Genomic DNA, 57671 nt, shown 5'->3' on the forward strand with positions numbered 1-57671 from the left:
GGGATCAAGTGTTTCGGTCATCGTCGATCCTTCCCGCCAAGCTCAGCTCGGCGTGTTGAATCAAGGACCGGATCCACCGTTATTCAGACAGTCCCCTCATACCGTCTAGGGCTGCGGCGCAGTGGTGTGCCGGGCCTACGTGTGTGAGGTTCGGGTGTAGTTGTGGGCTGCTCGTCGTGGACGGCATCACGAACCTGGCTGTAGTGCCTTGGTCAGGATGATCGTCGTTGCCGAGTTATCGGGTGCGTCGGCGGCTGTGGAGGGAAACTGTTCGAGAACGACGTCGTCGACCAGCCTGTGGAGGACGAACCAATGGAACGAGGTGGTGCTGGTGTCGATCGGTGCCGTCGTCGCGGCGAGAATTACTCGCAGGTGCTCGTTATCGATGTCGAACGTGCAGGTGAGGAAGCTGGAGGGTAGGGCATGGTCCAGGAGAATGCCGGCGGCTTCGTCGATCGCGAGAACTAGGTCGGTCAGTGAGACGGAAAGCGGTGCACCCTATGCTGGTTTCCCGCCGATGATCTGGGGGATGTCACGTCGGCGGGACGGCTCAATCCTGTACCCCGAGTTTTCCCGAGTTCGTTTGCTTTACTTCAGGCACTCGAAGACGAGTGGTCGCCGGAGCAGATTGTCGGGCATCTGAGACTGCATCACAGCGGTGACGAGGAGTTGGCGATCAGCCACGAGACGATCTACCGCTCGATCTACACTACTCGGTGGGATGTGATTCCGCAGTAGCTGTGCAAGCGCCTACGAACATGGCGGCTGATCCGAAAGAATGAGCGGCACTGTTAAAGGGCAATGGAGGTCGCAGGTCATCGATGCGCGCTCGATCGAGGATCGACCCGCCGATGCCGAGGATCGCAGCGTGACTGGACACATGGAAGGTGATCTGGTGATCGGTTCGAAGAACAGTCAGGTTGCGACATGGTAGATCGCAGGGACCGCTACTTGACGATCGTGCAGACACCCAGTCGGCATACCACCTCGGTGGTGCCCGTACTGGTGCGGGAATACGGGCGAATGGATTCGGCATTGTGTCGGAGTTTAACCTGGGATCGGGGGATGGAATTGGCCGATCACGAGCTGCTCAGTGCAGCAACGGGTATCGAGATTTTCTTTGCAGCGCCGCGTAGTCCTTGGCAGCGCGGGACGAATGAGAACACCAATAAGCTTTTACGCCAGTGTCTTACGAAAGGAATGTATCTCGGGGATCTGAGCCAGTCGGACCTCGATGCCATCGCGGCCAGGCTCAACAACCGGCCACGGAAGTGCCTCGGGTTCCGAGCGCCCGCGGAGTTTGTGGCGGAAGAGGCTGTTGCGTTGGCAGGTTGAATTTAAGGACGCTTTTCAGGAATGCGATGTCTCCTGTTCGGAGACCTGCTTGCGCAGCCTGGCCAGTTCTGTCCGTTCCGCGGCAGTGAGCGGTTGTTATCCGACTGTAGCGGCGTCGTCGATGCGTCGTCGTTCGTCGGCGACCTACTGTCCGAGCAGGTTCTTGCTTAATCCGAGGTCGTGGGCGACTTCGGCGATGGTGTGGCCGGAATCGATCACCCTGTGGCGGCTTCGACCGTGTATCGGTCGTAAACGATTTGCGCTTGCGGGACATGAGGACCTCCTCCCAGCGGAACCTTCGGTCCCGCCAGCTCGGTATCCACCATCCGGGGTGAACCCACGAGCATTTCAGCGCGGCTGAATCGCTCCGGCATTTCCGGAGCAGGACGGCATATTCGAACTCAGACACGCTGTCTGGCGTGGTGTCGATAGCCGTGGTTCGTGATTCCCGACCACGGTGTGGTGTCCCGGTGATCTACTGGTTCGCCGGGACGGGTGGTAGTCACAGGAGTAGGTGGAAGATGTCGAAGGCGACTGTCCATTGGGCTGTGCCGGGGTTCTTGCGGTCCGGTTCGATCGTGGCGAAGGTTTGCGCCAGCGCTACGCTCAACCCTCCTGCGATCAGCGGCAGTCGTTGCTCTGTCTCCTCGGAGAGGGCCACGTCCAAGGGCGGGCGGGCGGTCAGTTGATCGAGCAGCGGTTGTAGTTCGATCTCCTCGTCGAGTTTTTCGAACCGGTGGATGCTCTCTTGTAATCCTTTGGTGATCGGCAGGTCCCACGGTTCGATCACGTCGCGCAAGTTTGCTTTCGCGGAGGCTTTCCCGATCAGGATCAGGTCGTAGATCTTGTCGTCGATGAAATCGGTATAGCGCTTGAGATCGTTCCGGTCGACCTGCAGTCCGGCCGCTGCCCTGAAGAACCGCTGGAATTTCACGGTGCCCATTACTGGCATGTCGTCAGCTCCTTTCGAAGTATTCATGGATTTGGCGTACGGCCATCGCTCCTTCGCCGACGGCGGATGCCACTCGTTTCACCGAACCTCGGCGGATGTCGCCCGCCGCGAACAGGCCGGGCAGGCTGGTTTCGAGCGTCCTGGACAGGCCGCCGTTGATTGGCAGGCTGCCGTCTGCTCGTGCGTGGATCGCGTCCACACCGGTGAGGACGAAGCCGTGGTCGTCGAGTGCGATCGCGTCGGCAAGCCACCCTGTGTGCGGTACTGCCCCGATGAAGACGAACAGGGCGCGCACCCGAATCGTGTCCTGGTCGCCGGTATGATTGTCCTCGACCGCAATTGCTTCGAGGTATTTCTCGCCGTGGACCGCACGAATCTCGGTGTGCCGGTGCACGGTGACCCGCGGATGGTGTTCGATCTGGTCGACCAGGTATCGGGACATGCTCTTCCCGAGGTCATCGCCGCGGATGAGCAGGTGCACCTGTGAGACATGCTCGGCGAGGAAGACGGCGGCCTGGCCGGCGGAGTTGCCGCCACCGACGATGGCTATCGGGTCGGTGCCGCATATCCGTGCTTCCTGATGCGTTGCGGCGTAGTACACGCTTGTTCCTTCCAGCGCCTCGATCCCCTGAACGGCCAACTTGCGGTACCGCGCTCCGGCGGCGAGCACAACGGCCCGGGCGTGCACCGACCCGCCGTCCGCCAGTCGGAGCACATGGTTCCCGGCCTCGGATCGAGCGCGGGGCTGACCATGCGACACGGGCCGCACCACGTCGCCCACAGATCGACGAGCACAGGCACCGAGGATTTTTCGGCGACCTCCGCGAAGTCACCGTCTCCTGCCGCGGCGATCCAGGGCAGCGGCTCGTGGCAGTTCCCGCAGCGAGGTTTTCCTTCCCCTGCTGCCGGGATGTTGTTGGTCTTGCCGCAGTGCGGGCACTTCACCTTGTCGGATCCCATGACGACACCTCTTCTCAGGCCGCCGCGACGGCGGGTTCGGCATACGCGACGGCAAGCTCGCCGCCGTCCACCGTGACACTGATGGTGCCACCCGGTTTGATTTCACCCCGCAACAGTGCACGGCCGATCTTGGTTTCGACCTCGTGGGCGATGTACCGGCGCAGCGGCCGCGCACCGTAGACAGGGTCGAAACCGTGTTCGGCGATCAGCCGGCGTGCCTCCGGCGTGATATCCAGGTGTATCTGGCGCTCCGACAACCTGTTCCGAAGATCGGCGAGCTGCAGTTCCACTATGTACTCGATCTGGGGCAGCGTGAGCGGGGAGAACAACACGATGTCGTCGACCCGGTTGAGGAATTCGGGGCGGAAATGCCCGCGCAGTTCCGCCAGCACCCGCTCCCGGGCGTCCGGCTTGATTTCGCCGTCGGCTGTGACCCCCTCGAGGAGATGCTGGGATCCGATGTTGGAGGTCATGATGATCACCGTGTTCCGGAAATCGACTTGCCTCCCTTGAGAATCGGTGATCCGGCCGTCGTCGAGCACCTGCAGCAGGGTATTGAAGACGTCGGCGTGGGCCTTCTCGATCTCGTCGAAGAGCACCACGGAGTACGGCTTACGCCGCACCGCCTCGGTGAGCTGGCCACCTTCGTCGTACCCGACGTACCCGGGAGGTGCACCGATGAGCCGACTCACCGTGTGCCGTTCCTGGTACTCGCTCATATCGAGGCGCACCATGTTGTCTTCACTGTCGAATAGGGCGCTGGCCAGCGTCTTTGCAAGCTCGGTCTTTCCCACGCCCGTCGGGCCCAGGAAAATGAACGAACCGATCGGCCGGCGCGGATCACGGATACCGGACCTCGCCCGGATCACCGCGTCCGCGACCAGTTGCACCGCCTCGTCCTGACCGACGACCCTCTCGTGGAGAATCTCGTCGAGCTTCAACAACTTCTCCCGCTCACCTTCCTGCAGCCGGGCGACCGGGATACCCGTCCATGCGGCCACGATCTCTGCGATCTCGTCTTCGGTGACCACTTCACGCAGCAACGGATTCCGGCCCTGCCTGGTAGCCAGTTGCTCCTCCGCCGCCTCGAGCCGGCGCTCCAGCGCGGTGATCTCGCCGTACCGCAACTCGGCGGCCCGATTGAGGTCGTAGTTGCGTTCCGCCTCCTCGGCCTCGTGGCGCAATCGTTCCAGCTCTCCCCGCAGCTCCTGCACCCGCCGGATCGCCTGCCGCTCCGCCTCCCATTGAGCGTGCCGGGCGTCGGCCTCGGCCCGCAGGTCGGCCAGCTCCTTGCGCAATTCTTCGAGGCGCGCCTTGCTGGCCGCGTCCGTTTCCTTGGACAGTGCGGCCTCTTCGATCTCCAGACGGGTCACCTTCCGGGTGAGCTCGTCGAGTTCGGCAGGCATCGAATCGATTTCGGTGCGGAGCCGAGCGCATGCCTCGTCTACGAGATCGATCGCCTTGTCCGGAAGGAAGCGGTCGGTGATGTACCGGTGCGAGAGGGTCACGGCGGCCACCAATGCACCGTCTTGAATTTTCACGCCATGGAACACCTCGAGGCGTTCTCGAAGTCCGCGCAGAATCGAGATCGCATCCTCGGCACTGGGCTCGTCGACGAGAACGGTCTGGAATCGACGCTCCAGTGCCGCATCGGATTCGATGTGCTTGCGATACTCGTCGAGAGTGGTGGCACCGATCATGTGCAGTTCGCCGCGTGCGAGCATCGGTTTGAGCATGTTGCCGGCGTCGAGAGACCCCTCGCCGCCGACCGAGCCCGCTCCGACCACGGTATGCAACTCGTCGACGAACAACAGGATGCGCCCCTCGGCAGCCTTCACCTCGGACAGCACGGCCTGCAGTCGCTCCTCGAACTCGCCGCGGTACTTCGCACCGGCCACCAGTGAACCCATGTCGAGCGAGAAGATCGTTTTGTCGCGTAGGCCCTCGGGCACGTCGCCGCGGACGATCCGCTGGGCGAGACCCTCGACAATCGCAGTCTTACCTACACCGGGGTCGCCGATCAGCACCGGGTTGTTCTTCGTTTTCCGGCTCAAGATCTGAGTTACCCTGCGTATCTCGGCATCCCGGCCGATGACCGGATCGAGTTTGCCTGCCTGTCCCTCGGAGACGAGGTCGCGCCCGTACTTCTCCAATGCCTCGTACGCCCCCTCCGGGGTCGCCGACGTGACACGCTGATTGCCGCGCACCTTCGTCAGCGCTGTGAGGAAGGCGTCTCGTGTGACCCCGTGACTGGCGAGGACCCGACCGGCCGCGCTGGCCGATCCTTCCTCGGAGAGGGCCATCACGAGATGCTCCACCGACACGTAGGAATCCTTGAGTCGCTTCGCCTCCCGCTCTGCGGCGTCGAGCAGCTTGGCCAGGCGCTGGGTGATCGTCACCTGACCGGGTGTCGCGCCGGGGCCGCTGACCTTCGGCCTACGCGACAGTTCACGATCCAGATCGGATCGAAGTGCTTCGACATTCGCGCCGGCCTGTTCGAGCAGTCGGGGCACCAACCCATCCTGCTGATCGACCAATGCGAGCAGCAGGTGCTCTCCGTCGACTTCGGTGTGGCCCATTCTGGTCGCAACATTCTGGGCTTCCTGCAAGGCTTCTCGTGACTTTTCGGTCAAGCTGCCGGTGTCCATGAGGATGTCCTCCTTCTGCGGGCAGCTGTTTCGAGTCTTTCGATTCGATCCAGCAGATCGAGCACGAGCCCGATTGCCGAGTAGTTCAGGCCCAGGCCGGTCCGCAGCCGTTGGATGCGGGCGGCGTGGGTCACTTCGGATGGGTCGAACGACATCTCTCCGCCGGCGTAGCGGTGGGCGTCGAGCAGTCCGAGAGTCACGAGTTTTCGTGCCAGATCCGGGTGCAGGCCAGTACGTTCGGCGAAGGCGTCCGGCGACAATCCGGTACGGCGAACCAATACGTACTGAGTGATCGGGGTCGGGGTGCTCATGTCTCTTTCCTCGGATCGAAGTTCGATTCGGCGCCCAACTGCTCGAACAGCTCGCGTTCACGTGCTGTCGGTTTCGACGGAACCATCACCTTGATTTCGGCGTAGAGGTTGCCGTTGGCACCGCGCGGATTCGGCATTCCCTCTCCGCGCAGGCGCAGCTTCCTACCAGTCGAAGAGCCAGGCACCACTTTGACTTTCGCCTCTCCGCCCGGTGTGGGAACGACGACTGTCGACCCGAGAACCGCCTCCCATGGCGATACGGGCAGATCGACGTAGATGTCCCGACCCTGCACGCGGAACCGTGAATGCGGTTTGATCCGCACCACGAGGTACAGATCCCCAGGCGGCGCGTCACCGTTGCCCCGGCCTCCTTGCCCGGCCAACCGGATTCGCTGGCCGTCCAGGACACCGGCCGGAATGTCGACGTCATACTGCCGTCCGTCCAGTCTGAGAGTGCGTTTTCCGCCCCGATACGCCTCTTCCAGAGCCAGTTCCAGTTCCGCCTCCTGATCGGCGCCGGGAATCGGTCCGAACCCACCGCCTCCGCCGAACATCTGCCCGAAGAGGTCTTCGAAGTCGACGCCGCCCTCGCCACCGACACCGTGACCGAAGTGCACCCTTCTGCCCCCGCCCCCACCGCCGTACCCGCCGCCGCCGAACCCGCCGCCGTACCCACCGGCGCTTGCCCGCACCCGTTCGTCGTAATCCTCGGGTACATGCCGGAAGTCGTCACCGAATCGGTCATAGCGTTTCCGGGTGTCCGTGTCGGACAACACCTGATAGGCCTCATTGACCTCCTTGAACCTGTCCTCCGCAGTGGGATCCTTGTTCACATCGGGGTGGTACTTGCGGGCCAGCTTGCGGTACGCCTGCTGAATTTCGTCGGTGCCGGCGCCCCGCGGGACCCCGAGTACTTCGTAGTAGTCACGGGCCATCGGTGCTCACCCCTCTGGGCGGCTGACGACCACCGCGGCGGGCCGCAACTGTCGCCCGTCCTCTCCATAACCCGGGCGCAAGACCTCGACCACGGTCCCGGACGGAAGGTCGGGTCGGGTTACCACACTGACCACTTCATGGAGCTCCGGGGAGAACGGCACACCGACCTCGTCGTGGCGCTCGAAGCCGAACCGTGAGAGCACCTGTACCGCCTGATCCCGGATCGCCTTCACACCCTCGACGACGGCCTGCGGATCGCTGCCCGCATGGGCCAGCGCAAGCTCCAAGTTGTCCAGTACCGGCAGCCACGCCGCCGAAACCTTCGCTACTTCCGCGGCGCGTTCACGGTCCAGATCTTTGGCGTATCGCTTGCGCAGGTTGTCCAGATCTGCGACGGCCCTGCGCCAACGGTCCTCGAGTTGAGCCAACTCGGCCCCCGTGTCGGTGCGATCAGGCGCCGTCTCGGTCTGATCCCCGTCGGTACCGTCGGTAGCCGGCTCGGTCGTCGAATGATCTGCAGACCTTTCCATCGTGTGCCTCAGCTTCGATCGAATTCGGCGTCGATCACGTCGTCGTCATCCGACGACGCAGCATCAGCGCCGCCTGCTTGGCCGTCGTCCGACTGGTCCGGCACAAGTCCGTAGAGCAGCTGTTGCAGCTCCGAGGTGAGTGGCTGAACCTCCGCGGGTGAAGCACCGTCTTTGACCGCCTTCCTGGCGTCGGCGATCAGCATCTCGGCCCGCGCCTTCTCATGCGGCGGGGCACTGTCACCGAGTTCGGCGAGTCGCCGTTCCACTTGATAGGCAACCGAATCGAGCGCGTTGCGTGCGTCGACCGCCTTGCGCAGCGCCTCGTCCTCACCCCGGTTCCGTTCGGCCTCTGCCAGCATGCGCTCGACGTCACTCTGGTCCAGGTTGCCCTGTTCACTGATCGTGATGCTCTGTTCCTTGCCGGTGTCCTTGTCGCGGGCGGTGACGTTCAGGATGCCGTTGGCGTCGATATCGAAAGTGACTTCGACTTGGGCCTCGCCACGTGGCGCGGGGCGGATGTCTTCCAGCCGGAACCGGCCGAGCACCCGGTTGTCGGCCGCACGTTCGCGTTCGCCCTGCAGCACCACGACGTCCACGGCGGACTGATTGTCTTCCGCCGTGGAGAACACTTCGCTGCGCCGTGCCGGGATCGTCGTGTTGCGCTCGATGATCTTGGTCATCACCCCGCCCTGCGTCTCGACGCCGAGGGACAGCGGGGTGACATCGAGCAACAGCACATCGGAGACCTCGCCTTTGAGCACGCCCGCCTGGACTGCGGCACCGAGCGCCACGACCTCGTCCGGGTTGACGCCCATGTGGGGGTCCTTGCCGCCGGTGAGCCGGCGAACCAGCGCCTGCACCGCAGGAATACGTGTCGAACCACCGACCAGGATCACCTCGTCGATGTCGTTGGCGGTGACCTTGGCGTCACTCATCGCCTGCTTCACGGGGTCGAGGCAGCGTTCCACCAGATCGGCAGTCAAATCATCGAACTTCGATCGCATGATCGTGGTGGTGAGATGTTTGGGACCGTTCGCGTCAGCGGTAACGAAAGGCAGGTTTACCTGGGCCTGGGTCACCGAGGACAACTCGACCTTGGCTTTCTCCGCGGCCTCGAAGAGGCGCTGCAATGCCTGCGCATCCTTGCGCAGATCGATGTTCTCCGCGCGCTGGAATTCGTCGGCGAGGTAGTCCACCAGGCGTCGGTCGAAGTCGTCGCCGCCGAGGTGGGAGTCGCCGGCCGTGGAACGAACCTCGACCACTCCCTCGCCGACATCGAGCAGGCTCACATCGAAGGTTCCGCCGCCGAGGTCGAAGACCAGTACGGTTTCGTGGGTCTGTTTGTCCATGCCGTACGCGAGTGCCGCAGCGGTCGGTTCGTTGATGATCCGCAGAACCTCGAGGCCCGCGATCCGGCCGGCGTCCTTGGTGGCGTTTCGTTGCGCGTCGTTGAAGTAGGCAGGAACAGTGATGACCGCTTCCTTCACCTTCTCACCGAGGAACTTGCTCGCGTCGTCGACGAGCTTGCGCAGCACGAGGGCACTGATCTCCTCCGGTGCGTATTTCTTGCCGCGCACGTCGAAGCGGGCCTCACCGTTGTCACCCGGCACGACGTCGAAGCTGACCGCTTTGGCTTCCTCGGAGATCTCGTCGTAGTGACGTCCGATGAAGCGTTTCGCCGAGTAGATCGTGCCCTTCGGATTCAAGATCGCCTGCCGTCGGGCAAGCTGACCCACCAGGCGCTCGCCGCTCTCGGTGAACGCCACCACCGACGGCGTCGTCCGCGCTCCCTCGACATTGGAGATCACCACCGGCTCGCCGCCTTGCCAGCTTGCGATGACCGAGTTGGTGGTGCCCAGGTCTATACCCACAGCAGTCGCCATGACTCATTCCTTTCGATCGGTCCGGCCGGTGAGCAAGCGGACGGCTTCGTCCGCGACCTCGACATCGGCGAGGACTTCGTAGTGACGTGGTTGTAATGACTGGATTGAGGTGAAGTCGCGCCGGCCGCCCTGCAGCGCATACATGAGCAGGCCGAGCAGAGCGCCCACAACGGCACCGAATACCAACCCGTAGAAGGCGAGCGCGAGGCCCGTGAGCAGCGGCTGAACCCAATCGAGTAACCCGAAGATCCAGCCGAACAGCGCACCCGTCAGCGCGCCCGCGGCGGCGCCGCGCAGAGCGGCCCAGCCGTAGTTCAATCGGCCGACGATCTGCTCGACCAGCTCGATGTCGCGACCGACGATGGCCAGTTTGTCTACCGTGAAATGCTGGTCGGAGAGGTAGTCGACGGCGCTCTCGGCGTCGGCATAGGTGTCGAATGTCGCAATCACCTGGCGAGCAGGTGGGTGTGGACTTACGGCGGAGGTTCCGCCACTGGACTCTGACATCACGCCCCCTCGGCGTCGATGGACTGGGGTTTCGGAGTAGAACTCCCGCTACCAAGACCCTAGCAGCCGAAAGAAATGGGTGAGAGTCTTCACCCTCACGTAGAGGATCAGGACCCAGCGGCTGTTCCTAATCGCTTGGTGCAGAAGAAAACCAGTGACGAATCCTCTTCTTCCAGCTGTCGGATCAGCTCGTACAGTGAAGTCACTAAAGTCCGATTCCTGCGGTTGGGCCGTTCGTGAGCTCAACCGGTTGACTGCCCGACCGGACGCCGAACCGGTAGGCGCAGGCTCGGCTGCACAGTACGGCATGCGAATCGGGCCGAAACAGGCATATCGGTCTTGAAAATAAAAGTAGTACAACAATATACGACTCGTCGCCGCAGCAGCTGAGGCACGCGCACCGCAATCGTCGATGTAGATTTCTATGAGCATGTGACGCGGGTCGGGAGTCGCGGACCACGGGAGGAGACAGGGGTATGTTGATCTGGTGGGCCCACTCGCAGTAGGTGCATGTAGGAGACCGATGTCGTACGGAACCGGTCGCTGATGCGCGTTCCGTCGACCGTACGTTCCTCGATCTGGGTGCCGCTGGTCGCGATCGCGGTCCCCCTCCTCGCGGGATGCGGCGCCTCGGCTCCCACCACCTCGACGCCCCCAGCCGGGCCTGCCGTGGACCTGCCGGCACTGGTCCGGCAGGTGGAGGCCTCGGTCGTCACGGTGCTTACCGGGTCCGGTGTGGGCAGCGGCATCGTCTACAAGACCGACGGCACCATCGTCACCAACGCCCACGTGGTCGAGGGTGCCCGGCAGGTGAGTGTGGCCTTCGCGGACGGGCAACAGGTGTCCGCGAACGTGCGGGCCGTCGATCGCGTGACCGACGTCGCGGTCCTTCACGCGGACCGCACCGATCTGACTGCGGCGACGTTCGAGACAGCGTTGCCAGAGGTCGGCGCGCTCGCCGTAGTCGTGGGCAGTCCGCTGGGGTTCGAGGCCACGGTCACCTCGGGCATCATCTCCGGATTGCACCGTCAGATCCCCGGGTCGGCCTCCACCGGGGCGCCGCTGGTCGACCTGATTCAGACCGACGCCGCGATCTCGCCGGGTAACTCCGGGGGTGCGCTGATCGACGGACAAGGGCGGGTCGTGGGGATGAGCCAGGCCTACATTCCCCCGTCGGCGGGTGCGGTGGCTCTGGGTTTCGCCATCCCCGCGGCGGATGTCGTCGACGTCGCAGATCAACTGCTGGCCTCGGGAACTGCCCAGCATGCGTACGTCGGCATTCAGCCCGGCACGCTGACACCGCAGATCGCCGAACAATTGGCGGTCGACCGCACCGACGGTGTCGTCGTCCTCGAGGTCGTCCCGCTCGGTCCGGCTGCGACCGCGGGTATCCGGCCGGGCGATGTCATCACCGCGGTCAACGGCCACGACATCGAGTCGGCGGAGGACTTCATCGCGGCGCTCCGTGCCGTCGACCCGGGCGATCGAGTGGATTTGACCGTGCTCCGCGGCGGCAAGATCCAGCAGATCTCGGTCACAGTGACAGACCGCCCCGCCAGCTGAACGACTATTCCAAGAACGACCAAAACGGGGCGGGCGGGATCTGTGTTGCGGGCGGTCCGGCCCGCAGCGTTGCGGGTATCGCAGGCGTTGAGCAGCATTACCGTCCGCGTGTCCTTGGGACACAAACTTGGGAATACCAACTTCAACTTCGGGTCAGCCACGAACTGGGTGGACTGTCCTGTGCTCATCGGATTTGCTGACGCTCCTGATGGGCGCCGAGGGTGACGAGGGCCTCGATGCCGACTTTGTCGGCGGCGAGGTCGCAGAAGGCCTCGAATCGGGTCGTCGCGGCCGTCCTGTCGTATCGGGAGGTGGGATCGTCGATGTCGGTGGCCTCGGCCAGCGCGGTCAGATACCGCTGGGCCGTGCACAGGTCGTCGTTGGCCTCGATTACGGTGGCGTCGCGCAAGTCGTGCCGGCAGAACGGACGCACCTTCCGATCGGCGCTCTCGCGCGGACACCGTTGGGGGCAGTGCCATGGCGGGCCGTGGCTGCCGAGCCAGGTGGTGTCGGAGAATGGCACCTGCCCGCAACCGGGACACCGGGTCTGCAACCGCAGTCGGTGCCGCAGGCAGATCGGAAGCAACGGGTGCGCCCATTGCCTCTGCCAGATGCAGTCCGGCTCGGCGAGACACCGTGGACAAAACCGGGACCCGCTGAAGTGGTGCCGGATCCCGCGGCGGTGCGCGAGGTAGCGGCCGAGCGAGGCCTCGGCCGGCCAACCACACAATGCCGGCGACAAGGCCCGCGGCGCGAGGCCGAGGCACCAGGTGATCTCCCGCGAGCACTCGGCGACCTGGTCCAGTACACGGTCGACGGTGGCGGGCCGGGAAGTGAAGCCGAACTCCCGCAACAACTGCGCCGGAGACAGCTGGTACCGGGAGGCGAAATGCAGCAGCCATCCGGGGATGGCCTCGCCGGGGCGGATCGGGACGGTGATCGGCCAGCGGTCGATGTCGTAACCGCCGGGAATCGGCCTCAGTCGCGCCGCCGGGGGCGCGGTGGAAGGTGTGGGGTCAGGCCGTGCGGGCGGCGGATTCGCCGGCATTGTCGATGGTGGTCGCGGCGATCAACTCCGGGGTGATCGTCTCGGTGCCGGAGGCGATCGCCAGGTAGCAGACGCGGTCGATGAGGTTGGTCAGCGACGCTATCCGGCCCTGGGTGCGCCGGTGCAACACCTTCGCCTGCTCGACGAGCATCCCCTCGTGGGCGTCGGCCAACTTGATGTGCCCCTCCAACGTGCGGAGCAGGCTGATCCAACTCCGCAGCCCCGGATCGGTATCGACCGCGAACGGGGCGACCGGGCAGCGGGTGGCACGGCGGCTGGTCTGCGCGTAGGCGGCCTGTTCCCCGAGCTGCCCTTCATCGAAGAACCGCTTCTCGGCGAGCTGAACTCCGACGTAGACGAACGTCGCCGCCATCTCGTTGGCCAGACCCTTGAGGTGGTTGGACACCTCGATGCCGTTGCGATGCTTGAAGTCCACGAAGTGCAGGTCGTCGAGCACGACCAACCGGGTTTCGCAGCTGGTGACACAGTCGACGGCCAACGCACCCAGCTTGGAGGTCGACGCCCGGTCGACGGCGGGGTGGCCGTAGAACCGCAGGATCTGCTGGTTCAGACCCTTCAACGTGATGCCGGCGCTGAGCGGGACGAACGCCACCGGCAACCGCTGATGCCCACCTAAGGTGACCGGGCCCTCCCGGCGGTAGGCGCGGCGGTGGAAGTCGCGGGCGTACCGGGTGGCGATGGTCGTCTTCCCCAAACCGGGTTCGGCGTCGATCACCACCGACCCGCGCAGCTTGTCCCCGTCCCGCCGCCCGGAGGCCAGGACCTGATCGATCACCGAGTACGCGGCGGTCAGCTGGCTGGTCTTGATCGTCGGCAGGTTCGCGTTCCACACCATCCGGGCCTCGTTGTAGTCCTCCCGTTCCTCACCGCTGAGCCGGGTCTTTTCGGTGCGGGTGAGGACGTCGAACGACTCGCGCGGTGCGGAGTGCACGAACGCATCCCATCCCTTCTTGCGGGAGAGTTGGTAGCGGGCGGTGCCGTTGTCCGCCAACCATCGTGCCCATCGGTTCACTCGTCGAACACCCCGAATACCTCCTCGTCCGGCCGCTGCGCGTAGTACTGCTCGAACACGTCCAGGTCGTCGGGAAGCTCGACCGGGCTCGTCGAGCGTTGGGCGAGGTGCTCGAGCAGATCGATGACCCCGGGCAGCGACGCGTCCTCCCGCACGGATTCGCCGTCCGGCGCGGCACCGGACGTCCGTTCGCCGTCGAGGGTGGGCCGCTGCGCGCTGAGCCGCCGGGCCAGGCTGCGGTCGCGGCGGGTCTCGACTTCCTCCCGGCTCCACGCGAGCAGCAGGTCCTGCACGGCGCGGTGCGGATCGAGGTGGCGGTGCTCGCGGATGCTGACGCGTTTGGCGTAGTCGACGGCATCGGCGCTGAACGGCTGGTTCAGGCACGCCCCGTGTTCCCACACCAGTTGGTGCCAGGCGTTGGTGTCCGGATCTTGGAAGTAGGCGTGCCGGACGTCGTGGGAGTCGACGAAGATCGGCCACTTACCGGCGTGCACACCGCCGTACGGGGACCGGGTGCCGCGATACAGGTTCAGCCCGGCACCGTCGTAGCGCAGCCCGTCGACCTCCACCCCGTAGTGGTGGATCATCCGCCACCGCACATCGAGGAACTCGTACGCCAAGTCCGGGCTGCTCGGTAACAGCAGGCACCCGAATTTCGCGACCCCGATCTCGAACATCTCGGCCGGGCAGAACTCGGCCCGCGGGATCTCCGGCACACACAACCCGTCGTGCTGGGTGCGGTGATACACCGACCCGACCCACTCGCGGATGATCTGCTCGAGTTCGCTGACGTAGTAGAACGCCTTGTCCTCGACGTCTTTTCCGCGGGAGTACACATCCGGGCCCTTGTAGGCGGGCAGGTGCTGGAGCACGGATTCGCGTAGCGTGCGGAAAAATCTCTCGACCGTGGGCTTGTCGGTCGGCTTGTGCGGGATCGCCGGCTGGACCGTGATCCCGAGCCGCGCGCAGACCCCGATCACGTGATCGGACAGGTACTGCTTGCCGTGATCGACCACGATCGCCTCCGGTAAACAGGCAGGGAGGTCGCCGACCCGCTGCTGGGAGACGCCGTCGGGTTCCTCGGTGCCGACGAGCAGATTCCGCGGAACCCCGTGATACGGCCACCCGCCGTCGTCCCGCTGGCGGTCTGGGGTGATGCATTGGTAGAGCACGTTCGCGACGTCCTGCGCTTTCGTCGACACCGGGGTCAACCGCAGTCCGAGCACGCAGCGGGTGAACAGGTCCATAGCCACCGTCAACTCCACCCCGACCCAGCGCATCGTGATCGGCTCCATCGCAAACACATCCAGCGGCGTGGTGTCGAGCACCACGTACTCGCCGGGCCGGGTGGCACGGAGCCGACCGAACACACCGGTCGGACGATCGGCCACCGACCGCCGTCCCTTTGCACTGCCGAACGCATGCCGTCCCTTCGCCAGCACCTTCAGACGCCGGTAAGCAGTGGCTTTACTGGGCAGCGGCACCGTTCCCGGGCCGAAGCTTGCCTCCAACTTGCGGACAACCGCGTCGATGACAACTCCCATGGTCGGCGTGGATGCCTCGACATAGTCGTCCAGCACCTGAAGACGCGTCGCGTCCCACCGCGGGTCCACGCCGACTGCATATCGGCTGCGAATGCGGGTGTCGGCCAACCCGGCGACCCCCGATGCCCGGAAGCCCGCGATCCAGCGGTAGAGCGTGCGCACCGAGACATCCAGTTCCTTCGCCTTGGCCGCTAGCACCGACTCCAGGTTGGTCCCGTCATCGTTGACCGCGGCGAGCGCGCTGCGCACGTGCCCGGCTCGGACGTCGAGCTTGTGGCGCTGCGACGTCGTCAGCGACGACAGCACCACCGCTGTGGGATCGAAGGAGTCGTCCTTATGGGCCATTGCCACAGCGTGGGCAGTGATTTCGGTGACCGCGACCCTTTGCAACGACGGCCCTGACCGGAGCGTCACCTCAAGACCATGGAGGGCGACGACCTCCCACGAGGCGCCCCCGAACCAGACCCGAATCCCAGGACGGAGATCGAGGATTTCTGTCATAAAGTCGTCCTCTCACCAGGTCAAGACCGTTTGCCCGGACAGCGGTACCGTAAGATCCGCCGTCCACGACCTGAACCATAACTTCGCCAGCACAGCGATGCGGCCCCGCTGCGTGTCTGCGGCCGCGACCACCTCGTCGATCGTCATTCCGGTCACGGCGACCGCCTCGATGCACGCCACGGTCGTGGTATCTATCGAGCCCGTTCTGCGCGCGGCGCCAATGGTCCGGATATTCGCCAGCACCACCGGGTCCGCGCCTGTCCACACCTCGTACGACCAACCCCGCGAGGCGCACACCCGCCCAGTCCAGGCGAATACCTGCGCCGCCTCCTCGCGGCGGGCGAACTCTTCCGGTTTGACGTCCACGACCGTGAACCCACCATCAGCATGTTCGAGAAGCATGTCGGGAACGTGCCTACGTGTGCTCGTCCCGTCCGAGCCGCACATCCACATCGGTTGCGCCGCCATCCGGATTACCCCCGGAGCGAAGTCGGCCAACCACAGCCGATCGAGCTCCAACCGGCTCTCGTAGAGCACGTGGTCACGATTGGTCGCTGACCAGAACCAGCCCGCGTAATGCCTCCGTCGAGGATGACTTCGCACTCGTCGAACCGGCAAACCGCGCACTATTCGTAGCGGATCCGCGGCGGCGACCGTCGTCGCGACAGGACCACCGTTGCCCTGCACGTACCTGACCTCGACCTCACCGCTTCGCGGCACCTACATAGCTTCACTCGTGCTGACACGAAAATGAGAAACCAACACGCCGCTGACAGACAACTGACACGAAATTGAGAAACTGACACCGATCGCGAGAACCTACACTTGAACTCGGCCGGCGGACGGGAACGATTCGACGCCGCCATCACCGACATCGCCAGGATGCTTTCCACCGGAAACCACCACACCAGCAGAAAGCGGACATCGATGAACGAGACACCCTCGTCGAACAGTTCATTATCAGAGCCCACTCGACCAGGCACTGCTGCAATGGACCTGTTCGAGGGCGCCGGCCCTGGCAGCGAACTCGCTGTCTCCGTCGAGCCGGAAGGCATTCTCGTTGCCGGGGACCCGGAGGTCGTAGCCGGCTACCTCGCGCGCCTGACCGATCTCGCCGGCGAGGCACTCGATGTTTCCGGCGTCAGCACAACCTCGATGGCCAATGTCGCCGCCGCTGCCGTCGGAGCGAAATCTATTGCCGCCCAGGCCGGTCAGTTCGTGCGACTGTCACCGGACAGCGTCCAGGCATTGAAGACGTACAAAGCGTTGCCGGGTGACAGCGGGTTCTTCCGAATGACCGTCGTCGACCAAGCAGGGAAGTTCCGCCAGCAACTGCAATGGCAGAAAGTATCCCTCGGCCCCACCCAAGCACTGTCCTTCCAACTCATCGCGGTGCAGGTCGCCCTCTCGGTGGCCATCGCGTCGGTGAACGAATCGATCGCCCGCGTCGACGGTAAAGTCGAACAACTCCTCGCCCTCGCCCAAGCGTCCCGAGTCGGTGACGTGGTCGGTCATTTCACAACCTTGGATCGGCTCGTCACCACCCTCGACGAACACGGAACACTGCCGACCGCAGACTGGGAATCTGTTGCCGGACTCCGGCCCACCCTGAATGTGACCATCGAACGCCTCCGAGAACACGTCAAACGCACCTTGGCCGGGTTCGATGCCACTCGCCCGGTCCAGGATCGCGCCGACTATCTCCGCCGAGCAATCGAAGAGAACCGGCTCGGCGAATCCCTGCACCTGTTGGTGGTCGGTGAGCAGTCGCTCTATCTGTGGCAGCGGTTGCGGATCGCGCGCGTGCAGGCCACCGAGCCGCAGCATCTGCAGGTGGTGCTCGACGACGCACGCACAGTGCTGGCAGAGCATTTCGAACGCGACGGCGAACTGTTGCTGCACGCGCGGTCGGAACTGTCGAACTTTGCAAAAATGCACCGACTCGACGGATTCCGGTGGGGCGCCGCCCACAATCTCAAACACGACATCGTCAAACTCAAGAACGACCTCGACGACTTCGCGCAGGCACGTGGCAGCCAGGTCATGGGATGGACCGACCACGAGAGTCCCAGCGTCGTCGACGCCCTGGCGGAAGTCGGCAGTCGGGCAGCGTCCGCAGGCAGTGCTGTCGCCGGCGCGGCCGGCAAAGCGATCGGTGCCGGTGTCTCAGGAGTCGGATCCGGGCTCGGGTGGGTGGGCCGCGGGATCGGAAACCTCGTGGGCTCGGGAAACCAACACGCAGACAAAGTCGAGATACCGACACCTACAACGGAACATCGTCTCGCGGGTGCAGCCACCGCAACCGCACAACCTGACGAGGCGAATCCGAACTCGTGCGACGGCGACGATTCGACATCCGAATCCTCCATGCTCACACACCAACCCGATCGAATCATGCCGTCTTCCGCCCCGATCGCGTACGACGACGACATCTTGCAGCTCATGCTCTTCGGCCATCTACAGGTCGGCGACCAGCTGACGTATCACGATACCGGCCGCGGGCTCACCTACATCGCAACGATCACGCGGGACGGGGCCCTCGACGTCGACGGGAAACGCTACGGGCCACCCTCGGCGCCGTTGACGGACATCATGGGCCGGCAACGGCACGGTTGGAGGGACTGGCAACTGGCCGATGGGCGGCAACTTCGACAGCTGCGGCGACAAGCGTACGCAGAAATGCGCCGCTGACACCCGTCCTAGCTCTGCCACCACACGCCGACCCGTCCACAGGATGAAGCGATCACAAATGACAATGAAAAAATCCTGGCTAGCAGCGCCGATCCTGCTTCTCGCGCTCAGTGCATGCAGCGACCAGGGCACATCCACCGAACCTGCCTCGTCTGAGGGAGCAACTGCAACCGCCACGACACCGAGCTCCTCAGGGACACTCACACCGGTCTCCAGTACCACGATTGTGGAACCCACGACGGAAACCATCGTCGAACCGCCCACAGCGGAGGCAACATTCATCGACACGCCCACGCCGGCGGTGACCAAGCACATCGACTACTGCACCTCGCCCGGCCCGAACACCGCGTTCACGGACGGAACATACGGTTGGACGGACGAATGCGCCGGCCCCGCAGCGATCAACCGGGTCAGCGAAATCACCGCCAACGGAGGATCCTGCGACGGAACCACGTGCACCAACTCACTAGGAATGACCTTCCCCGACCCTCGGGCCGAAGCCGGAATGACCGATGCACCGCCAACAGCTGGCACTCCTCGGACCACGACAAGCACCCCGACAGTAACGAATCCGCCGAACCATCCCCAGGTCCTGTGGTCGAATTGCCTGCAGCAAGGCAACACCCCGGAACAATGCCGGGAAATACTCGACAACTGATTCTCACGCCCAGCGAAAGCCCGGCCAGTCCTGAGCACGTCGGAGCTGCAATTCCGGGGCGGTCTCGACACTCTCACCCGACTTTGATCCACACATTCACTGAGTAGGTCCTGTGGTTTGACTGTATGTTTTTCCGCATCAGCACTCGAGTACCGTCCGACACTGATGGAGACGATATTCGACGTAGGTTCTGCACACGGGTTCTCGACGGAACGAAGAGAAACCCGCTGCGGAGACCCGAATCGGATACTCACTGCATCCTCGGCCACTATCACCTGGGCCACTCGGTACGAGGAAAACACACCGCACACCTTTGGGTGACCCACCCTGCTGGTCGTCAGTACCAGCTGGGTGGGTCGAGTGTGCCCAACTCTGGGGGGCCGGGCACACGATCGGGAGCGGCTCGCCTGCAGTCGTGTGACATCTCGGCGAACCCCTATCCATCGCCGCCTCGAACGGAGATGGTGCGGAAGGGAAATGTAGCGCACACGATTTCACTGACCTGTAACCACCCGGCGTGTTTCGGCGGCCATTTCGTTCTTGCGATGTGAGGCGGATCTAAGCTCACCTCGACAACCACGGCCTCAACCTCACGGGAGCAGCGATGAGTCCTCGGCCCACCTGGCTCCACACCCGATCCACCGAATTCCGGGCCGCCCTCCTCGATCTCGGGCTCACGATCACCGACACCGAAGCCCGGAATATCCTCGACGACAAAGTCTCCGAATACGCGACCTTGATGAGAGTCACCCGCCAGACCACGCAGCGCGATTTCACCGACGAACGCCTCCTCGCATTCGCGCAGTCCCTCGCTGTGTCACTCTCCGACGAAGCCCCCCGGCGCCGACCTGATCGGATTCGAGCGCAGCATCTCCATGCCCGTCGCCGCCGTCGGCCTGACCACCGCGGCGCTGGCCGAAGCCTTGAAAGTCGCACACATCAACCTCGACGACAAAGAAGCTGTCGCCGGCCTGTCCCTGCTCTCGACTCTCGGCATGATCACCGCCGACGCGAACCACTCCGTCGTCCCGACCCCACGCCCGCTGCTCCTGCGCATCGCCCGCTACCTCGACGGCGCCGCAGCATCCATCACCGACGGGGCGAACCTTCCCGACGGACTCGACGACACCCACCGACAGCAATTCGCGGACATCCTCGCCCAGGACGCCGACGGAATCCGGGCCCTCGCCAACAACGAAGACGGCGACACCCCGCGACTGTGGCGCACCCCCAACCCACGCTGACCGCCGACGCAGCGAAAACACAGTCGATGCGCTGAAACCTGCCGGACGGCTCGCCCGCCGATAGACCAGGGGTGGCTACCGGCGGAGCGTTCGCCATACCCGTTGGGGACCGGGTGATGCCGCCCCCGAAAATTTACGTGCCACCCACCCCCGTTACCAGTCTTCGCACAGTTACAGCTACTTGAGCATTGAACTACCGAGGAGTACCTCGCCGCCTGCAGGTGAACCGTACCGAGCTAGTTCCTCGCATCCAGGGGTGCGCCGTCACTTACCTCCCACGTACCGAGCGCCCAGCAATGACGCAGTAACATCACACTGTGGTGCGCTGCTTTCCGCCTCGGTTCCAGCGCACCACCCGTTGCCACCGCGCAGGCAGTCGCCCCTTTCACTCGGCCTGCATGATCCACACGTGCAGGAGCCACGCATGGCCTCCCCTGACGACCGTCTGACCGCCAAACTCGAACAACTCCCCATCAGCGACGACGCCCCCATGTGCTCACTCCTGCGCACCACCCTGCTCAAACACGCTCAACACGGCAGCGACATCACCGAGCCCACCGTGCTCGGACTGCTCGCCATCACCGGCGCCCTCGAAGAACGACTCACCCGACTCGAAGCCACGATCCAGCCCTCCCCCACACCATGACGGCACCACCGCCTCGCATCGACCGACGAAAGCGCGTCCGAAAATTCCTCGGAGCGAGGTCAGAAATTGCCGTTATCCTCGGCTGCATCCTCTTCGCCCTCGTCATCGTCTGGTGGGCAGCCTGAAAAAAACTTCTCTGTCGAAAAGACAAGGTCTGTGGGTTATTCGACATAGATTGTCGACACCAGTTCTCGACACCGCTCCCTCAGTACGAACTGGGGTGTGAATCGCGGATTTAGGTGGCACGCCTTTTACGGTGATAGCTGTCGCGGGCGCTGTGCCGACCCGCGGCTCCCAAACGATCATTTTCGGCAGGGGGACAGGGTATGTCCTCGTTCGTTCCTAGCGTCGTCGTCGTGGCGTGGTCCATCTGAGCCAGCACGCGATGGAAGGAACTTTGTATGAGTGCAGAAGTACAGCCGTTTCGAATTGACATCCCCGAGAGCTCTGTCGAGGAGCTAAAACGCCGGTTGAGCGAGACCCGGTTTCCGCCGCCGCTGCCTGGTGATGACTGGTCGACAGGAGTGCCGGTCAGCTATCTGCGACGGTTGGTCGCGTACTGGGTTGACGAGTTCGATTGGGCGGAGCAGCAAGCGTCGCTGAACATGCTTCCGCAGTTCACGACTGTGATCGAGGGGCAGACGATCCACTTTGTCCACGTCCGATCGAAGGTTTCGGGCGCGCTGCCGCTGGTGCTCACTCACGGATGGCCGGGGTCGTTCGTTGAGTTCGTGGACCTCATCGGCCCCCTCACTGATCCGGAAGCGCACGGAAGGGCGGCGGCGGATGCGTTCGATGTGGTCATTCCGTCGCTGCCGGGATTCGGATTTTCGAGCCCGGTGGTTGAGGGCGGTTGGGACGCGGCTCGAATCGGGCGGACGTGGGCAACACTGATGGAACGTCTCGGCTACGACCGATACGGGGTACAGGGTGGTGACATCGGTGCTGCCGTCTCTCCCGAGGTCGCGCGAGTGGCACCGTCTCATGTGGTCGGCGTCCACGTTAATGGTTCGATGGGAATGCCGTTGCAGGCTCCCAGCGAAGCAGATCTTGCGTCGTTCACTCCGTTGGAGCTTGACCGTCTGGGGCGGGTTCAGGCGTTCATGCAGGAGGAGTATGGCTACATCGCGATCCAGTCCACTCGACCTCAGACTCTCGCCGCGGGGCTCGTGGATTCTCCCGCTGGCCAGCTTGCGTGGATCATCGATAAGTTCCAGAAGTGGACCGTTCCGCACGAGGAGCTTCCCGAAACGATCATCCCCCTCGATCGAATCCTGACCGACGTCTCCCTGTACTGGTTTACCGAGACCGCGGGCACAGCTGCCTACATCGGGTACGCGCAGCACTCAGCGTGGGGAGCAACTAAGGAGCCCTCCGGTGTTCCCACCGGGGTCATCATGTTCGCTCACGACGTCGGTATTCGCCGCTACGCCGAACTGGAGAACACCATCACTCGGTGGACTGATGTGACCGACCGTGGCGGGCACTTCGCCGCCCTCGAAGAACCGCAGCTCCTTATCGCAGACCTGACGGAGTTCTTCCGGCCTCTCTGCTGACCAGAGTGGGCCGGTCGTGCGATGGCCGGCCCACTCTGGTTAACCTGGCTGCGCTGCGCGAGCAGCTTGCTGCGCTACGTGGACGAACGCGGTCCGTAGCTCGTTGGGTTCTAGCACCTCGATGTCGGCTTGTAGGAGCAGGAGCCATCTGGCGATGGACTCGTAGCTCTCGGCTCCCGCGTGCACGATCGTGGTCCGAGTTGTCTCCTGTTCGATAGCTCCCCATGCCGGCGCAACCCAGCGCTGCACCGTATCCACTGTTGCGTGCACGCGGACGGTGGCGGTCACCTGCTGCCACCCCGCGCTGAGCTGCCGAGTCACCCATTCATCGACGCTCGGGCCGGGAAACGTATGCGATCGGATCGGCATCTGGCTGACGGCGACGTCGGAGATGCGATCGACACGGTACGTCTGCCAATCGTCGGTGTCGACGTCGAAGGCGACGAGGTACCACCGCCGCACTGTGTTGACCATCGCAAGGGGATCAACCCGTCGGTCCTTCGTCGCTCCGTTTCGCTGCGAGTGCTTGAACTCCACTCGACGGCCGAGCAGACATGCTCTTGCCAGCTCACCGAGAACCCCGATGTTGACGACCGGGGAGTCTATTGGTTCGAGACCGTCCACTGGCGCATCGATCGTGACTTTCGCTACCGCATCGATGACCCACCGCACATGAGTGGGCAGTGATGCGAGGAGCTTGCCGAGAGAACTGGCGGTCAGGGTTGGATCAGAGCTTTCCTTCCACCTTCGAAGCGCGAGAGCACATGCCAGCGCCTCATCTGTGGAAAGAAAGATCGGCGGCAGGACCGCCCCAGGTTCGAGAGAGTATCCGCCGTCGACACCGAGACGTGTGTCAACGGGGTACCCCAGATGGCTTTGTCGGCCAATGTTGACGTCGCTTGTTGATAGATCCTGACGTCACTTCGGATCTGGGGTTCCTGCCGCGATTGCATATCGGTGAATGCCAGCGTCACTCACAGCCCGCGGGGAAGGGTCGACGGCATGGCTCGCACTCCTTTCGCAGACCTTTCCTCAGGGCCCAGCTCGCGCGCAAGCGTTCGGCTTATGGGGCGCGGCATCCGGCAGCGGTGGCGCTCTCGGAGTACTTGGCGGTGGAGTCATCGTCGAAACCCTAGGATGGCGGTGGACTCTGCTGGTGAACGTCCCGATCGGGCTCGCACTTCTGGCGTTGCTCATCTTCGGTAACCGGACGCCGCACCCCACCGCACGGCCCCATCTCGACCTGGCCGGCAGCACCGCGTTCCTAGTAGCTACGGCATCACTTGTACTGGCAGTCATGTCGGTTTCGAACTCTTTCACCGCTGCCGGGTGGGCCTTCCTTGGACTGGTCAGTGTCGTCACATTCGTGCTCATCGAGAAGCGCGCGGCATCACCTCTGATCCCTTTTGTAGCGCTCGGTCGAACCGGCGCCTGGCGGCCCGCTACCGCGATGATGTTCATCGGCGGAGCCATGACAGCCACTTTTTACTTCATGACCCTCAACCTGCAGTTGTTCCACCTGCTCAGCCCCCTCGCCACCGGTCTCTCATTCCTTCCCCTATCACTCGGGGCTTTCCTCGCCGCAGCCACCAGTCACCGGCTCCAGCGGCGGCTCGGGACAGACAGAACGACCGCGCTCGGCGCGCTCATCATGACAACCGGTCTGGCCGCGATCTGGGCCTTCTCTGCTGCCCCCTTCCCCGCGGCCCTGATTGCGGCGAGCGGGATCTTCGGCATCGGCATGGGTATCGCACTGGCGTCAATCGCTGACGGCACGACTCACCTGCTCCCCGCAGCACTAGCCGGAGCTGCTTCCGGAGTGCTCACAACCGCGCAGCAGTTTGGAAACAGCTTCGGCCTCGCCATCGTCGCTGCCGCCGACGGGCAGATACCGACCAACCACTACGCCGGAGGGTTCGTATCCACGCTAATCCTCAGCGCTATCGCGCTCGCCCTCCTCGCAACGCACGCCTGGTCGACGCAGAAACTCAGACGTGAATCAGCGTGACGCCAGATCCCGTAAACGACCGTTCATAAGTCAGCCGACACTCTCTGTCAGTTTCAGAAGTGGGCGTCATAATTTCCTGGGGTTTTACCTCCGATTGCAGTCGTCTTCTGACATTCTGACTGCAGAAGTGGACTGCACAATCGGTCGATCACACAGGCCTGGCGTTCGGAGGCTGCGATGGACGCGGACAAGTTCGACGTCGCAGAGACTGGTGTGCTGACCGCGTCGGCCGAGCAGTGGGAGCAGGCACGGTCACGGTTCGCAGTGCTCAGCGAACTAGCGGATCGATCCTCGATCGGCACCGCAGTGGTCGAGGATGCAGCACAGCAGTTGGGGGTCTCGCCCCGGCGTGTGTACGTGCTGTTGTCCAAGCTCCGGAATGGGGGAGGGTCGGTCACAGATCTGTTGGTCTCCGCTCCTGCAGGCGGGCGCGGCCGTTCCCGCGTGCCGGCCGAGGTGGAAGAAGTGATCGCCGAGCACATCAACCGCGAGTTTCTGGCTCGCCAGAAGCTCAGTGTCGCCGCACTGCATCGACATATCGCGCTGGCCTGTCACCGTGCGGGACTCCCTATTCCAGCCCGCAACACAGTCGCCGCGCGGATCGCAGCAATGCACCCGGGCCGCGTCGCACGGTCACGTGGCGGACCGGATGCCGCTCGATCGCGGCAATCCGCTGGCGATGTCCCGCCGCCGGTGACGGCGGTTCTCCAGCAAGTCCAGATCGATCACACCGTGGTCGATCTGATGATCGTCGACGAATACGACCGGGTGCCGATCGGACGTCCTTATCTCACGATTGCTATCGATGTCTTCAGCCGCTGCGTGCCGGGCTTCGTGGTCACACTCGACTCGCCGTCCGCAGTGTCGGTCGGGTTGTGTCTGGGCCGGGTGTGCTCGGACAAAAGCGTATGGATCGACGCTCTGGGGCTCGGCGCGGATGTGCGGTGGCCGATGGCCGGAAAGCCGCGCGCCTTGTACGTCGACAACGCCGCCGAGTTCAAAAGTGAAGCGCTACGGCGGGGTTGCGAGCAACACGGTATCGACCTCGGCTACCGCCCACCCGGCAGGCCGCAATACGGCGGGATTGTCGAACGCATCATCGGCACCGTCATGACCCAGGTTCACGAGCTCCCTGGCACCACGTTCTCGAATCCAACGCAGCGGGGCAGCTACGACTCGGAGGGCGCGGCAGCTCTGACGTTACGAGAACTGGAACGCTGGCTGATTTTGGCGATCGCGGCCTATCACGCGGACGTGCACACCGGCCTGAGCCGGAGCCCGGCTGCGCAGTGGACCAGCAGCACCGACGCCGATACCGCTCTGGCGAGCTCGACAGTGGTGGATGAGACCGCATTCTTAGTGGACTTCCTCCCCGTCATCCGGCGCCGACTGACCCGGACAGGGTTCGTCATCGACCACATCCAGTACTTCTCGAACGCGCTGAAACCATGGATCGCCAGGCGAGAGAAGTTGGGTCAGTTCGTTATCCGGCGTGATCCACGTGATCTGAGCAGGGTGTGGGTCCTGGACCCCGACAGCGGCGGCGGGTACGTCGAGGTGCCATACCGGACGATGTCACATCCGGCCGTGACAGCGTGGGAACACCGGGCAGCGGTGGTGCGCCTTCGAGAACAAGGCCGAGCAAGTATCGACGAACACGCTCTGTTCGCGATGATCGAGCAGATGCGTCAGATAGCCACGTCCGCACAGAGGTACACCAAGCGGGCCCGCCGTAATCGCACTCGCCGTTCTCATCTGAGCAGCATCACCACACCACCGGACACGCAGAGCCCGCCCGAGCTCGGCCCAGGCACCGACGACGTGCCGGTTCCGATCTTCGACGACATCGAAGAGTGGTGAATGGATGAACCACGACCCCCGAAACGCTCCCGCCGGCGACGATGACGACCGTAGTTGCGAAGACATCGACGTCGTTCGTGCGGACCTCACCCACCTGCGAAGTTCGGTCAGATCGATTGCGGTTCTTCCTGCCGCGCAACGCATCAGGCATATTCGTACTGAACGGTGGATCGGGTATCCGCGTGCACGGTCGGTGATCGAGCATCTTGAGACGTTGCTGGTGTGGCCGGATCGGCAACGTATGCCGAACGTGCTTCTGATCGGACCGACGAACAACGGCAAGTCGATGATCATCGAGAAGTTCCGGCGTGCGCACCCTGCTGTCAGCTTGCCCGATCGCGAGCAGATACCGGTGTTGTGTATGCAGATGCCTCCAGACCCAGCACCCGCACGGTTCTACCTGGCGATGCTTGCTGCACTCGGAACGCCGATCCGCCCGCGGAGCCGAGTCCACGAACTCGAACAGCAAGCAATCTCGCTGCTGCGAGCGACCGGGGTTCGGATGCTGATCATCGACGAGCTCCACAATGTTCTCGCCGGCCGCGACAACGTGCGCCGAGAATTCCTGAACCTGTTGCGGTTTCTAGGCAACGAACTGCGGATTCCTCTTGTCGGAGTGGGCACCCGAGAGGCGTACCTCGCGATCCGTAGTGATGCACAGTTGGAGAACCGTTTTCACCCCATGACGCTGCCGATCTGGACCAACGACATCGACACCCGCTCCCTGCTGGCGAGCTTCACCGCCAGCTTCCCGTTGCGTGCGCCCTCGCACCTGACGTCGGCGGAGATGACCGATTACCTCCTCACCCGGTGTGAGGGCACCATCGGCGAACTGGCCACGCTGTTGACCGCGGCCGCAGTGACCGCAATAGAGGCTGGCGAGGAAGCGATCACCTCGCAGGTGCTGACGCAGACTGCCTACTCCGGGCCCACCGAACGCCGTCGCCACTTCGAACGGCATCTGGCATGACATCAGCCGATGCCTCGCCAGCGCCTACAGCGTTCGACCACAGTGGGCATCCGCGGTGGCCGCTGCACCCGCAACCATTACCTGGTGAGACTCTGATGTCGTGGCTTGCCCGGACTAGCAGACTGTATTCGTTGATCGGTACAGCGGATCTTCTCGACGGGCTCGGTGTCGACACTTCGGGCGTGGACCTCGACCGCTACACACCCGAGCCGGTGCTATCCGCGCTTGCCCAGAGGAGCACCTGCACAGCGGAACGGCTGCGTGAGATGACGTTGGCGGGCGGTACGCCCTGGCTGCTCGACAGCACCGACCCCGGCGGATGCGACTTCGACACCTACGTCCATCAGTTCTCTGTCCTACTACCGGCGGGTCTGGCAAGGTCAGATCGACGTCGACGCGCACCGCCCGCCGGCACGTGGCTTCCCTGGGTGAGCAAGCTCGATACGCGGGCATGCCCCTTGTGTATCGACGACCTCGACACAGACGCCGACATCGCGGTCATGATGGCTCATCAGTACCCGATGCTGACCAGCTGCACGAAACACCTCTGCCGGCTCGAATTCTGTGCTGTCATACCCGGCCGACTGGTCTTTTGGGACAGGACACCGCCAGGCTCGGACGAACACGCACCACCGATACCCGTACCGGCAGTCGTCGCAGAAATCGACAGACGCACCGCCGTCGCGTTGACGTGCGGGTCGGTCGAGCTCGGCGGAGGCCGTGTTCATGCCGGAGTGTGGTTCAGGCTGCTGCGTACCGTCGTCGACGAGGTATCGACACCGCTGGTCCGCACCGGATGGTGGGCGAAGCCACTGAGCGCGATCTGGAAGTCCACCGGCCATTCTCGCCCGCTGCGGACATCGTGGGTTCCGTTCGAGCAACTGCGGTGTGACGAGCAAGCGAAGGTTTTGTTTGCTGCCGCGACCGCGATCAATGCGGTCGAGAACGATGAGATAGCCGCGAGCGGTGCTGATGCCTGCTTGCTGCGGCCGCGACGGTACGAGCCGGTCGATCCGGGGGCCGCTCCGACGAGGTCTCGCAGTCCGGTACCCGCCCGCAGCGCTTGGGACGGTGTGATTGCGGCGATCGATGCCGCTGTCGCCGCCGCCCGCGTCGACAGCGATGCCGCCCGATCTTTGTTCGGATTCGCTCGAACGGGGTGCCGCACCGAAGATGACGTCGATGAGCTGGCCTATGCCTTCGTCGAGCTCGGTATTCGACTGGACTGGGACTGAAGCGCGCTAGATCGCAATCGCCACACGTTTCTCTGCGCTTTCAGGCGGAATTCGATCGCACCCTGTAGTCACCCACGGTTTGTGTGCGGTGACCCACGAGAATTTTCCTTCCCGCACCGTCTTCGATGAATCGCCAGGTGAGCGTGTTTTGAATCCGAAAACTGTGTCGGAGGTGCCCGATACAGTTCTGCCCATGACAGAACGCCAGCTCACCGGCGGCTCGGCCGCGATTCCAGCTGTCTTGCCGGGCGGTACTGCGGCCGTGTTTCCGGATTTGCCGCCCGAGGTTGCGGCTCGGATCGAGCGATCGATGGCCGCGTCACGCTCCGCGGGGACCCGGCGGGCCTACGCTTCGGCGTGGCGACGCTTCGAGACCTGGTGCGCCGCCACCGGACATATCTCGTTGCCGGCGCACCCTGCGACGGTGGCTGCCTATCTCGTTGGAGCGGCCGACACACTCACAGTCGAGGGAACGCGGGCATATGCACCGTCGACGTTCGGTAAATGGGTTGCCGCGATCGCCGATAGTCACCGCGCTACTGGCCACGACAACCCGTGCGGCCACGAGATGGTGCGCGCCACCGTTTCCGGTATCCGACGGGATTACGCGTCGGCGGGGGAGCGACCCCGCAATCCGCGTGCGCCTCTGTTGACTTCCGACATCACCACGATCGTCGACCACGCGCGTCGCAGTTCGATCGGGTGGGCGTCGGAGGTCCTCGAACGGCGTGACACCGCGCTGCTGCTGATGGGCTACACCGGCGCGTTTCGGCGGGGTGAACTCGTCGCTCTCGAGTGTCGTGATATCCGCCGCGACCGTCTCGACGGCGCGCACGTACGTATCCGCAAATCGAAGACAGACCAGGACGGTGCCGGTGCAGTGAAGGCATTACCGTTCACTGGCCGCCACGAGTCATGTCCGGTCTGTGCGTGGGTGCGGTGGCTTCAGGTCGTCGCCGCGTTCGACTCCGGGGGCAGAGTCGAGGTCATTCGACTGCTCTCTCGCGCAGTGGAATTCGAGTCTCATATCTGCCTCGGCACCCTTCCTGCAGCCGAGAAACGGTCCCCTCTGTTTCGGTCTGTCCGCAAGAACGGAAACATCTCCGATACGCCGCTGTCCGGGGCTGCGGTACATGCGGCGATCCGTCGACGAGCTACTCGAGCTGGATACGACCCCGACACCGTCGCCCAATTCGGCGGGCATTCTCTGCGTGCAGGATTCGTCACGCAAGCCTTTCGCAACGGTGCCGATGCGCACACGATCATGCGCCAGACCGGGCACACCACACCCGCAATGGTCGAAACATATGCCCGCGAGCACGCACCTCTGGTCGGCAACGCGGTCACCGAACTCGGTCTATGACCGGGCGCGTGACTGCATCTGTGAGCGGCGACGGGGCGACCGAGGCAGATGCTGACCACGATGACCGCGCCGGTTCGATACGGCCAGCGGATATCGCGAACGCGGCGGTGCCGAAGCGCGATCGGCACACGTGGTCACTGTTCGAGGACTGGTGCACCGCCCATGACGAACCACCACTGGCGGCCTCTCCGGAGTCACTTGCTCGGTTCCTCCACGCGCACCCCGCCGCGTCGACGACCCAACGCCGCCGGATCGCGGTGATCGACGCCGCCCATTCCCGGCACCTGTTACCCCCTCCGGGGCGCGCGGAGGCTGTCCGGGCTGCGCTGGACGTGGCGCGCACGGCGCGCCTGCACGAGCTGGCAGCCGTGATCGGCGGAATCATCGCGCGTCTCCCCGAATCCGGTTGGCCGTCAGCACTGTTCGCGCGGCGAGATGCCCTCGTCCTGGTCGTTGCCTCGACCGGTCTGCCGTACACCCAGATCGCGGCCCTGCGGGCATGCGACGTCACCGCCGATCCGAGGATCGACGCCCTTCGTATCGACTCAGGCCGCGGCGTTCATATCCTCACCTCCCTCGCACTGACGGGGACGGGTATCTCGCCGCGGATGGTGTACCAGCGCTGGTTGGAGGTGCTCGGCCATCACGCGCGGTATCCGAGCACCCGAATGCTCGCCGACGCTCTCGATGCCGTGGGCGGCACCGGAATCGGAGGATACGACCGGTACGTCGATTCGGCCGATCGACAGCCGCTGTCGACTGCGATCGACCGGTGGGGTCACACCCCGTTGACTGCGACCCCGCTCACGTCGCGTGCGGTCGCCGGCATCGTGCGAGCGCACCTGGACGGACGTGCGCCCACCCGCCTGCAGCCCACTGCGCGGTCACAACAGCCGGAGCGGATCGCGGCATCGGATCCAGTACCGCGGGTCGTGCTCGACCCCGGCTACTACGAACGCGGAACGCTTGCGCGTAGACACGCCCACGGTCTTCTCGATGACGTGGACTCTGTCCTCGCTGATGTCGAAATCCGCGCGGACAGCCTGTTGGAAGCACTCGTCGACTTTCTCGAATCGGAGACCACACGCGTGCCGGCCGACACCGTCGAGTGACAAGTGGTTCGTACTCGAGTTTGCACAAACTCTTCGTTCTCACGGCGGCGACGTCTCCGAACTCTCCGCGATGAAGATCGATCAGTCCGCGGACGAACGGAGGCATCGATCTCGACCCCGCGTTCTGTGGGATCTACGTCGAATCCGCGTCGTCCGAGAGTGGCGGGTTTCGGAAATCTTTCGGAGAGCGTCCGGTCCAGCGTTTGAAGGCGTGAGAGAAGTTGGCGAGGTCGCTGTATCCGAGTTCAGTAGCGATCTCGCTGACCGAAACCGATCGGTCGAGGAGCCGTAGCATCGCGTGCTCGTACAGCAGCGATTGGCGCACCTTGCTGTAGGTGGTTCCTTCTTCGGCAAGCCGCCGTTTCAACGTGCTGCTCGACATCGACAATGCCTGTGCAACACCATGGTTGGTTCGCTGTCCGAGGTCCTTCTCCAACAGTTGCCTCACCTTCTCCGTAGATGACATGGACCCACTTCGCTGGGCGAGTGTTCGCTGCAGATCAGCGATAGCGAGTCGATATGCGAGAGGGTCCGAGAACCGACAAGCCTTGTTGAGGGTGTCCTCGGGTACGTGGACGAAGGAAATCGGAGCGTCGAAGAATCGGCGATTCGACCCCGGACCTTCGTCGTGGCTCACCACCTCGGCCGGCTCCGGCCAGCTCAGATGGAGTGTCACCGGCGATATGTCACCGGCGAGCATGTCCAGCAGTCGTAGTAACGCCGACCCACCGTAGGTGATGACCAAGCAGTCCAGTGCGGAATCGCCTGTATGCGCAGTGAGCCCGACGATCAGACCGTAGTCGCCAGTATGGAACTGCGACTTCAACGCCGTGGAGATCAATGGCAGGTATGTCAGGAGATCGACGATCTCGGCGACCGAACCAGCACTGATCAAAGGTGAACTCAGAGGCCCGAACGATGTCAACTGGGCCTGCTCGGCAAACGCAAATCCGAGTCGAGTGGCCTGGGCGATATCGAGTTCGGGGTAGACCTCCCGAAACCACCGTATCGGTGCCTGAACGTCATGCTGAATGAGCGTCGCTTCACTGGTTCCTTCGCGGTGCATGATCGCACGAAGCCGCGCGGCGGCGTCCGGGTCGAGTGCGCGGCGTTCGAGCAACTGCACGAACGCAAGCGGCGGCACACCCTCATCGCTCAGCTTCACGGTGACCCCTTTGACCCGAATTCACAAGTTTATGACTCCACCGAACATAGCCGTCACCCGCGTTCGCGACGACACTTTCCTCAATCACGCCGGAAACGAGGAGTTGACATGGCAGCTGTAACTTTCGTCGCCCACGATGGTGAGAAGCACGAGGCGGCTCTGGTCGAAGGTCGATCGCTGATGCAGATTGCAACCGACAATGCTGTGCCGGGGATCGATGGAGACTGTGGAGGGGAAACGGCCTGTGGCACCTGCCATGTGATCGTCGACCCGCAGTGGTCAACAGAGGTGGGTCTGTCCGGCGCCGACGAGGAGGAGATGCTGGCGATGAACCCCGAGCGTGAACCCACTTCTCGGTTGTCGTGCCAGATGGTGGCCTCGGAAGCGTGGGATGGCCTGATCGTTCGAACACCTGAATTCCAACTGTGATATGCGAAAGGCAGGCACGACAGCATGAAAGTTTCTGAGTCGATCACCGACAAGGTCCAGTCGACCATCCCGATAGGCCTGCAGATCCAGGGCGCTCATCTGTACGACAAGACCCGACGGTGGGTGACTGGAACGAATGGCAAGAAGATCTTCGTCGAAAGTCCCATCCCACCGGTCGAGGATGTCGAGCTCGCCGACATCGACCTCAGTAACCCCTTCCTTTACAGACAAGGGCGGTGGCAGTCGTACTTCGAACGGGTGCGCAACGAGGCACCGGTTCACTACCAACCCAACAGTCCGTTCGGCCCGTTCTGGTCGGTCACGCGCCATGCCGATATCGTGGCCGTCGACAAAAATCATGCGCTGTTTTCCGCCGAGCCGTTCATCGTCATCGGCGTCCCGCCCCGGTTTCTCGATATCGAGATGTTCATCGCGATGGACCCACCACGCCACGACAGACAGAGGGCTGCCGTCCAAGGCGTGGTCGCACCGAAGAACCTCCGGGAGATGGAGGGACTCATCCGATCACGCGTGCAGGAGGTGCTGGACGACCTCCCCTTGAACGAGCCGTTCGACTGGGTTCAGAATGTCTCGATCGAGTTGACAGCTCGGATGCTCGCAACTCTTCTGGATTTCCCCTACGAACAACGCCGCAAACTCGTCTACTGGTCTGATCTGGCAACCTCGATGGAGCAAGCCAACGGTGGGCCCTCGGACAACGACGAGGTGTTTGAAGGCATGCGTGACATGGCCCGTGGCCTCAGCGCTCTCTGGCATGACAAAGCAGCCAGGAGGTCTGTAGGGGAAGAGTCCGGTTTCGATCTGATCACCATGTTGCAGAGCAACGAGGACACCAAGGATCTGATCGATCGTCCGATGGAATTTCTGGGCAACCTCGTACTGCTGATCGTCGGTGGCAACGACACGACGCGAAACTCGATGAGCGGTGGCGTTCTTGCGTTGAACCAATTCCCCGACCAGTTCGAGAAACTGAAGGCCAATCCCGATTTGATCCCCAACATGAACTCGGAAATCATCCGATGGCAAACACCATTGGCGTACATGCGCCGAATCGCCAAAGCCGACACCGTTCTGAACGGACAATTCATCCGCAAGGGCGACAAACTGGTGATGTGGTACGCCTCGGGTAACCGCGACGAACGCGTTTTCGAGAATCCTGATGATTTCATCATCGATCGCGCCAATGCGCGCAATCACATCGCGTTCGGATTCGGTGTACACCGGTGTATGGGCAATCGACTGGCCGAAATGCAGCTGCGGATTCTGTGGGAGGAGTTGCTTCCCCGCTTCGAGAACATCGAGGTCGTCGGCGACCCCGAGTACGTTCAGTCGAATTTCGTGCGGGGCATCAGCAAGATGATGGTGCGCCTGACGCCTACTTCCAGCGCATGACATCGCAACGGGCGATCATCGTCGGCGCAAGCCATGCTGGGGCACAACTGGCAGCAAGTTTGCGCCAAGAGGGTTGGACAGGCGACATCGTCCTCATCGGTAACGAGTCTGCCACTCCCTATCAACGCCCCCCGCTGTCGAAGGCATACCTGGCGGGCAAATGCGTACTCGACGACATCGCCATTCGCAGCACGGACTTCTACTCCAAGCAAGGTATTCAGCTTCTGAACGCGCAGGTGGAGGCCATCGCTCGGTCGGAAGGCAACGTCGTTCTCGACACCGGCGAGAAGCTGGCCTACGACAAGCTCGCGCTGTGCACGGGAGCCCGTCCTCGTCGGCTCACCGTTCCCGGGGCCGATCTCCACGGGGTGTACTACCTGCGCACCGCAGCGGACGTCGAGAGGATCCGTATGGCCACCAGCCCTGGTCGGCGGGTGGTGATCGTCGGAGGCGGCTACATCGGACTCGAGACAGCGGCATCGCTGCGCGTACTGGGCGTACAGGTCACAGTCCTCGAGGCAGCTGGGCGTGTGCTCGAGCGGGTCACTGCCCCCGACGTATCGACGTTCTTCGAGCGGATACATCGCGAGCAGGGAGTCGACATCAGAACGAACGCGATGGTCGAGGGCCTGTCCGGTGACCGTGAGGTTCGTGAAGTCACCTTGGCCAGCGGGGAATCGATCCCCGCAGATCTGGTCATCGTCGGTGTCGGCGTCGAGCCGAACACCGACCTCGCCGCCGATGCGGGTCTTGTCATCGACAACGGCATCGTGATCGACGATCACACTCGGACCAACGACCCCGACATCATGGCGGCGGGGGACTGCGCGAGCCACGACATGGCCCGTTACGGCCGTCGACTACGGTTGGAGTCCGTCTCGAGCGCAGGAGAGCAGGCCAAAGTCGCTGCCTCGACCGCCTGCGGGAAGTCCAGAAAAATCGAAGCGTTGCCGTGGTTCTGGTCAGATCAGTATCACTTCAAGCTGCAGATCGCCGGCCTCAACACCGGATACGACGAAGTGGTTCTCAGCGGTGACCCCACCCGCGACAGTGACTTCAGTTGCTTCTATCTCCAGGCCGGTGAGCTCATTGCCGCCGACTGCATAGGTCGCCCGCGCGAGTTCATGTACAGCAAACGGGTGATCGCCCAGCGACTCCCCGTCCAACGCGAAGACCTGATGCTCGGCGGACTCGCGCGCAACTGACCGATCCTTCGGTCGTTGTGCACACAACAGCAACCGGTTGCTCACAGAAGGAAACATCAGCGATGACCATGACAGACCGCCCGCCCGGGGCACATACGAAGCAGCCACCACACGCGTACCTGGGAGCAACTGACTTCCTCGACATCGAGCACGAATCCGTGCGGGCGTTCACCGCCGCTGCAATCGGGGATGCGAGCAGCGACCGTGACAAGGCCAGACGCCTCTTCGCCGCCGTCCGCGACCAGATCTGGTACGACCCGTACACCGTGTCGGACGATCCGGCCCACTACCGAGCGAGCTTCGTCCTCGAGACCGGGCGCGCTTACTGCGTCCCGAAAGCGGTGCTCTTGACCGCAGTGTGCCGGGCGGCGGGTATCCCGGCACTGCTCGGCTTCGCCGACGTCCGAAATCACCTGCAGACCGAGGCGTTGCGCGCGCTGATGGGCGGCACCGACCTGTTCGTCTACCACGGCTACAGTCGCCTCTACATCGAGGGCCGGTGGTTGAAGGCCACGCCGGCTTTCAATGTCGAGTTGTGCGCTCGTTTCGGCGTGCCACCAGTGGAATTCGACGGCGATCGCGATGCTCTCATGCATGCCTTCACCGCAGACGGAGCCCAGCACATGGAGTATGTCCGCGAGCGAGGAGTCTTCGACGACCTACCCTTGGACGCGATCTTGACGGTGCTTCGGCGCGCCTACGGACCGAAGATCTTCACGGGCGCTCACCCACTCGACGAGGCTTTCACCGGCACACCCGATCGCCGCACCCGGCCGTACGAAAATCCGGGGATCGAAACCCGCCGCGGGGGTCTCGATGAACACAAGCGGTGAGAACATACGCCCTGAACCCCGTATCGCGGCCGACTGCCGATCGGTCGGAGCCCTCTCCGCGACAACCGTCGGTCGTGAACACTCGGACTACCTCGGACACCCTCGAATCGGGTGAGCCGATACCTGCTGGCAGAGCTGTGCCACATGACTCTCTCGTCGGCGTGGCCGTGTCCTGGCCGACACCGGAAGTAACCCGAACAGACGAGACCCGCTCTTCCTCTGGGGTTGCGGCTGCGCGCGATCAACGACCGATCCGAACGCCTCCCCAGGGCCGAGACGCCGCGCGATACCCATATCCCTCTTCCGTGTGCGCAGCTACTACCGCGAGAGCGGGCCGAACGGCGTATCCCGATGTCGCATATCTATGCAAGGAGCGCAGCATGATGAACAACGCACCTCACACCCCCGCCAGGACCGTGGCGATCACAGGTGGAGCTCGCGGCATCGGCTATCAGACAGCGAAGGAGTTGATTCGACGAGGCCACCGGGTCGCCATCGGAGACATCGACGAGACACGTGCGAAGGAGGCCGCCGCCGAACTCGGGGTGAAGGTCGTCACCCGACTCGACGTCACCGAACCTGACTCGTTCACAACGTTTCTGGACCTGGTCGAACGTGAACTCGGACCCCTCGACATCCTGATCAACAACGCGGGCATCATGCCTACCGGCCACGCCCACGAAGAGGACGATGCAGTAACCCGGCGGCAAGTCGAGATCAACGTCCTGGGGGTCATCTTCGGGACCAAACTGGCTCTTCAGCGAATGCTGCCGCGCCGCACCGGACACATCATCAACACTGCGTCATTGGCCGGCGAGCTCGCGGTACCTGGTTTGGCGACCTACTGCGCTACCAAGTTCGCAGTCATCGGATTCACAGAGGCCGCACGACTGGAGTACCGCAAGTCAGGGGTTCGACTGTCCACAGTCCGCCCGACGTTCACCAACACCGAACTCGTCGCCGGAACCGCCGGCGCAAAGGGATTACGCAACGCCGAGCCGGAGGAGATCGCCCGCGCGACAGCAGATCTGATCGAGTATCCACGCCCCTTCGTCCGCGTCACCCGTCTCGCAGGCGCAATGGTCGCGGCGGTGAAATTCGTCCCCCGGCGGTTGGCGACCGGACTGGGTGCGGCCCTGAACACAGATTCGGTGTTCCTCGCGGACGTGGACATGGCTGCTCGCCGAACGTATCTCGACAGAATCCAGAACAGCTGAGCGTGCCGACACGCGCGCTCGACCAGCCACCCGAAAGGCAGCCACAGTGACCCACACGACTCTGATCGAGAACTATCCCCACCGGATGGGAGGGCACTGCGGGTCAGGTGCAATGCGAGACCTTCTCCATTGGCACGGTCTGGGATGGGACGGACCACCCGACGAGGGGTTGGTGTTCGCACTGGGTGGTGATCTCGGTTTGTCCTACCTGCGATCGGCCGACCTGGTCCCACCGATATACCTGGTCGGCCGCGGTGCCGACTTCGAGATCGACTTGCCGCGCAGGCTCGGCGGACAAGTCGAGGTTCTCACGACCGACGATCCCGCTGAGGGATGGTCATGGGTTCGCGACGACATCGATGCGGGACGACCCAGCCTGGTCTGGGCCGATATCGCTGAACTGCCCTACCTACGGGTGAAACTGCAGATGAGTCGCCACGACATCGTGGTGATCGGCTACGACGAGATCGGGGGGACTGCCTCGGTCGTCGACAACGATCGGGCCGACGTGCAGGAGATCCCGCTCGACGCGCTGGCTCGGGCGCGATCCTCCACCTCGTTCCCACAACCGACACGTCACTGCACGTACCGAATCACATGGCCACAGACACTGCCGCCCGTGTCGACTGCCGCGGCCGCGGCCTTTGCCCGATCCGCCGCCAGCATGCGCGTCCCATCGACACCGGGAATAGCCGACCACGTACCAGCGGCCGGTGCCGAAGGATTGGCCGCGGTCGACCAGCTGGCAACCGACGTCAAGAGCTGGGTCGACCTTCCGCCCAATGACCTCGAGACGCTGCTGTTCAGTCTCGGTATCTTCATCGAAAAGGCCGGAACCGGAGGCGGGCTCTTTCGTCGGCTTCTCGCCGACGGCTGTACCGAGATTGCACGTCTGACCGGTGATCCCGCTACCGCAGACCTCGCGGTGGCCGCCGATCACTGCGCCCAGGCCTGGACCGAAACTGCCCGCGCCGGAATGGAACGCGGTCTCGGTGTGCGAACACGCGCAGCTGCGGTGGCCGTGTCGGCTGCCAGACTGCCTGCACTCGAGCTGATCCTGGTGGAGTCCCTGGAGTCTGCTTCACGCTCGCTGTCCGCCATCACGCGATGAGGCGCACCGTCGTTCGATGGCGCGCGGTAAACGGCGCATCGCACTGTGCTGCAGCCGCTGGTGTTGGATCGCCGCAGGCGTGCGGAGGCACCGAACGACCGAAGTTGCCGTACGGAACAGTCGAACGCCTCTCGGTGGACGCTGCATCGATGCCGTGTCGTTGCTCGGCAACAGACCCTGATCCCTGCCCCACGCCGACAACAATTCAGCCGCCGACGGAAGCCCTCGATGTAGCTCGGACCCGGAGAATGCCGTAGACACCGGCGGATCGGTGATAGATCTCAGCGATCGTGTCCCCGACGACCAGCCTGCGGATTTCCCGGTCGGAGGGTTTCCGGCCGTGGTTGTATGTCTGCGCCCGCTGCGCACTCCGCGACGACCTCCATGCAATCTTGGAATTCGATAACGAGGACATCGCGCTGGACGCCCTCCTTCAAGCGTTGGGCGCAACAAATCGACCTCAGAGCACGGTCATCTTGATGCGAGGCGCGCAGGCCTCGCCTGCGGCCGCGGAGCGGCAGAGATTGGGGTCGTCGAAGCATTCGGCCGAGGCAGGTCGGGTGTGAGATAGTTGCATTCGCGAGATGCCCTTCGTGGTGGCTGGAATGTTCCCTAGACAAGAACTATTCTCACACCATCACAGGGCATTTCGTGTTTACGCCCCAGCCAAGGGCAACCTCACCCTGGCAGGGGTCAGGTCACTCTGGTCCCATGCTCATGGCAGACGACATTCGTCGCTCGGATACCGAACCCCGAACGATGTCCACTACAGTTACGGGCAGTCCGCAAACGCGGCCTCAGAATAGTCATCTCCAGGTCCGAAATCCTCGCGGCAAATCACTTCTCTCTTTAAGCTATGTCGGCTTGGTCGATCCTTTAGTGCAGTTGACTTCTGACATAGTGCAGTTTGTCTTTTGAAACTGACAGCGGTGCAGGCCGAGCGCGCGAAGACGCGACAGACTCGGCACAGTTTTTTTCAGACAGAGAGGTCCGACCATGAAGAGAATTCCGGACGAGGTCAGCGGGTCGGCCGGCCCCGCTATCGAGAACTGGGTGCGCTCGTTCTGGGGCACGACTTCCGAGTCGCCTGATTTACCGCCCCACCACCCCGACTGTCTTGGTTGTGGGCCGCAGAACCCGCACGGCCACGCCCTGTCGGTCCAGCGTGACGAGAACGGCGTGGTGGCTCACCATGTGTTCGATCAACGTCATGTCGGGGCACCCGGGATAGCACACGGCGGCGCGGTGGCGACCGTTCTCGACGATCTGTTCGGCTTCCTGCTCTACACAGTGGGTGAGCTCGCCGTGACGCGGCGTCTCGAGCTCGACTATCTAGCGCCGGTTCTGCTCGGCACTCCCTACGTGTTGCGTGCTGCCGTTCGGTCTCGTGATGGGCGCAAACTGGATCTCACGGCCACGATGGACGATGCGCAGGGCCGCTCGGTCGCCACCGCTACTGCCCTGTTCGTGGTGGTCGAGGTCGAACACTTCATGCAGTCCCAAGCCCGAGCTCAACTCCGGGCCACAGACACGAATCACACCGAAGAATAGACACCCTGGCCGACCTCATCGACGTCCATCACCCGCGGTGGCTGTCGTTCGGCTGCGTCTACCTGGCGCAACGACGGCGAGCACGAGTGCCCCAGCGGCGGTCAGGGCCGCCAACGCCAGTGTCGCCTGACCACTTCCATGTACGAATGCGGCTTTGGCGAACTCGGCCAGCGGCTGGCCAGCTGGTCCTGCGCGGTCGGCGACCTGCAATGCGGCGGCCAGAGAATCGGCCACCGGACCACGGGCTGGCTCGGGTAGCTGGGGCAGAGCCGGCTGGATGTGCTGAACGTAACCGGCCGCGAGCACGCTACCGGCTACCGCAATCCCAATCGCGGCACCGATTTCGCGAGCCGCGTCGTTGACCGCGGCAGCCACCCCGTGCTTGGCCTCTGGAGTGTCCGAGACGATGGCGAAAGTCGCAGGAGCGGTACACAACCCCAAACCCGCGCTCATGATGAGCAGGGGCCACAGCAGGTCAGGGTAAGTCGCAGCGACGGTCAGTCTGCTCACCATCACCAGTCCCGCCGCGATGGTGAGCAGACCTACAGTGGTCATCACCCGCAGCCCAACAATGTTCGACAGCCAGGGTGCAATCACCGAGATCACGATGAGCGGCACGACCATAGGGGTCAACGCCAACGCGGCGGTGAGCGGTCCATAACCGAGAATCAACTGCAGATACTGCACCAACAGCAAGAACACCCCGAAGGTCACCAGAAATTGGATACAGACAGACAGCGCGCCGGCACCGAAACCACGGCGGGCGAACAACCGGACATCGAGTAGCGGTGCCGAGGAACGTAGTTCTACGACGACGAACACCACAACTGCGAACAAGCCCACCGCAGTGCTGATGGCGACGAGCGAATCCGACCAGCCACGGGCCGGAACCTCGATCACAGCGAAGACGATCGCCCCGACTGCCACAACTACGGTCACAGCGCCCACCCAATCGACCGGTGGATGCTCCTGCTGGCGGGACTCCGCGATACTGCATGCCAACCCGGCCAGAACCGCTCCGGCGACGGTCAACCCGACGAACACCGAGGTCCACGACCACTGCTCGAGCAGCACTCCAGCCCCGAGGATGCCCAGGACCGCCCCGGATCCAGCAACCCCGGCCCACACCCCTACAGCGCGACCGCGATGCGCCGGTGGAAATCCCGCGGTCAGTATCGACAGCGTCGAGGGCATGACCAGCGCCGCACCCGCCCCAGCCAACGCGCGAGCAGCGATCAGCCACGCCGGGTCAGCAAGAAACAAGGGCAATGCCGACGCGAAAGCGAACAACGCCAACCCCGCCACGAGCACCCCCCGGCGACCGTAACGATCACCGATCGCACCGGCAGGCAGAACGAAGCACGCCAATACCAACGTATAACCGTCGACTATCCAGGTAAGTTGAGCTTGCGTCGCCCCTGTCGCGACCGCGATCTGTGGCAACGCTGAATACAATGCCGCCATTGCGGCCACCACCAACGCGACCGCCATGCACGACACAATCAACATCCACCACTGGGCGCCGCTCCATCGAGCGACGCCGGCAGAGTCGGATCCACGTTCGTTCATGGCCAGCCTCCCAGTTCGAGACCGGTCGTCTCGGTACGAGACTATTAGTATCATAACTCTGTGGGTGTGACAGAATGGTCATGCGAGGAGATATTTTGTCAGTCAAATGGAGCGGAGCCCGTTCATGGTCGACCCTCTCGTTGCAGCCGAGGGCCCGGCCGATCCCCGGCTGGCGCGCTCACGTAACCGGTTACTCGAAGCTGCCGGTCAGCTGCTGTCCACCGGCGGTGTCGAGGCGGTCACCGTGGAGGCGGTCACCCGCATGTCGAAGGTTGCGCGTGCCACGCTGTACCGACACTTCGGAAGTACCACCGACCTGCTCGCGGCAACCTTCGAGCGACTACTACCCCCAGTCGACACCGATATCGATACCGGTCCGCTACGCGAACGTCTGATTTCGTTGCTCACCACCCAAGCCGACCTCATCGACCAAGCTCCGGTGCAGATGACCACGCTGGCGTGGCTGGCAATGGGACCCGTCAACAGCGGCGACGCCAGTCGGCGCGATCTCGATCCTGGCGCGGTGGTCTCACTTCGGGCACGTGTCATAGAGCAATACCGCAAGTCCCTGGATCAGATCCTGACGGCCCCTGACGCCCGCGATGTGCTCGGCGAGCTCGACACCACCTTCGCCCTCATTCAGCTCCTCGGACCGATAGTGTTCGCTCGCCTTACAGGACTGCGTCACATCCACACCGACGACTGCATCCGCATCGTCGACAACTTTCTCGCCGCCCATGCCACAAGTGTCGGATCGAGCACTTCGCGCGACAATAGTCGTACGTGGCCGGCCACGACGCCAGACCCGCAGTTCAACGAAGGCCAGTAAGGCTTGACGGAAAACCACACCATCACTGCGCTAACCAGTCAGGGATCGCGGCGCTCATCGGATGCAACCTAACGTGGGCATAAGAACTCAGAGTTGCAGGAGACTTCTGAAATCGTGCAGCCGACTTCTGAAACTGACACTCTCATCGCTTGATTCGGCGAGTCTTGTCTCATGACTCGTGTCGGCGATCTATGTAAAGCGGGCGGCGTTCGCGTTACGCTGAGGCATGGCCACGATCGGTTACGCCCGCGTCTCGACCCGAGACCAGAATCCGGACGGCCAGACCGATGCACTCGAAGCGGCAGGCTGCGACAAGATCTTCGTCGAACACGCATCCGGCACCCTGGCGAAAAGGCCGGCGCTGACGGAGGCCCTTGGGTATCTACGCGAGGGCGACTCGCTCGTGGTGACAAAGCTTGACCGGCTCGGCCGATCGGTCCGAAACCTCAAACAAGTCGCGGACGAGCTCCAGCAGCGTGGGGTCGGGTTGAAGGCCCTGTCGCAGGGCATCGACACCACCACTCCGGGTGGCCGTTTGTTCTTCCACATGCTCGCGGCGATCGCGGAGTTCGAGCACGATCTCATCGTGGAACGCACTCACGACGGCCTTGCGGCCGCCCGTGCCCGCGGGCGCAAGGGTGGCCCGAAGTTCAAGATGACGCCGACGAAGATCCGGCAGGCCCGGGCGATGTATGACGAAGGAGGCCACACCGTGCAGGAGATTGCCGACACGTTCGGGGTGTCCCGGCCCACTATCTATCGGCACTTGGCCGAGCACGTCGAGCGGGCCTGACGAGGGATCATGGCGCACCTCAGCGACCGGCAGAAGGCCGAGCTTGTGCGCCAACACCAGGACGGTGTGCCGTGGACGCGTCTTGCGGAGCAATCCGGCGTTGCGGTGCGGACCTTGCAACGGTGGGCAGCTCGGATGGAGACGGGACGGCTCGCGAGAGCAACTCGCAGCGATAAGGGATCGACTCGCACTGCCGCCGAACTTGTCACCGCAATCGAGGCACTTGCTGTGCGCCGGCCCGCGCCGACGATCGCGTATATCCACCGTCGCATCGGTGACATCGCCCGGGACCGCGGATTGCCGACCCCGGGATACACCACGGTCCGCGAGATCGTGCACGCGCTCGACCCGGGCCTGACGGCCCTCGCGGACGGCGGGGACGCGGCGTACCGCGACAAGTTCGAGCTGGTCTACCGCCGCACGACCTCCGCGCCGAATGAGCAGTGGCAGATGGACCACACCCTGCTCGACGTGATGATCCTCAACGACCGGCAGCAACCCGTCCGACCCTGGCTCACAATCGTGCTCGACGACTACTCGCGAGCGATCGCCGGCTACGCGCTCGGCGTCTCAGCACCCACGGCCGAGCATTCCGCACTGGCGATCCATCAAGCGGTCGCTCGGAAACGAAACCCGAAGTGGGTGGTATCCGGGCTCCCGGACGTCCTCTACAGCGATCACGGGTCCGATTTCACCTCGACCAGGATCGAACACGTCTGCCTCGACCTACACGTGCGCCTGATTCACTCCCGGGTCGGCGTTCCGCAGGGGCGCGGCAAGATCGAACGGTTCTACCGCACCATCACGACCGAGCTGCTGCCGCACCTGCCCGGCTTCATCCCGCACGGCACCGGCGGTGCACCCGTCAGCGACCCCACGCTGACCTTGCATCAACTCGATGACGTGCTCGAGCGATTCATCGTCAACGAGTACAACGAACGACCACATTCAGCGACCGGCGCAGCCCCGCATAATCGCTGGCGCAGCGACAGCTTCATCCCTCGAATGCCCGCCCACCCGGAAGACATCGATTCGCTCCTGCTGACTGCCGCGGCAACGCGACGTGTGCAACGCGACGGCATCCGCTTCGCATCGACCCGATACATCTCACCGGTCCTCGCCGCATACGTCGGCGAAGACGTCACGGTGCGGTACGACCCCCGCGACCTGGGCGAAGTGCGAGTGTTCCACGACAACACGTTCTTGTGTCGCGCGATCGCCCCCGAACGCTCCTCCGAGACCGTGTCCTTCACCGACCTGCAGGCGGCGCGCAACACGCAACGCCGCGCCCTGAAACAGCAGCTCCGCGAGCTCACCACTCACGCTCGCTCACTACCTGAAGACACCCGCCACCGCCCCGAGATACCGCCGGTACCGGAGAGCGCACCCGACCGCGCAACGCCGCCCCCGGCCCGACACGGATTGAGGACCTATGCCAATGGCTGAGCCAGACGACGGCAAACCTCGCTCCGTGCTCTTCGAACCAGGCGACGACGGGCGCCGGTTCCTCAGCGGGTACTTCGACGAATTCAAGGAGGCAGCGCCACCGCACGCAGACACGCGGGCGGCGTTCGTGACCACGCGGGAGCATCGCCGGTTCCAGGAGTTCGCAGACACCGTCCGCTCCCACCGTTACATCGGGCTTTGCTACGGGCCACCCGGGATCGGCAAGACGCTCTCTGCTCGCCACTACGCTGGCACCGACGAGTGGGAGCAGTGGCACCCGCTCTCGCGCAGCACCGGTGCCCTGCCGCCCGTGCCCGAAGCGGTTCAACGAAGCAGAACCGCGTTTTTCACCCCTACCGTCGCCGCGACCATCAAGCAGATCGATCAAGGCCTGCCCCGGGCCTGCCAGCACATCTCCTGGGCCATCGACTACGCTCAGCACGGCCACGTCGACCCCTACGTTCACGCCGAATCCCAGCACAGCGGGAACACCGAGCTGCTCATCATCGACGAAGCCGACCGGCTCAAGACCGCAGGCCTCGAACAAGTCCGCGACTTCTATGACCGCCACCGAATGGGCGTCATCCTCATCGGCATGCCCGGCATCGAGAAACGCCTCGCCCGCTACCCCCAGCTCTACAGCCGCATCGGCTTCGCCCACGAATACCGGCCCCTCCGCAGCGACGAACTCACGGCCGTCGTCGCGCAGCGCCTCCCGGACCCCGACCCTGACGACGCAGGTCTCGCGCACACGGCAGCTCTAGCCGCGATCGTCCGCGCGACCAACGGGAACTTTCGCCTCGCCGACCGGCTCGTCACCCAGGTGAATCGCATCCTTGACATCAACAAGCGCACCCACCTCACCCCGGAGGCCGTTGACGCCGCCCAGGGGGCTCTCCTCATCGGGCGCTAAGCGCAGCTGAGACCATGACGTCCGGGCCCTTACATAGACAGAGGCCACCCCGTCCGATTCGATTGGCTGAGTTCACGGAGTGGAAGACTGAGTGCAGCTCGGCATCGAGGGGAAGCCTCCTCGCAACCCACCACAAGAAAGAAGCGTGCATGATCTCGTTGTCCGCCGCCGTCGGCATCGCTCTCATCGAGCTCGGCCTCGCTCTCACCCCCGGGCCGAACATGATGTACCTGGTCTCTCGCAGCATCAGCCAGGGATGGCGTGCCGGAATGATGTCGACGTCCGGCACGGCCGTTGGCTTCGTGGTGTACATGGTGATGGCCAACCTGGGATTGGCGGCAGTGTTCCTCGTCGTGCCGTGGCTGTTCATCGCACTGAAGGTCGCGGGGGCCGTCTACCTTCTCTGGCTCGCCTACAAGACACTTCGCCCGGGCGGGAAGTCGCTGTTCGAGACCAACGATCTTCCGCGTGACTCGTTCGGCAAGCTCTTCCGCATGGGCCTACTGACGAACCTCCTCAATCCGAAGGTCGCGATCCTCTACCTGGCGCTCATCCCGCAGTTCATCGACCCCACCGCAGGCAGCATCGTGGCCCAAGGATTCCAGCTCGGCGCGATCCAGATCCTCGTCGGCGTTGCCGTGAACGGCGCGATCATCATCGCCGCCGGATCAGTCGCCACGTTTCTACAACGCAAGCCGGCCTGGATGCGGTGGCAGAAGTGGGTCACGGGCACACTCCTGGGCGCAATCGGCGTGAAGCTTGCGATTGATGCCCCGGCGCCCGCTGTGGCCCCATAGCGGCCGCCACTTCGCCTGTCGGATGGCGTCTAAGAGCGTCCAGTTCCTGCCGGAACATCCACGTTCGCGCTCTCATCCCGGGACATTTAGCACCGCGAAAAGAACGTCACCTACAACTGCTATCTACAAACTGGGGATATACATGCTTCACAGAAGCGTCGAATACCGATCGGTTTTCGACCAAACTGGGCTCGTGCCTACGCACATGTCCAGTAACCGTTCGAACGCTGCTGGATCCAAACCTCCCAAACAGTCCGTTGCCTGGCCCTCTACCCTTTCACTATGCACCTCCCAGCACCTAGCTTCGCTTGTCCATCCGGAAAGACGAACCGCCTACAAGTACCGACAGTGCTCCCACAGCCCGAAAAGATCAATCCATCTATCCAGTCTCGAACCGATAGATTCCTGAATGACAGCGAGAAGCTACTGTTACCTGATCTCACAGCACTATCCAGCTCCACAGCCCTTTCCCTAAATGTAGGGATCCCTTTGAATACGCCGCTGCTTCAGAAACCCGACCTGGATCAATACGCATTCCTACTCGCAGAAAGAGTAAAGCAAATTTCCGGGAATCAGCTTGCAAGCGTATGGTGCACAAAAAGGAATTCAAAAATATCCACGATTTCAATTGACTCAGCCATCCCTGCGCAATCATCCAACATCGGCCAAACGGCAACACTGATAACTCGCAGGTCGTATACAAAAGAACAATTCAAAAACGAAATCCCGGACGCAATCTCCGGACTGAAACCCATTCAAGATGGGCCTGTCGCGTTGCATATATCTTACGTGACCGGGTTGCCGCGCACTTGGGCAAATCTATGGAAACCAACCATCGATGGGTTGGGCGGATTACTCGGTACACGTAACTCGTCAGAACCGCGGAAGGTAGACGCTGGTCGCATAGTGCAACTTGCCCTACATCACCGATCTGATGGACCGGAGCTGGGACATAGTGTACAAATCACTGTAACGGCGTCTTCGATCATGCCAATCACCCTTTGATGCCATCCCCTCAAATAGCGGCCTCAAATTGCGCGAATTTATCAAAGAATAAGAAACATACAAAAACCAACATTCTTAAAAAATCGAAACCTTATTCTTTCATGGGCCGCACTCTGCGCTTTCGATTGGAGGTACATCCGGGTGGGACCAGAATATCCAGAATCCGTTTCCAGTAACCACAGGGCAGCCCTCTGCGTGGCGCAGACGCTCAGCCATCTCAATGACAATACCCATCGACCTGTCAGAAAGTCCGTCCGCTTGAGCGAGGAGTCTCCGTAAAGGTACTTGGTCGAGACGTTCGATCACTTCCGACGCCGTCGGAAAATCAGGATTAACGGCGGGAAGATAGAAATAGTCTTTGTCGACACCAAAGAAGTCGGCGAGTATCGCCACGATCTCCGGAGACGGATTCGAACGCTTCCCTCGCCGCAACTGCGAAATATACGGATGCGAAATTTGGTGACCTCGGGCATTGAGCGCGTCCGCCAGCTGCACTTGCGTAATCGGGCAGCCGATCCGCGCCGAGTGGTCGAACAACGCATTCAACTGATCACTAAACATTTGGTCCTCACAGCGAAAATTAAGGGACCCGTCTCGGAAAGTAGGGACAACATGGGATCATAGTGGCTCTTCCCAGATGAGGGTGTAGGTCGGCCGGGCGCGTCGGTCCGCAGGTAGACGTCGAGGTCTCCCGACGATGGAGGTTCCTACGCCATCCATCCGAAAGACCTCGACGTGACCGACGCTACCCCGCCGGCCGGCTTCGGCCGCCCTGACCTGACCGCCTTCGCGTCTCATCCCAATCGACCCTGATCGAGTCTGCTGACCCCCTCGACGAGAACGCAGCGACATCACAGCCACCCAACCCCGACCGTCCGGGAAGCCGGGACACGTCACATGGCCTGTGCTGCGGGCGTGTCGAGTGGGTCGTCCAGGGGCGACGCAGGAGCGTCGACGCGACGTGCTGAGAGGTGGTTCCAACCGAGCACTAGGACACCGGCTACAGGCATGGCGATAGGTCAGGAACGGCGTCGCTCCCTACGCAGGAGGGAGCGCAGAGTCTCGGCGTTCGCGTAGCCGACCCGTAGCGCGATCTCGGCGGAGGTGAGGTCCGTGGTTGCTGAGAGGTGCCGAGCTCGTTCGATGCGAAGCCGTTGGACGAAGCCGAGCGGAGTGAGGTTGAGCGCCGCACGGACTCGTCGTTCGAGGGTGCGCCGGCTGGTGCCGAGCGACTGCGCGACGAAGGCGACGTTGAACGGTTCGTCCAGGCGGGCGCGCACGAAGCGTTCGAACTCGACGACGATCGGGTCCTCGTGCCGGAGATGTTCGTAGGCGACGAAGGCCGCCTGCGACGGACGCTCGTCGATGATGAGGAGCTTGGCGACATGTTGGGCCAGATCGGGGCTGATCGATCGCACGAGTGAGAGCGCGAGGTCGATGTGGGCGAACGCGGCGCCGGCGGTGACGAGGTTCCCGTCGACCACGACCATGGTGTCGAGATCGAGGGCGACGGTCGGATAGCGCTTCAGGAACTCCGGCCCCAGGAACCAGCTGGTCGTCGCCCGCCGATGATGCATCCGTCCGGTCTCGGCGACGGCGAACACGCCGGTGCACGCCGCGGCGATCCGGGTGGTCGCGTCGTCGAGGCGCCCGAGCGAGGCGATGACCGAACGAGCATCTCGGCTCTGGAGGGCGTCGTTGGTAGCGGCGGCCGTGAGGGTTCCAAGCGCAGGGACGACGACCACGTCGAACTCTGCGGACTCCGACAGCGGGTGGTCCACCGACAGGGTCATCGATGCCGTCGTGGTCACTCTCCGTTTCGGTCCGAGGATGGCGAGTTCGATCGGGTCGATCCGCGGGTCGACATCGCCGCGGGCTCCGTCGGCCACCCGCACGATGTCGATGATCGACGCGACAGCCGAACCGAAGCAGCCGTCGATCGCGATCAGTCCGATACGCATGGCGCGAACAATAGCAATACTGCCGTATACGCCACTTCTCACATGCCCTTGCTCGTCATACGCTTAACTCGCTTCACCAAGAAACCTCGACACCTAGGAGAACCCCTCATGTCCACACCCGCATCACTTCCGTATGCCTTCGTCGCCAAGATCGTCGCGGCCGATGGACAGCACGACGCGCTCGCCGATCTGCTCGCCGGCGCTGTCGCGCTCGCCAACGAAGAAGTAGGAACGATTGTCTGGTTCGCGGTCAGGACCCACGCCGACACCTTCTGGATCTTCGATGCATTCCCCGACGAGGCCGCTCGCGACGCCCACGCCAACGGCGCCATCGTCGCAGCCCTGATGGCCAACCAGCACCTCCTCGGCGCAGCACCCGAGATCCTGGCGGCCGACGTCCTCGCGTCCAAGCTCCCGTAGTCCGCCAACGCACGAGACGATCGCGCCCCGCCGAGCCGTCGCCAGGTCGCGACGCAACGCCACGCTGCGTTGCCGAGCGGTGCGAGGCCTATCGGCACACGGACAGGATGCCGGCCGCGAGCGCTCAGCCGGCGAGGGTTCCGTCGCAGAGGAGAGCGACGTCGGTGTCGGGCAGAGCCGTGAGGCCAGCGCATCGCGCGACCACCAGAACCGAACCGCCCCTGCCCTGCGTTTCCGCAGGTCAGGGGCTGTTCGCCGGAGCCGCCTGTCGGAATCGAACCGACGACCTAATCACATCGGCTTTGCGTCTATCGCTTGATGCGCCCACTGGGCGAACGAGCCACTGACCTGCGCAAACGCCGAGCGTGGGGGACGCCGCCATCCGGTGGTGACCGACGTCGACCGACCAGTACCGACCGTTTCACCGGAGCTTGCGGCGGCGTCGAAGCCGAGCAAGCTCCATTCCTTTAGCTCACCGCGCCCTCCTCCTCGCCGGTCCCGTCGTCGTCGAAGACGTTTCAGGGGTCTTCTCAGATGACGGTGTAAGTCGGCCGGGCGCGTCGGTCCGCAGATAGACGTCGAGGTCTCCCGACGACGGAGGTTCCTACGCCATCCATCCGAAAGACCTCGACGTGTCCGACGCTACCCCGCCGGCCGGCTTCGGCCGCCCTGACCTGACCGCCTTCGCTCGACTCGACGGCCTCGGTCTGAGCGTGACCGGACAACGACTTGAACCGGATCGTGCGGTCCTCGCGTGCCGCGTGGTGGAACCAGATCAGTGGTGCCGACGGTGCGGCAGCGAAGGCGCTGCTCGTGACACCGTGATCCGGCGGTTGGCCCACGAGCCGCTGGGCTGGCGACCGACCGTGCTGGAAGTTGTAGTGCGCCGCTACCGCTGTGCCGACTGCGGACACGTGTGGCGCCAAGACACCAGCGCCGCGGCGGAGCCACGCGCGAAGCTCTCGCGCACCGGGCTGCGGTGGGCGCTGGAAGGGATCGTGGTCGCACACCTCACCGTCGCCCGTGTCGCCGAGGGACTCGGGCTCGCGTGGGACACCGCCAACAACGCGGTCCTGGCTGAAGGCAAGCGGCTGCTGATCAACGACCCCACGCGGTTCGAGGGCGTGAAGGTCATTGGCGTCGATGAGCACGTCTGGCGCCACACCAGGCGTGGCGACAAGTACGTCACCGTGATCATCGACCTCACCCCGGTCCGCGATGGCGCCGGCCCAGCAAGGCTGCTGGACATGGTCGAGGGCCGGTCGAAGGCGGCGTTCAAGACCTGGCTCGCCGACCGCGACGACGCCTTCCGTGACGCGGTCGAGGTGGTCGCGATGGACGGCTTCACCGGGTTCAAGACCGCCGCTGCAGAGGAGATCCCGGACGCGGTCACGGTGATGGATCCCTTCCACGTCGTGCGCCTGGCCGGTGACGCCCTCGACAGGTGCCGGCGCCGGGTCCAACTCGCGATCCACGGGCACCGTGGGTTCAGGGACGACCCGCTCTACAAGTCGCGGCGCACGCTGCACACCGGCGCGGACCTGCTCACCGACAAGCAGAGCGACAGGCTACGCGCGCTGTTCGTTGATGACGCTCACGTCGAGGTCGAGGCGACCTGGGGTGTCTACCAGCGCATGATCGCCGCCTATCGCCACGAGGACCGGCAACGTGGCCGCGAGCTCATGGAGAAGCTGATCACCGACCTCAGCGCCGGCGTCCCCAAGGTGCTCACCGAGCTCACCACCCTGGGCCGGACCCTGAAGAAGCGAGCCGCTGACGTGCTCGCCTACTTCGAACGACCCGGCACCAGCAACGGGCCGACCGAGGCGCTCAACGGACGGCTCGAACACCTGCGCAGCTCCGCACTCGGGTTCCGCAACCTGACCAACTACATCGCCCGAAGCCTGCTCGAGACCGGCGGCTTCAGACCCCAACTCCTACACCCCCGATTGGGATGAGCCCCCAAACCGGCAGAAATGATCTGAGGCGTTCATGCGAAGACGCCGTCGGCTGATGTCGTGGACGAACGAACCACGTGCGTGGATCAACGGCAACCATCGCTCTACAGAACGTCGATGCCGGTCAGAACGAGCACCTTCTCCTCAGTGAGATCTTCCATTGCCGAAAGGACTCCCTCTTTGCCTGTCCCAGAGTCCTTCACGCCCCCGTACGGCATCTGATCGGCGCGGTAGCTCGGGACATCACCGACGATGACTCCACCGACGTTCAGAACACGTGAGGCGCGAAAAGCGGTCTGCAGGTTTGAGGTGAAAACCCCTGCCTGCAAACCGAACCGAGACTCATTGACCTTCTCGAACGCATCCTCGTCCGAGGAGACCTTGCAGAGCGCCACGACAGGTCCGAAGACTTCGTCGTCGAGTACCCGCGCGCCGCGGGGCGCGTCCTCGATCACGGTGGGCTCGACAACGGCCCCCACTCGTCCGCCACCGGCGAGAACGGTCGCACCGCCTGCCACCGCCTCGTCGATCCACTGCTCCACACGCACGGCAGCACGCTCGTCGATCAGTGGACCGACATCGGTAGCGTCGTCGTCGGGTGCACCGGTGGACAACATGCCGATCCAGGACAGTATCCGTTGCCGCATGCTCTCGTAGTGCTTGTCGTGCAAGAATACTCGCTGCACCGCGATGCAGGACTGACCAGCTTGGTACATCGAGAACCGCGCAATTCGTTCGGCCGCGAAGTCCTGTCCGGCTTCATCGGACCAGTCTTCACACACCACGACGGCGGCGTTTCCTCCCAATTCGAGCGTGACGTGTTTTCGCGGCACCCGATCGCGGATGGCCCACCCCACAGGAACCGAACCGGTGAATGAGACCACCGGCAGACGCGGATCCTGGACCATCTCCGAAGCCTTTTCGTTCGAGACCGTCAACACGGACCACGCGCCTTCTGGCAGTGACGTTTCCGCCAGCAGCTCACCGAGCACCAGACTCGACAGCGGTGTCGCTGGCGCAGGCTTGACGATGATCGGCGCACCGACGGCGAGCGCCGGCGCAACTTTGTGGGCGACCAAGTTGAGCGGAAAGTTGAACGGGGCGATCCCGAGGATGGGGCCGCGCGGGACCCGGTGAACCAGAGCCAAACGACCGTCCGAGCCTGCATCGGTATCGAGTCGTTGCATGTGTCCACTCCAGCGCCTGGCCTCCTCGGCTGCCCACCGGAAGGTGGTAGCGGCGCGGGTAACCTCGACACGCGCCCACTTGATTGGCTTGCCGGATTCGGCTGAGATGAGCTGGGCAATCTCCTCGTGGCGGTCGTTCAGACGCGTTGATATGTGTATAAGAGCGTCTGCGCGGATATGCACGGGTGTACTCGCGAATTCGGTGGCCACCGCCGAGGCAGCTGCGATCGCGGACTCGATGTGCACCGGATCCGCCTCGGACACAGTTGCGACAATCCGACCGTCGAATGAATTGCGGATCTCGATACGGCTATCGGTCGTCGTCGCCTCGCCGGCGATCAGGAATGGAAAGTGTTTAATGCTCATCGGTATTCCTCTTCGAAGTGTACAAACAACTGCTCGCCGACCCCCTTGTTGCGGTGGCCGGCGAGCGCGTTGATGTACTGGACAGGTCAGACGGATGCAGCGGTGGCTGCGTTCTTCTGGAGAATCTCGAGCGCTTGGATGAGGTAGGTGCGGAAGACTGCGTGGTTCTCGCTCATCGGGAAGTGACCGATGTCTTTCATCTCGATGAACTGCGCGTTCTTGATTTGCGCGGCCGTTCGGGCGCTGTCTTCCGGCGTGGTCAGGTAGTCGTAGTCGCCGGTCAACATCACGACGGGGCAGCGATCGCCGTCGATCTGATCGAGCTTGTCGCGCAGATCGTGATCGACCGAGTAGAAGTGCAGGTCGCCCTTGAACGCTTCGGATCCCTGGGTGTAATAGAACCAGGTCTTCCAGCGATCTGCCTCCGGTGACTGGGGAGCCATGAGATCCCACGTGCCGCTGGCGCACACCTGCGCTGCGTTCGCGTGCGGGTGCTGCCACCAGTCGAGGTAGAAGCCAGGCGAGTAGTCGGCACCTTCGACAGGGATGACGCCGGCGAAGCGATCCGGATTGCGCAGCGCAAGCTGCAGGGCGATGTTGCCGCCGAACGAGGATCCCATGAAGATCGGATTCTCGAGTTCGAGCGCATCAACGAGTGCAACGATGAAATTGGCGTAGTGGTCAGCCGAGAGTTTGTATTCCTCGGTCCACCACTCGGTGTTCTCCGGCGGATCGGACTTTCCATGTCGAGGTAGGTCGTAGGCGATGACGCGATAATTCGCGGTGATCTCTTCGTCTTCCAGCAGCCCGCGCCACTGATGGTTGTGAGCCCCGGCGGTGTGCTGGCACACCAAGGGCTGACCGGTGCCGTTCTCCAGGTAGAAGACCTTGTACAGCAGGCCGTCGACGTCGACGTCGACGTAGTGTCCCGTCACCGGGGAAATCTTGCTCATCTCGAGGGTTCCTTCGTTGGGGGGAGATTTTGAACTGGTTTGGGTGGCGCTGGTGAATCAGACCGGCACACCGACAGTGCGGAGCAGTTCGATCTGGCGTGTCACGCACCGCAAGTTCTGCATGAGAACCAGCACGTCGCCTTCGAGCTTCATGTCCCGTTGGAATGAGGCAGCCCAGATCCCGTGGTACATCGGCGCGGGTACGGGCACGCCGAACCCCTGCCAGGTCTTGGCACTGGCCCGGATGGCGAACTGGTACGGGCGGTCGAGGGGGCCGGGATCGACCGTGATGGCGTGTACTTTGCCGGTCGTCATCTCGACGACGAAGGTATGTGTGCCCATGTCCAAGAGGTACGAACAAGTGAAGTACTTGCCGTGCGCCTGGATTTCGGGATCCTGATCCGAGGCCTGCTCGAACGCATCGGCCCACTGCTGGGGGGTCTGAGTGATGGTGGCAGTCATTGTTTTCCTTCGTCGACTTGTGTGCCGGATTATTTCTGGAACGGGGATGATCGAAGGGTGATTGCTAGTGCTTCACCGTCGCGAACATGACACCCATCACACCGACAATCGACGGGTACGTCCAATACCAATGACCCTTCCGATCGATAGGAAACAACTATTGGTGTGCATCTACCTGGCCGAATAGCATCGGCGATGTGCGCTTACCCCTGGAGTTGAGGCCGCTGTCGTACTTCGTGGCGGTGGCGGAGGAACTGCACTTCGGCCGTGCGGCTGCACGGCTCCATATCGCCCAACCATCTCTGAGTGTTCAGATTCGAAAGCTTGAGCACTCTCTGGGGACAGCGCTGTTCATTCGTGACAGCCGTCATGTGGCCCTGACGCCGGCAGGGGTGAGGCTCTTGGAAGGAAGCCGTCAGCTACTCTCGGATGCCGAGCGCATTGCGTCGCTCACCCGGCAAGTCGGCCGCAGTGCGCGCAGCAATCTCGTTATCGGATTCCAGGCGAATGCTGCCGCTGAGCTGACCCCGGACATCCTGTCGGCATTTCGCTCGATGCACCCGGATGTCGAGGTGGAAATGCAATCGTTCGACTTCTCCGACCCCTACGTCGGACTAGGCGACGGCACGGTGGACGTAGCGTTCATCAGGCCGCCCGTCGTCGTTGCGGACTGGCTCGCGCTCGACACCCTTTTCATCGAACCGCGAGTGCTGGTCGTTAGCTCGGACTCCCCTCTTGCGCAACATGATTCGATCAGTGTCGAGGATCTCACAGGTCAGCCATTCGTTGCTCGTCGCAGTACCGACGAGTGGCGTGACTTCTGGCTCGCACTGAGCTCTCGCGATGGGCATGACGTTCGGCTCGGAGCCGAGGTTTCAACGGTCGACGAGTGTTTCGAAGCGATCTTGTCGAAGAAGGGCGTCGCGTTCTCGCAAGCATCGACGCAGCGGTTCTATTCTCGGCCAGGACTAGCGTTCGTTCCTGTCACCGGCATACCACCAACGCCGTTATCTATCGGTTGGCGATCAGACGTCGATTCTCTATTGACTCGCGACTTCGTAGAGGCTGCTCGCAGCGTTGCTACAGCCCGCCCTGTGCCGAATTCATGGATGCCCGCGGTCGAAGGTGTGACCTCCTTGCTCGACCGTTTTCCGGCCAAGCTCACTTCGTAACGTCTCGCCGCGCACTTGAGGATCAGGCTAGCCGGTCCTGGCAGTGAGCGCAGTCTGATCGCCGTGCGCACCTGGCAGCGACTTCCGCTACTACTAAATATTGGCGACGGCAGGATGAATCATCCGTTTTGTCGATGGTCAAAACGCACACCCAGGCCCACAGTGAATCGCATGTAAGTGTTTGTAGTGGCCGGCCCGGGGCTGGCTGACAGGATAGGTGTCGTCGCTACAACGCCGTGTGACTCATGAATCGCTTTGCTCCTTTCGGATGCACTGGCCGGGGTTTGTCCACTCTATTGTGGCGGCGACGCCGGTCCGGTCTTGCTTCGGTGGCTTAATCAGAAGCCTGCCCGACCTCGTTGCCGCGAGGTCGTGGCCCGTTACAGGCCTGCCTCGAAGTGCTCTTTCCGGGCCGACGCCGACAACGACGTCGCCCATCGGAAAGGACATCCGTCGCTATGCCTATCGTCGCAGATAACTACGAGATCGTCATCGGGGTAGATACCCACGCCGCGGCCCATGCGCTGTGTGTCGTGGCCGCCGCAACCGGTGCGGTACAGGACAAAGCAAGTTTTCCGGCAAGCCCGGCGGGTCTTGATCGGGCCCGCACGTGGATTGCACACAGGGCAGGTCAACAAGCCGCCCTCGTCGTCATCGAAGGCATCGGCTCCTACGGCGCCGGACTCTCCGACCGCGTTCTTGCGGCGGGATTCCCGGTAGCCGAACCCTCCGTGATGGGTTCGGCGGATCGGAGAGGAGTCGGTAAGACCGACGATCTCGACGCCGCTCGTATCGCCCGGTCAGTTCTGTCCGTCGACATCGATCGACTGCGCCGACCACGTGCGGACGGATCGCGAGTGGCGATGCGCGTTCTCGTGGTCGCGCGCGAGCAGATGACGTGCGAACGGACGCGCGCGGTCAATGCGTTGACAGCTTTGGTTCGCACCGTCGAACTTGGTGTGGATGCACGAAAATCGTTGGCATACAGTCAGATAAAGGAGATCGCCTGTTCAGCCGATAGACAAGGCGTCGCTTAATAGCCGAAAATCCAAGTTCGCCATTCGTTCGCCATGACAGGAGTGACAACCTTGCCCTTCTGGTCATCGAAACCCGGCAAACCGCCGCAACTAGGATCTGCAACTTCGCTTCCGCAAGTGCAACCCCCGACACCATCGCTGGCGTCGACCCGACCTTGGTACGACGGCTGGGGCACCCGCAGGAAGGTGCTCGCCAGCTTGTTCACGGCGCTGGCGCTGTTTGGCTCCGGACTCGCCTCCGGATGGTGGCTGCAGAACGAACTGGTAGCTCGCCAGGAATCGAGTACCGCTGCCCGTCCCGACGACGGCACCCTCGACGATTTTGCTGCCGATATCGCATCGGGTGCCATGCCTGACCTGCGCAGTCTCGGCTCCGACGCATCGAAGCAAATCCTCGCTGACAGCGGAATCCCGGTCGACCGTGTCGAGGTGACCACCCGCGCGGCCGCCGGACGTCCGGGCATCGTCATCGAGCAGACACCACCGTTCGGCAGTTCCGATACGGCGAAGGTGACGCTGGTTGTTTCGACGTCGGCCCAGGTGCCCGTCATCGAGAACCGCTCGGCTACGGAGGTGATCTCGGAACTGCAGGAACTCGGTGCGCAGGTGATCGTGAAGAGCCGCTACCAACCGGACGCGGTCCGAGACGGTGCGCTCGACGTGGATCCACCAGTCGGTGCACCGATTCCCGACGCGGTTACCCTCACTGTCGCTCAGTCCCCCGGATCCGCCTACCCTTCGAAGCTCGACGCCATGGAGAGCGGGTGCGGTACCGGGTCGGAGTC

50 protein-coding genes and 1 pseudogene (1 of these 51 running past the window's edge) are annotated in these 57671 nt (G+C 63.3%); 30 read left to right on the forward strand and 21 right to left on the reverse strand.

The annotated features are described in order from the left end of the window. Positions 1-927: 927 nt before the first annotated feature. Positions 928-1335 (forward strand): IS30 family transposase, encoded by a 408-nt coding sequence (locus ABTX60_RS38430; protein ID WP_050794007.1) that lies wholly within the window; start codon positions 928-930, stop codon positions 1333-1335. 502 nt (positions 1336-1837) lie between these two features. Here the strand turns inward: ABTX60_RS38430 and ABTX60_RS38435 are convergent. From ABTX60_RS38435 to ABTX60_RS38475, 9 genes and pseudogenes are all read right to left on the reverse strand, one after another. Then, positions 1838-2287, reverse strand: coding sequence for a DUF1931 family protein (locus tag ABTX60_RS38435; protein WP_350834955.1), 450 nt, complete (start codon positions 2285-2287; stop codon positions 1838-1840). 4 nt (positions 2288-2291) lie between these two features. Beyond that, positions 2292-3068: an NAD(P)/FAD-dependent oxidoreductase gene (locus ABTX60_RS38440; RefSeq protein ID WP_352101572.1), complete on the reverse strand. Its 777-nt coding sequence runs from the start codon at positions 3066-3068 to the stop codon at positions 2292-2294. Continuing rightward, positions 3020-3247, reverse strand: a pseudogene (locus ABTX60_RS38445) (thioredoxin domain-containing protein); the annotation flags it as partial. The pseudogene ABTX60_RS38445 and the gene ABTX60_RS38440, both read right to left, overlap by 49 nt. Positions 3248-3261: 14 nt before the next feature. Continuing rightward, the gene (gene clpB / locus ABTX60_RS38450; RefSeq protein ID WP_352101573.1) at positions 3262-5895 is read right to left on the reverse strand and encodes an ATP-dependent chaperone ClpB; all 2634 of its coding nucleotides are present in this window, start codon (positions 5893-5895) and stop codon (positions 3262-3264) included. Further along, positions 5877-6206, reverse strand: a complete 330-nt coding sequence (locus ABTX60_RS38455; RefSeq protein WP_352101574.1) for a chaperone modulator CbpM — start codon at positions 6204-6206, stop codon at positions 5877-5879. Before ABTX60_RS38455 ends, clpB begins: the two co-directional genes overlap by 19 nt. Then, complete coding sequence (locus ABTX60_RS38460; protein ID WP_352101575.1) at positions 6203-7141, reverse strand: DnaJ C-terminal domain-containing protein; 939 nt, start codon at positions 7139-7141, stop codon at positions 6203-6205. Before ABTX60_RS38460 ends, ABTX60_RS38455 begins: the two co-directional genes overlap by 4 nt. A 6-nt stretch (positions 7142-7147) precedes the next feature. Next, positions 7148-7672: a nucleotide exchange factor GrpE gene (locus ABTX60_RS38465; protein ID WP_003942659.1), complete on the reverse strand. Its 525-nt coding sequence runs from the start codon at positions 7670-7672 to the stop codon at positions 7148-7150. An 8-nt stretch (positions 7673-7680) separates the two neighbouring features. Next, a complete protein-coding gene (dnaK, locus tag ABTX60_RS38470) occupies positions 7681-9555 on the reverse strand; it encodes a molecular chaperone DnaK (RefSeq protein ID WP_350834964.1) in 1875 nt (624 codons plus the stop codon). A gap of 3 nt (positions 9556-9558) precedes the next feature. Next, a complete protein-coding gene (locus ABTX60_RS38475; RefSeq protein ID WP_006551058.1) occupies positions 9559-10005 on the reverse strand; it encodes a general stress protein in 447 nt (148 codons plus the stop codon). Positions 10006-10731: 726 nt separating this feature from the next. Between ABTX60_RS38475 and ABTX60_RS38480 the strand changes: the two genes are divergently transcribed. Beyond that, on the forward strand, positions 10732-11625 hold the full coding sequence (locus ABTX60_RS38480; RefSeq protein ID WP_351954359.1) for a S1C family serine protease: 894 nt from the start codon (positions 10732-10734) through the stop codon (positions 11623-11625). A gap of 184 nt (positions 11626-11809) precedes the next feature. Here the strand turns inward: ABTX60_RS38480 and ABTX60_RS38485 are convergent, their stop codons facing one another. The 4 genes from ABTX60_RS38485 to ABTX60_RS38500 are packed head-to-tail and all read right to left on the reverse strand — an operon-like array spanning position 11810 to position 16471. Continuing rightward, entirely contained in the window at positions 11810-12673 is an 864-nt protein-coding gene (locus tag ABTX60_RS38485) for a TniQ family protein (protein ID WP_003942649.1), read from the reverse strand. Continuing rightward, positions 12642-13706, reverse strand: coding sequence for an ATP-binding protein (locus ABTX60_RS38490; RefSeq protein ID WP_003942663.1), 1065 nt, complete (start codon positions 13704-13706; stop codon positions 12642-12644). The genes ABTX60_RS38485 and ABTX60_RS38490 overlap by 32 nt, the downstream gene beginning before the upstream one ends. Next, complete coding sequence (locus ABTX60_RS38495) at positions 13703-15751, reverse strand: TnsB C-terminal domain-containing protein (protein ID WP_178377389.1); 2049 nt, start codon at positions 15749-15751, stop codon at positions 13703-13705. The genes ABTX60_RS38490 and ABTX60_RS38495 overlap by 4 nt, the downstream gene beginning before the upstream one ends. A 12-nt stretch (positions 15752-15763) precedes the next feature. Then, positions 15764-16471 carry a TnsA-like heteromeric transposase endonuclease subunit gene (locus ABTX60_RS38500; RefSeq protein ID WP_003942661.1) on the reverse strand — a complete coding sequence of 236 codons (708 nt, stop codon included), beginning with the start codon at positions 16469-16471 and terminating at the stop codon, positions 15764-15766. A gap of 270 nt (positions 16472-16741) precedes the next feature. Here ABTX60_RS38500 and ABTX60_RS38505 point away from each other — a divergent pair, with 270 nt between their 5' ends. The 5 genes from ABTX60_RS38505 to ABTX60_RS38525 all read left to right on the forward strand — a co-directional run bounded on the left by ABTX60_RS38505 (position 16742) and on the right by ABTX60_RS38525 (position 22546). Continuing rightward, a complete protein-coding gene (locus ABTX60_RS38505; protein ID WP_352030450.1) occupies positions 16742-18442 on the forward strand; it encodes a restriction system modified-DNA reader domain-containing protein in 1701 nt (566 codons plus the stop codon). 226 nt (positions 18443-18668) lie between these two features. Then, on the forward strand, positions 18669-19100 hold the full coding sequence (locus tag ABTX60_RS38510; protein ID WP_099699025.1) for a hypothetical protein: 432 nt from the start codon (positions 18669-18671) through the stop codon (positions 19098-19100). Between the two features lie 875 nt (positions 19101-19975). Further along, positions 19976-20344: a hypothetical protein gene (locus tag ABTX60_RS38515; protein ID WP_352101576.1), complete on the forward strand. Its 369-nt coding sequence runs from the start codon at positions 19976-19978 to the stop codon at positions 20342-20344. A 424-nt stretch (positions 20345-20768) separates the two neighbouring features. Then, the gene (locus ABTX60_RS38520; RefSeq protein ID WP_352101577.1) at positions 20769-20990 is read left to right on the forward strand and encodes a hypothetical protein; all 222 of its coding nucleotides are present in this window, start codon (positions 20769-20771) and stop codon (positions 20988-20990) included. Positions 20991-21391: 401 nt separating this feature from the next. Then, complete coding sequence (locus ABTX60_RS38525; RefSeq protein WP_030537351.1) at positions 21392-22546, forward strand: epoxide hydrolase family protein; 1155 nt, start codon at positions 21392-21394, stop codon at positions 22544-22546. 39 nt (positions 22547-22585) lie between these two features. Here the strand turns inward: ABTX60_RS38525 and ABTX60_RS38530 are convergent, their stop codons facing one another. Then, on the reverse strand, positions 22586-23170 hold the full coding sequence (locus ABTX60_RS38530; protein ID WP_196248302.1) for a WYL domain-containing protein: 585 nt from the start codon (positions 23168-23170) through the stop codon (positions 22586-22588). Between the two features lie 337 nt (positions 23171-23507). Here ABTX60_RS38530 and ABTX60_RS38535 point away from each other — a divergent pair, with 337 nt between their 5' ends. The 6 genes from ABTX60_RS38535 (at position 23508) to ABTX60_RS38560 (ending at position 31094) form a co-directional block, all read left to right on the forward strand. Continuing rightward, positions 23508-24554, forward strand: coding sequence for an MFS transporter (locus ABTX60_RS38535; protein WP_030537352.1), 1047 nt, complete (start codon positions 23508-23510; stop codon positions 24552-24554). A gap of 177 nt (positions 24555-24731) precedes the next feature. Beyond that, complete coding sequence (locus tag ABTX60_RS38540; protein ID WP_054827568.1) at positions 24732-26414, forward strand: TnsB C-terminal domain-containing protein; 1683 nt, start codon at positions 24732-24734, stop codon at positions 26412-26414. Positions 26415-26418: 4 nt separating this feature from the next. Further along, positions 26419-27384 (forward strand): TniB family NTP-binding protein, encoded by a 966-nt coding sequence (locus ABTX60_RS38545; protein ID WP_054827569.1) that lies wholly within the window; start codon positions 26419-26421, stop codon positions 27382-27384. Then, on the forward strand, positions 27381-28619 hold the full coding sequence (locus ABTX60_RS38550) for a TniQ family protein (RefSeq protein ID WP_256670145.1): 1239 nt from the start codon (positions 27381-27383) through the stop codon (positions 28617-28619). Before ABTX60_RS38545 ends, ABTX60_RS38550 begins: the two co-directional genes overlap by 4 nt. An 88-nt stretch (positions 28620-28707) precedes the next feature. Then, positions 28708-29982, forward strand: a complete 1275-nt coding sequence (locus ABTX60_RS38555) for a site-specific integrase (protein WP_350835077.1) — start codon at positions 28708-28710, stop codon at positions 29980-29982. Positions 29983-29990: 8 nt separating this feature from the next. Further along, positions 29991-31094 (forward strand): recombinase, encoded by a 1104-nt coding sequence (locus ABTX60_RS38560; protein WP_235172423.1) that lies wholly within the window; start codon positions 29991-29993, stop codon positions 31092-31094. Positions 31095-31227: 133 nt separating this feature from the next. Here the strand turns inward: ABTX60_RS38560 and ABTX60_RS38565 are convergent, their stop codons facing one another. Then, entirely contained in the window at positions 31228-32259 is a 1032-nt protein-coding gene (locus ABTX60_RS38565) for a helix-turn-helix domain-containing protein (RefSeq protein ID WP_054827571.1), read from the reverse strand. Positions 32260-32367: 108 nt separating this feature from the next. On the opposite strand from ABTX60_RS38565, the gene ABTX60_RS38570 reads away from it, so the two are divergent. The 7 genes from ABTX60_RS38570 (at position 32368) to ABTX60_RS38600 (ending at position 40018) form a co-directional block, all read left to right on the forward strand. Beyond that, positions 32368-32688 (forward strand): 2Fe-2S iron-sulfur cluster-binding protein, encoded by a 321-nt coding sequence (locus ABTX60_RS38570; RefSeq protein WP_054827572.1) that lies wholly within the window; start codon positions 32368-32370, stop codon positions 32686-32688. A gap of 24 nt (positions 32689-32712) precedes the next feature. Further along, positions 32713-34101: a cytochrome P450 gene (locus ABTX60_RS38575; protein ID WP_317549635.1), complete on the forward strand. Its 1389-nt coding sequence runs from the start codon at positions 32713-32715 to the stop codon at positions 34099-34101. Continuing rightward, positions 34098-35306 (forward strand): NAD(P)/FAD-dependent oxidoreductase, encoded by a 1209-nt coding sequence (locus ABTX60_RS38580; protein ID WP_317549634.1) that lies wholly within the window; start codon positions 34098-34100, stop codon positions 35304-35306. Before ABTX60_RS38575 ends, ABTX60_RS38580 begins: the two co-directional genes overlap by 4 nt. Before the next feature lie 62 nt (positions 35307-35368). Continuing rightward, on the forward strand, positions 35369-36139 hold the full coding sequence (locus ABTX60_RS38585) for a transglutaminase-like domain-containing protein (protein WP_350835072.1): 771 nt from the start codon (positions 35369-35371) through the stop codon (positions 36137-36139). A 380-nt stretch (positions 36140-36519) separates the two neighbouring features. Further along, the gene (locus ABTX60_RS38590) at positions 36520-37356 is read left to right on the forward strand and encodes an SDR family oxidoreductase (protein WP_350835070.1); all 837 of its coding nucleotides are present in this window, start codon (positions 36520-36522) and stop codon (positions 37354-37356) included. Positions 37357-37441: 85 nt separating this feature from the next. After that, a complete protein-coding gene (locus tag ABTX60_RS38595; protein ID WP_350835082.1) occupies positions 37442-38467 on the forward strand; it encodes a BtrH N-terminal domain-containing protein in 1026 nt (341 codons plus the stop codon). A 996-nt stretch (positions 38468-39463) separates the two neighbouring features. Next, positions 39464-40018, forward strand: a complete 555-nt coding sequence (locus ABTX60_RS38600; RefSeq protein WP_351645593.1) for a PaaI family thioesterase — start codon at positions 39464-39466, stop codon at positions 40016-40018. A 15-nt stretch (positions 40019-40033) separates the two neighbouring features. Here ABTX60_RS38600 and ABTX60_RS38605 read toward each other — a convergent pair whose 3' ends face one another. After that, entirely contained in the window at positions 40034-41587 is a 1554-nt protein-coding gene (locus ABTX60_RS38605) for an MFS transporter (protein ID WP_054827582.1), read from the reverse strand. A gap of 124 nt (positions 41588-41711) precedes the next feature. On the opposite strand from ABTX60_RS38605, the gene ABTX60_RS38610 reads away from it, so the two are divergent. The 5 genes from ABTX60_RS38610 (at position 41712) to ABTX60_RS38630 (ending at position 46365) form a co-directional block, all read left to right on the forward strand. Further along, positions 41712-42416, forward strand: coding sequence for a TetR/AcrR family transcriptional regulator (locus tag ABTX60_RS38610; RefSeq protein ID WP_054827583.1), 705 nt, complete (start codon positions 41712-41714; stop codon positions 42414-42416). A 226-nt stretch (positions 42417-42642) separates the two neighbouring features. Then, positions 42643-43209: a recombinase family protein gene (locus tag ABTX60_RS38615; RefSeq protein WP_030537383.1), complete on the forward strand. Its 567-nt coding sequence runs from the start codon at positions 42643-42645 to the stop codon at positions 43207-43209. 9 nt (positions 43210-43218) lie between these two features. Continuing rightward, a complete protein-coding gene (locus tag ABTX60_RS38620; protein WP_030537384.1) occupies positions 43219-44655 on the forward strand; it encodes a TnsB C-terminal domain-containing protein in 1437 nt (478 codons plus the stop codon). A 25-nt stretch (positions 44656-44680) separates the two neighbouring features. Further along, on the forward strand, positions 44681-45568 hold the full coding sequence (locus tag ABTX60_RS38625) for an AAA family ATPase (RefSeq protein WP_352101578.1): 888 nt from the start codon (positions 44681-44683) through the stop codon (positions 45566-45568). Positions 45569-45717: 149 nt separating this feature from the next. Beyond that, a complete protein-coding gene (locus ABTX60_RS38630; protein ID WP_351643318.1) occupies positions 45718-46365 on the forward strand; it encodes a LysE family translocator in 648 nt (215 codons plus the stop codon). A gap of 1104 nt (positions 46366-47469) precedes the next feature. On the opposite strand, the gene ABTX60_RS38635 is transcribed toward ABTX60_RS38630, so the two are convergent. After that, the gene (locus ABTX60_RS38635; protein WP_050794073.1) at positions 47470-47931 is read right to left on the reverse strand and encodes a helix-turn-helix domain-containing protein; all 462 of its coding nucleotides are present in this window, start codon (positions 47929-47931) and stop codon (positions 47470-47472) included. A gap of 458 nt (positions 47932-48389) precedes the next feature. Next, positions 48390-49331 (reverse strand): GlxA family transcriptional regulator, encoded by a 942-nt coding sequence (locus ABTX60_RS38640; protein ID WP_351944547.1) that lies wholly within the window; start codon positions 49329-49331, stop codon positions 48390-48392. Positions 49332-49439: 108 nt separating this feature from the next. Here ABTX60_RS38640 and ABTX60_RS38645 point away from each other — a divergent pair, with 108 nt between their 5' ends. Then, on the forward strand, positions 49440-49751 hold the full coding sequence (locus ABTX60_RS38645) for a putative quinol monooxygenase (RefSeq protein WP_003941073.1): 312 nt from the start codon (positions 49440-49442) through the stop codon (positions 49749-49751). Positions 49752-50383: 632 nt separating this feature from the next. Further along, positions 50384-51709 carry an ISL3-like element ISPfr2 family transposase gene (locus ABTX60_RS38650; RefSeq protein ID WP_003941077.1) on the forward strand — a complete coding sequence of 442 codons (1326 nt, stop codon included), beginning with the start codon at positions 50384-50386 and terminating at the stop codon, positions 51707-51709. A gap of 104 nt (positions 51710-51813) precedes the next feature. Here the strand turns inward: ABTX60_RS38650 and ABTX60_RS38655 are convergent, their stop codons facing one another. From ABTX60_RS38655 to ABTX60_RS38665, 3 genes are all read right to left on the reverse strand, one after another. Next, the gene (locus ABTX60_RS38655; protein ID WP_003941841.1) at positions 51814-53262 is read right to left on the reverse strand and encodes an aldehyde dehydrogenase family protein; all 1449 of its coding nucleotides are present in this window, start codon (positions 53260-53262) and stop codon (positions 51814-51816) included. Positions 53263-53348: 86 nt separating this feature from the next. Next, entirely contained in the window at positions 53349-54215 is an 867-nt protein-coding gene (locus tag ABTX60_RS38660; RefSeq protein ID WP_003941838.1) for an alpha/beta fold hydrolase, read from the reverse strand. Positions 54216-54272: 57 nt separating this feature from the next. Then, positions 54273-54677 (reverse strand): hypothetical protein, encoded by a 405-nt coding sequence (locus tag ABTX60_RS38665; protein ID WP_003941837.1) that lies wholly within the window; start codon positions 54675-54677, stop codon positions 54273-54275. 197 nt (positions 54678-54874) lie between these two features. On the opposite strand from ABTX60_RS38665, the gene ABTX60_RS38670 reads away from it, so the two are divergent. The 3 genes from ABTX60_RS38670 to ABTX60_RS38680 all read left to right on the forward strand — a co-directional run. After that, a complete protein-coding gene (locus ABTX60_RS38670; RefSeq protein WP_042926698.1) occupies positions 54875-55849 on the forward strand; it encodes a LysR family transcriptional regulator in 975 nt (324 codons plus the stop codon). A gap of 458 nt (positions 55850-56307) precedes the next feature. Then, positions 56308-56886, forward strand: a complete 579-nt coding sequence (locus ABTX60_RS38675) for an IS110 family transposase (protein ID WP_003941835.1) — start codon at positions 56308-56310, stop codon at positions 56884-56886. Positions 56887-57084: 198 nt separating this feature from the next. After that, positions 57085-57671, forward strand: partial view of a PASTA domain-containing protein gene (locus tag ABTX60_RS38680; RefSeq protein ID WP_003941836.1) — the 5' portion only. 379 nt of this gene lie beyond the right edge of the window; only the first 587 of its 966 coding nucleotides appear in the window; it begins with the start codon at positions 57085-57087; its stop codon lies beyond the right edge, outside the window.

The organism is Streptomyces sp. NPDC126510 (assembly GCF_040302345.1).
Lineage (GTDB): Bacteria > Actinomycetota > Actinomycetes > Streptomycetales > Streptomycetaceae > Streptomyces.

Excerpts from the sequence above, each read along its gene's own strand:
- ABTX60_RS38465 (WP_003942659.1), bottom strand. The coding sequence starts at position 7,672 with ATGGAAAGGTCTGCAGATCATTCGACGACCGAGCCGGCTACCGACGGT.
- ABTX60_RS38630 (WP_351643318.1), top strand. The coding sequence starts at position 45,718 with ATGATCTCGTTGTCCGCCGCCGTCGGCATCGCTCTCATCGAGCTCGGC.
- ABTX60_RS38595 (WP_350835082.1), top strand. The coding sequence starts at position 37,442 with ATGGGAGGGCACTGCGGGTCAGGTGCAATGCGAGACCTTCTCCATTGG.
- ABTX60_RS38585 (WP_350835072.1), top strand. The coding sequence starts at position 35,369 with ATGACCATGACAGACCGCCCGCCCGGGGCACATACGAAGCAGCCACCA.
- ABTX60_RS38430 (WP_050794007.1), top strand. The coding sequence starts at position 928 with ATGGTAGATCGCAGGGACCGCTACTTGACGATCGTGCAGACACCCAGT.
- ABTX60_RS38575 (WP_317549635.1), top strand. The coding sequence starts at position 32,713 with ATGAAAGTTTCTGAGTCGATCACCGACAAGGTCCAGTCGACCATCCCG.
- ABTX60_RS38515 (WP_352101576.1), top strand. The coding sequence starts at position 19,976 with ATGCCCGTCGCCGCCGTCGGCCTGACCACCGCGGCGCTGGCCGAAGCC.
- ABTX60_RS38610 (WP_054827583.1), top strand. The coding sequence starts at position 41,712 with ATGGTCGACCCTCTCGTTGCAGCCGAGGGCCCGGCCGATCCCCGGCTG.
- ABTX60_RS38605 (WP_054827582.1), bottom strand. The coding sequence starts at position 41,587 with ATGAACGAACGTGGATCCGACTCTGCCGGCGTCGCTCGATGGAGCGGC.
- ABTX60_RS38505 (WP_352030450.1), top strand. The coding sequence starts at position 16,742 with ATGGACCTGTTCGAGGGCGCCGGCCCTGGCAGCGAACTCGCTGTCTCC.
- ABTX60_RS38535 (WP_030537352.1), top strand. The coding sequence starts at position 23,508 with ATGCCAGCGTCACTCACAGCCCGCGGGGAAGGGTCGACGGCATGGCTC.
- ABTX60_RS38635 (WP_050794073.1), bottom strand. The coding sequence starts at position 47,931 with ATGTTTAGTGATCAGTTGAATGCGTTGTTCGACCACTCGGCGCGGATC.
- ABTX60_RS38520 (WP_352101577.1), top strand. The coding sequence starts at position 20,769 with ATGGCCTCCCCTGACGACCGTCTGACCGCCAAACTCGAACAACTCCCC.
- ABTX60_RS38590 (WP_350835070.1), top strand. The coding sequence starts at position 36,520 with ATGATGAACAACGCACCTCACACCCCCGCCAGGACCGTGGCGATCACA.
- dnaK (WP_350834964.1), bottom strand. The coding sequence starts at position 9,555 with ATGGCGACTGCTGTGGGTATAGACCTGGGCACCACCAACTCGGTCATC.
- ABTX60_RS38600 (WP_351645593.1), top strand. The coding sequence starts at position 39,464 with ATGAAGAGAATTCCGGACGAGGTCAGCGGGTCGGCCGGCCCCGCTATC.
- ABTX60_RS38580 (WP_317549634.1), top strand. The coding sequence starts at position 34,098 with ATGACATCGCAACGGGCGATCATCGTCGGCGCAAGCCATGCTGGGGCA.
- ABTX60_RS38675 (WP_003941835.1), top strand. The coding sequence starts at position 56,308 with ATGCCTATCGTCGCAGATAACTACGAGATCGTCATCGGGGTAGATACC.
- ABTX60_RS38620 (WP_030537384.1), top strand. The coding sequence starts at position 43,219 with ATGGCGCACCTCAGCGACCGGCAGAAGGCCGAGCTTGTGCGCCAACAC.
- ABTX60_RS38550 (WP_256670145.1), top strand. The coding sequence starts at position 27,381 with ATGACATCAGCCGATGCCTCGCCAGCGCCTACAGCGTTCGACCACAGT.
- ABTX60_RS38660 (WP_003941838.1), bottom strand. The coding sequence starts at position 54,215 with ATGAGCAAGATTTCCCCGGTGACGGGACACTACGTCGACGTCGACGTC.
- ABTX60_RS38640 (WP_351944547.1), bottom strand. The coding sequence starts at position 49,331 with ATGCGTATCGGACTGATCGCGATCGACGGCTGCTTCGGTTCGGCTGTC.
- ABTX60_RS38435 (WP_350834955.1), bottom strand. The coding sequence starts at position 2,287 with ATGCCAGTAATGGGCACCGTGAAATTCCAGCGGTTCTTCAGGGCAGCG.
- ABTX60_RS38495 (WP_178377389.1), bottom strand. The coding sequence starts at position 15,751 with ATGACAGAAATCCTCGATCTCCGTCCTGGGATTCGGGTCTGGTTCGGG.
- ABTX60_RS38615 (WP_030537383.1), top strand. The coding sequence starts at position 42,643 with ATGGCCACGATCGGTTACGCCCGCGTCTCGACCCGAGACCAGAATCCG.
- ABTX60_RS38665 (WP_003941837.1), bottom strand. The coding sequence starts at position 54,677 with ATGACTGCCACCATCACTCAGACCCCCCAGCAGTGGGCCGATGCGTTC.
- clpB (WP_352101573.1), bottom strand. The coding sequence starts at position 5,895 with ATGGACACCGGCAGCTTGACCGAAAAGTCACGAGAAGCCTTGCAGGAA.
- ABTX60_RS38545 (WP_054827569.1), top strand. The coding sequence starts at position 26,419 with ATGAACCACGACCCCCGAAACGCTCCCGCCGGCGACGATGACGACCGT.
- ABTX60_RS38655 (WP_003941841.1), bottom strand. The coding sequence starts at position 53,262 with ATGAGCATTAAACACTTTCCATTCCTGATCGCCGGCGAGGCGACGACG.
- ABTX60_RS38540 (WP_054827568.1), top strand. The coding sequence starts at position 24,732 with ATGGACGCGGACAAGTTCGACGTCGCAGAGACTGGTGTGCTGACCGCG.
- ABTX60_RS38525 (WP_030537351.1), top strand. The coding sequence starts at position 21,392 with ATGAGTGCAGAAGTACAGCCGTTTCGAATTGACATCCCCGAGAGCTCT.
- ABTX60_RS38570 (WP_054827572.1), top strand. The coding sequence starts at position 32,368 with ATGGCAGCTGTAACTTTCGTCGCCCACGATGGTGAGAAGCACGAGGCG.
- ABTX60_RS38460 (WP_352101575.1), bottom strand. The coding sequence starts at position 7,141 with ATGGCCCGTGACTACTACGAAGTACTCGGGGTCCCGCGGGGCGCCGGC.
- ABTX60_RS38455 (WP_352101574.1), bottom strand. The coding sequence starts at position 6,206 with ATGAGCACCCCGACCCCGATCACTCAGTACGTATTGGTTCGCCGTACC.
- ABTX60_RS38485 (WP_003942649.1), bottom strand. The coding sequence starts at position 12,673 with ATGCCGGCGAATCCGCCGCCCGCACGGCCTGACCCCACACCTTCCACC.
- ABTX60_RS38645 (WP_003941073.1), top strand. The coding sequence starts at position 49,440 with ATGTCCACACCCGCATCACTTCCGTATGCCTTCGTCGCCAAGATCGTC.